The sequence below is a fragment of the Mucilaginibacter psychrotolerans genome, from assembly GCF_004519315.1.
Classification (GTDB): Bacteria; Bacteroidota; Bacteroidia; order Sphingobacteriales; family Sphingobacteriaceae; genus Mucilaginibacter; species Mucilaginibacter psychrotolerans.
The window spans coordinates 173,015-230,685 of sequence record NZ_SOZE01000006.1 but is presented as its reverse complement, the minus strand read 5'-3'; the positions used below and the strand labels follow the sequence as shown (position 1 = coordinate 230,685).

Annotated in this window: 39 protein-coding genes, 1 tRNA gene and 1 riboswitch (2 of these 41 running past the window's edge); of the genes, 17 read left to right on the top strand and 23 right to left on the bottom strand. The window is 46.4% G+C overall.

Annotated features, from left to right (window positions below; translation table 11 throughout):
- On the top strand, positions 1 to 589 hold the 3' portion of the coding sequence (locus E2R66_RS08865) for a right-handed parallel beta-helix repeat-containing protein (protein WP_133228868.1). It extends 674 nt beyond the left edge of the window; only the last 589 of its 1,263 coding nucleotides appear in the window; its start codon lies beyond the left edge, outside the window; its stop codon occupies positions 587 to 589.
- Positions 590 to 660: 71 nt separating this feature from the next.
- Positions 661 to 1,680 carry a phytase gene (locus E2R66_RS08860; protein ID WP_240049269.1) on the top strand — a complete coding sequence of 340 codons (1,020 nt, stop codon included), beginning with the start codon at positions 661 to 663 and terminating at the stop codon, positions 1,678 to 1,680.
- Positions 1,681 to 1,747: 67 nt separating this feature from the next.
- Here E2R66_RS08860 and rpiA read toward each other — a convergent pair whose 3' ends face one another.
- A complete protein-coding gene (gene rpiA / locus E2R66_RS08855) occupies positions 1,748 to 2,443 on the bottom strand; it encodes a ribose 5-phosphate isomerase A (RefSeq protein WP_158288364.1) in 696 nt (231 codons plus the stop codon).
- 212 nt (positions 2,444 to 2,655) lie between these two features.
- Between rpiA and E2R66_RS08850 the strand changes: the two genes are divergently transcribed.
- Positions 2,656 to 5,121, top strand: coding sequence for a glutaminase family protein (locus E2R66_RS08850; RefSeq protein ID WP_133228862.1), 2,466 nt, complete (start codon positions 2,656 to 2,658; stop codon positions 5,119 to 5,121).
- 276 nt (positions 5,122 to 5,397) lie between these two features.
- Here the strand turns inward: E2R66_RS08850 and map are convergent, their stop codons facing one another.
- Both map and E2R66_RS08840 read right to left on the bottom strand, forming a co-directional pair.
- A complete protein-coding gene (gene map / locus E2R66_RS08845) occupies positions 5,398 to 6,162 on the bottom strand; it encodes a type I methionyl aminopeptidase (protein ID WP_133228860.1) in 765 nt (254 codons plus the stop codon).
- 112 nt (positions 6,163 to 6,274) lie between these two features.
- Positions 6,275 to 6,649 (bottom strand): hypothetical protein, encoded by a 375-nt coding sequence (locus E2R66_RS08840; protein WP_133228858.1) that lies wholly within the window; start codon positions 6,647 to 6,649, stop codon positions 6,275 to 6,277.
- A gap of 314 nt (positions 6,650 to 6,963) precedes the next feature.
- On the opposite strand from E2R66_RS08840, the gene E2R66_RS08835 reads away from it, so the two are divergent.
- Positions 6,964 to 7,866, top strand: a complete 903-nt coding sequence (locus tag E2R66_RS08835) for a metallophosphoesterase family protein (protein ID WP_133228856.1) — start codon at positions 6,964 to 6,966, stop codon at positions 7,864 to 7,866.
- Between the two features lie 82 nt (positions 7,867 to 7,948).
- On the opposite strand, the gene E2R66_RS08830 is transcribed toward E2R66_RS08835, so the two are convergent.
- From E2R66_RS08830 to E2R66_RS08800, 7 genes are all read right to left on the bottom strand, one after another.
- The gene (locus E2R66_RS08830; RefSeq protein ID WP_133228854.1) at positions 7,949 to 8,236 is read right to left on the bottom strand and encodes a hypothetical protein; all 288 of its coding nucleotides are present in this window, start codon (positions 8,234 to 8,236) and stop codon (positions 7,949 to 7,951) included.
- Positions 8,237 to 8,355: 119 nt separating this feature from the next.
- Entirely contained in the window at positions 8,356 to 9,240 is an 885-nt protein-coding gene (locus tag E2R66_RS08825; protein WP_133228852.1) for a glycoside hydrolase family 16 protein, read from the bottom strand.
- A gap of 56 nt (positions 9,241 to 9,296) precedes the next feature.
- Positions 9,297 to 10,319 (bottom strand): family 16 glycosylhydrolase, encoded by a 1,023-nt coding sequence (locus E2R66_RS08820; protein ID WP_133228850.1) that lies wholly within the window; start codon positions 10,317 to 10,319, stop codon positions 9,297 to 9,299.
- A 7-nt stretch (positions 10,320 to 10,326) separates the two neighbouring features.
- On the bottom strand, positions 10,327 to 11,220 hold the full coding sequence (locus tag E2R66_RS08815; RefSeq protein ID WP_133228848.1) for a PKD domain-containing protein: 894 nt from the start codon (positions 11,218 to 11,220) through the stop codon (positions 10,327 to 10,329).
- Between the two features lie 10 nt (positions 11,221 to 11,230).
- Positions 11,231 to 13,315: a hypothetical protein gene (locus E2R66_RS08810; protein WP_133228846.1), complete on the bottom strand. Its 2,085-nt coding sequence runs from the start codon at positions 13,313 to 13,315 to the stop codon at positions 11,231 to 11,233.
- A gap of 19 nt (positions 13,316 to 13,334) precedes the next feature.
- Positions 13,335 to 14,843: a RagB/SusD family nutrient uptake outer membrane protein gene (locus E2R66_RS08805; RefSeq protein ID WP_133228844.1), complete on the bottom strand. Its 1,509-nt coding sequence runs from the start codon at positions 14,841 to 14,843 to the stop codon at positions 13,335 to 13,337.
- A gap of 20 nt (positions 14,844 to 14,863) precedes the next feature.
- On the bottom strand, positions 14,864 to 17,983 hold the full coding sequence (locus E2R66_RS08800; RefSeq protein WP_133228842.1) for a SusC/RagA family TonB-linked outer membrane protein: 3,120 nt from the start codon (positions 17,981 to 17,983) through the stop codon (positions 14,864 to 14,866).
- 283 nt (positions 17,984 to 18,266) lie between these two features.
- Between E2R66_RS08800 and E2R66_RS08795 the strand changes: the two genes are divergently transcribed.
- Complete coding sequence (locus E2R66_RS08795; protein ID WP_133228840.1) at positions 18,267 to 21,209, top strand: ligand-binding sensor domain-containing protein; 2,943 nt, start codon at positions 18,267 to 18,269, stop codon at positions 21,207 to 21,209.
- Positions 21,210 to 21,435: 226 nt separating this feature from the next.
- Here E2R66_RS08795 and E2R66_RS08790 read toward each other — a convergent pair whose 3' ends face one another.
- The 3 genes from E2R66_RS08790 to E2R66_RS08780 form a co-directional block, all read right to left on the bottom strand.
- The gene (locus tag E2R66_RS08790; protein WP_133228838.1) at positions 21,436 to 22,353 is read right to left on the bottom strand and encodes a PIG-L family deacetylase; all 918 of its coding nucleotides are present in this window, start codon (positions 22,351 to 22,353) and stop codon (positions 21,436 to 21,438) included.
- Positions 22,354 to 22,365: 12 nt separating this feature from the next.
- Positions 22,366 to 22,437: transfer RNA gene (locus E2R66_RS08785), tRNA-Cys, on the bottom strand.
- Between the two features lie 98 nt (positions 22,438 to 22,535).
- Positions 22,536 to 23,666, bottom strand: coding sequence for a cysteine desulfurase family protein (locus E2R66_RS08780; RefSeq protein ID WP_133228836.1), 1,131 nt, complete (start codon positions 23,664 to 23,666; stop codon positions 22,536 to 22,538).
- 78 nt (positions 23,667 to 23,744) lie between these two features.
- Positions 23,745 to 23,846: riboswitch (SAM riboswitch) on the bottom strand.
- Between the two features lie 794 nt (positions 23,847 to 24,640).
- Between E2R66_RS08780 and E2R66_RS08775 the strand changes: the two genes are divergently transcribed.
- The 5 genes from E2R66_RS08775 to E2R66_RS08755 all read left to right on the top strand — a co-directional run bounded on the left by E2R66_RS08775 (position 24,641) and on the right by E2R66_RS08755 (position 33,680).
- Entirely contained in the window at positions 24,641 to 27,841 is a 3,201-nt protein-coding gene (locus tag E2R66_RS08775) for a SusC/RagA family TonB-linked outer membrane protein (RefSeq protein WP_133228834.1), read from the top strand.
- A 19-nt stretch (positions 27,842 to 27,860) separates the two neighbouring features.
- Positions 27,861 to 29,834, top strand: a complete 1,974-nt coding sequence (locus E2R66_RS08770; protein WP_133228832.1) for a RagB/SusD family nutrient uptake outer membrane protein — start codon at positions 27,861 to 27,863, stop codon at positions 29,832 to 29,834.
- Positions 29,835 to 29,881: 47 nt separating this feature from the next.
- Positions 29,882 to 31,078 carry a DUF5000 domain-containing lipoprotein gene (locus tag E2R66_RS08765; RefSeq protein WP_240049268.1) on the top strand — a complete coding sequence of 399 codons (1,197 nt, stop codon included), beginning with the start codon at positions 29,882 to 29,884 and terminating at the stop codon, positions 31,076 to 31,078.
- Positions 31,079 to 31,112: 34 nt separating this feature from the next.
- Positions 31,113 to 32,360 (top strand): DUF4998 domain-containing protein, encoded by a 1,248-nt coding sequence (locus E2R66_RS08760; RefSeq protein ID WP_133228828.1) that lies wholly within the window; start codon positions 31,113 to 31,115, stop codon positions 32,358 to 32,360.
- 105 nt (positions 32,361 to 32,465) lie between these two features.
- Positions 32,466 to 33,680 (top strand): hypothetical protein, encoded by a 1,215-nt coding sequence (locus E2R66_RS08755; RefSeq protein ID WP_133228826.1) that lies wholly within the window; start codon positions 32,466 to 32,468, stop codon positions 33,678 to 33,680.
- Positions 33,681 to 33,834: 154 nt separating this feature from the next.
- On the opposite strand, the gene E2R66_RS08750 is transcribed toward E2R66_RS08755, so the two are convergent.
- Positions 33,835 to 34,683: an AraC family transcriptional regulator gene (locus tag E2R66_RS08750; protein ID WP_133228824.1), complete on the bottom strand. Its 849-nt coding sequence runs from the start codon at positions 34,681 to 34,683 to the stop codon at positions 33,835 to 33,837.
- 793 nt (positions 34,684 to 35,476) lie between these two features.
- On the opposite strand from E2R66_RS08750, the gene E2R66_RS08745 reads away from it, so the two are divergent.
- From E2R66_RS08745 to E2R66_RS08725, 5 genes are all read left to right on the top strand, one after another.
- Positions 35,477 to 39,601: a hybrid sensor histidine kinase/response regulator transcription factor gene (locus E2R66_RS08745; protein WP_133228822.1), complete on the top strand. Its 4,125-nt coding sequence runs from the start codon at positions 35,477 to 35,479 to the stop codon at positions 39,599 to 39,601.
- A 123-nt stretch (positions 39,602 to 39,724) separates the two neighbouring features.
- The gene (locus tag E2R66_RS08740) at positions 39,725 to 40,861 is read left to right on the top strand and encodes a glycoside hydrolase family 43 protein (protein WP_133228820.1); all 1,137 of its coding nucleotides are present in this window, start codon (positions 39,725 to 39,727) and stop codon (positions 40,859 to 40,861) included.
- Positions 40,862 to 41,112: 251 nt separating this feature from the next.
- Positions 41,113 to 43,092, top strand: coding sequence for an alpha-L-arabinofuranosidase C-terminal domain-containing protein (locus tag E2R66_RS08735; protein ID WP_394347174.1), 1,980 nt, complete (start codon positions 41,113 to 41,115; stop codon positions 43,090 to 43,092).
- Between the two features lie 4 nt (positions 43,093 to 43,096).
- Entirely contained in the window at positions 43,097 to 44,077 is a 981-nt protein-coding gene (locus E2R66_RS08730) for a family 43 glycosylhydrolase (RefSeq protein ID WP_133228818.1), read from the top strand.
- Positions 44,078 to 44,081: 4 nt separating this feature from the next.
- On the top strand, positions 44,082 to 45,779 hold the full coding sequence (locus E2R66_RS08725) for a GH39 family glycosyl hydrolase (RefSeq protein ID WP_240049266.1): 1,698 nt from the start codon (positions 44,082 to 44,084) through the stop codon (positions 45,777 to 45,779).
- Positions 45,780 to 46,091: 312 nt separating this feature from the next.
- Here E2R66_RS08725 and E2R66_RS08720 read toward each other — a convergent pair whose 3' ends face one another.
- Together E2R66_RS08720 and E2R66_RS08715 are read right to left on the bottom strand one after the other, a co-directional pair.
- Entirely contained in the window at positions 46,092 to 46,481 is a 390-nt protein-coding gene (locus E2R66_RS08720; RefSeq protein ID WP_133228816.1) for a response regulator, read from the bottom strand.
- A gap of 38 nt (positions 46,482 to 46,519) precedes the next feature.
- A complete protein-coding gene (locus tag E2R66_RS08715; RefSeq protein WP_133228814.1) occupies positions 46,520 to 47,038 on the bottom strand; it encodes a cupin domain-containing protein in 519 nt (172 codons plus the stop codon).
- 171 nt (positions 47,039 to 47,209) lie between these two features.
- On the opposite strand from E2R66_RS08715, the gene E2R66_RS08710 reads away from it, so the two are divergent.
- Positions 47,210 to 49,150, top strand: a complete 1,941-nt coding sequence (locus E2R66_RS08710) for a sensor histidine kinase (RefSeq protein WP_133228812.1) — start codon at positions 47,210 to 47,212, stop codon at positions 49,148 to 49,150.
- Between the two features lie 82 nt (positions 49,151 to 49,232).
- Here the strand turns inward: E2R66_RS08710 and E2R66_RS08705 are convergent, their stop codons facing one another.
- A complete protein-coding gene (locus E2R66_RS08705) occupies positions 49,233 to 50,726 on the bottom strand; it encodes a hypothetical protein (protein WP_133228810.1) in 1,494 nt (497 codons plus the stop codon).
- Between the two features lie 131 nt (positions 50,727 to 50,857).
- Between E2R66_RS08705 and yiaA the strand changes: the two genes are divergently transcribed.
- Positions 50,858 to 51,325, top strand: a complete 468-nt coding sequence (gene yiaA, locus E2R66_RS08700) for an inner membrane protein YiaA (protein WP_133228808.1) — start codon at positions 50,858 to 50,860, stop codon at positions 51,323 to 51,325.
- Positions 51,326 to 51,421: 96 nt separating this feature from the next.
- Here the strand turns inward: yiaA and E2R66_RS08695 are convergent, their stop codons facing one another.
- The 6 genes in view from E2R66_RS08695 to E2R66_RS08670 are tightly spaced (at most 48 nt apart) and all read right to left on the bottom strand, a layout consistent with a single transcriptional unit that may run on beyond the window.
- Positions 51,422 to 51,880, bottom strand: a complete 459-nt coding sequence (locus tag E2R66_RS08695) for a universal stress protein (protein ID WP_133228806.1) — start codon at positions 51,878 to 51,880, stop codon at positions 51,422 to 51,424.
- A complete protein-coding gene (locus tag E2R66_RS08690) occupies positions 51,880 to 52,626 on the bottom strand; it encodes a succinate dehydrogenase/fumarate reductase iron-sulfur subunit (RefSeq protein ID WP_133228804.1) in 747 nt (248 codons plus the stop codon). Before E2R66_RS08690 ends, E2R66_RS08695 begins: the two co-directional genes overlap by 1 nt.
- Before the next feature lie 9 nt (positions 52,627 to 52,635).
- Positions 52,636 to 54,546 (bottom strand): fumarate reductase/succinate dehydrogenase flavoprotein subunit, encoded by a 1,911-nt coding sequence (locus E2R66_RS08685; protein WP_133228802.1) that lies wholly within the window; start codon positions 54,544 to 54,546, stop codon positions 52,636 to 52,638.
- 6 nt (positions 54,547 to 54,552) lie between these two features.
- Positions 54,553 to 55,212 carry a succinate dehydrogenase cytochrome b subunit gene (locus tag E2R66_RS08680; RefSeq protein ID WP_133228800.1) on the bottom strand — a complete coding sequence of 220 codons (660 nt, stop codon included), beginning with the start codon at positions 55,210 to 55,212 and terminating at the stop codon, positions 54,553 to 54,555.
- A 48-nt stretch (positions 55,213 to 55,260) separates the two neighbouring features.
- Positions 55,261 to 56,691, bottom strand: a complete 1,431-nt coding sequence (locus E2R66_RS08675; RefSeq protein WP_133228798.1) for an anion permease — start codon at positions 56,689 to 56,691, stop codon at positions 55,261 to 55,263.
- Between the two features lie 9 nt (positions 56,692 to 56,700).
- Positions 56,701 to 57,671, bottom strand: the 3' portion of a protein-coding gene (locus tag E2R66_RS08670; protein WP_133228796.1) for a porin. It continues 175 nt past the right edge of the window; only the last 971 of its 1,146 coding nucleotides appear in the window; its start codon lies off the right edge, out of view — the gene reads right to left on this strand; it ends in the stop codon at positions 56,701 to 56,703.

The window sequence follows — 57,671 nt, the reverse complement described above, 5'->3', positions numbered from 1 at the left end:
TGCCTATAACCTGGTTTACAGTACCAACACCAACGCGCTCAAATTATCTAACGCAGGCGACCATACCCCGCAGGCTTATATCATTGCCTACAATAATACCATGGTTAACACAGGCTGGAGAAGGCCTACTGCAAAAGGCGGTTCAATCTGGTTGGAATCTACCGTGCGTGCCGATCTGTATAATAACCTGTTTGCCAATACCCGTTTCGGCGTAAAACGCGACCCTAAGAAACCTGAGGATGCGCGTTCTAAATACAGCAATAACTGGTACTACGGTTTCGACCAAACTACTGTTAACCAGTTCCAGCCTGGGAAGAACGATGTGATAGCCGGAACCAACGATGTAAAAGGCACAGTAGCCGGTGAGAACGACCCTAAGTTTGTGAACTTCCCGCTGGATAACCCGGTGACCAGTCCGGATTTTAACACTGCCTGGGATTTTCATTTGCAGGGTGTTTCGCCTGCGCTCACCAAAGGTACTACCGCTTTCACCCGCCACCACAAGGCCGGCATCACCATGGCTAACGGTATTACTTACGTATCGCCACAGCCTGCAGTATTCGTAGGCGCATACGGCACAAAATTGTAAGCATGACTGTTAAGTTTTTAAATAGGGTCCTGCCGCTCCTGCTGGTTTGCAGCGGAGCGTGTGGGCAACCCATGAAACCGAAAGCAGGCACGCAAAATGGCGATGCTGCAATAGTAAAACCTCTTTTTGTAACTGAGCCCGTAAAATATGATACCGACGACCCTGCTATTTGGGTAAACCCCGCCGACCCGGCCAAAAGCCTGGTGATTGGTACCGATAAAAACGAAGACGGCGCACTATACGTGTTCGATTTGCATGGCAAAATAGCGCAGAGCAAAGTGGTAAGGGGTTTGAAACGCCCAAACAATGTTGACCTTGCCTACGGCCTGATGCTGAACGGCAAAGCAACCGACATTGTAATAGCCAGCGAACGCATGACGCATAAGTTGCGCATATTTTCGCTGCCCGATATGCAGCCCGTAGATAACGGCGGCATAGAGATATTCGAAGGCGAAACAGGCTTCGAATTCCGCGATTTGATGGGGATATCCATTTACACTGCCAAAGATGGCCGCATGTATGCCATAGCTGGCCGCAAAAACGGGCCAACCACAGGCGGTTACCTTTGGCAATACTTGCTCGGCGACGACGGCAGCGGGCATGTAAAAGCCACGCTGGTGCGCAAGTTCGGTATCTATAGCGGCAAAAAAGAGATAGAATCCATAGCAGTTGATAACGAGCTGGGCTATATTTATTATTCCGACGAGCAAACAGGCGTAAGGCAATACTACGCCGACCCGGAGAAGGGTGATGCCCAACTGGCCATATTTGGTACCAGCGGTTTCGCTGCCGACCATGAGGGGATATCGATTTATAAACTCACAGATTCAACGGGCTATATCCAGGTATCAGACCAGGGTGCTAACCGTTTCCAGGTGTTTAGTCGCGAAGGTACGACGCAAAACCCCTTTGAGCATAAGTTGCTTAAAGTGGTGAATGTAGCCGCGAGCCAAAGTGATGGTTCTGATGTGGTGAACGTGCCGTTGGACGAGAACTTTAAACACGGGCTATTCGTGGTGATGAGCGACGATAAAACTTTCCACTACTATCGCTGGGAAGATATAGCAGGCAAGGACCTGAAAGTAAAGTAAACAACCTAAACCATAATGCGCGTTGTCGGTCCCTTAAGGGATCGCAACGCGCATTATGGTTTACAAATTATTCCGCATGTCGGGGTATGATGACGGATATACCATCCGGCCCGGCAATAAGCGCTTTGGAGGCCATACGGTAAAACAGCGAATGCTCAACTATCCCAGGTATCATCTTAACCCTCGTGTTCAGTTCGCTCAGGGGCGGTAATTCATTAAAATAAATATCAACCAGCAAATTGCCGTTATCAGAAATAAGCGCGCCGTCTTTCTGGCTACTCATGCGCAGGTTTAAAGATGTAGGCGAAAACTCATCCTTAAGGGTTTTCAACACGATTTGAAGTGCCGCTGGCAGCACTTCTATCACCAACGGATATTTGGTGGTCAGCTTGTCGCTGAATTTTGAGGTGTCGCCCAATAAGATGAACTCGTCGGCCATAGAGGCCAGTATCTTTTCTGTTGCGTGGATACCGCCGCCACTTTTCAGCGCGTTAAGCTGTGCATCAAACTGGTCGCAGCCATCGAAATAAACTTCAAGGTGATTAAGGTACGCAGGTGATTTAAAGTTGAGGCCACGCCCGGCCAGCAAACCAGCAGTCTTGAAGGAAGAGGATGCAAAGGTTAGCGAACCCGCAAGCGCGCTGTCGGCTGCCAGCATATCAACCAGATACGCAATGGTTGCCCCTGCGCCCAGGCCAACGGTTTGGCCGGGTTTTATGTTTCCTACCGCTGCTTTTGCAGCTTCCAGTTTATAATCAGTCATGCATGCAATATAGGGAGGAGGAGCCGGATAATGAAATAGTGAAGGCAAAACTGCCCATGATTTATGCCATCCCTTAAATGGTAAGTTTTGCATAGTTTACATGGCGTTCAGGATGCAATTGATACGAATAGTCGAAAACTTGATACGAAAATGCGGCGCGGTGCAAGTCCTGTGAGTTATTTTTACCCTTTCAATTATAAACGCTTTTTACTATGCATCTATCCAATAAATTAAAATGCCTCGGTTTGTTGGCGTTTTCCTTAGCTATCGGCCAAACGCAGGCGCAGGACAGGAGAGCTCCTTCATACCCGCTCATTACGCATAACCCCAATTTCAGCATCTGGAGCAATACCGACCAGCTAAATGCATCTACCACCACGCACTGGACAGGGTCGGATCATTCTTTATTGGGGATGATTAACGTAGATGGCAACATTTACCGTTTTTTGGGTAAGGAGGAAGTAAAGTACCAACCGGTGCTCGGTACTTCAGACGAAACGCCCTATACCGTTAAATATACTGAAACGGCCCCGCAAGGTGATTGGACCTCGGCAGCTTATGCGGCCGGCGATTGGAAAGCCGCTCCTATGCCGCTTGGCGATAACCCGAGCACGGTAAAAACGCTTTGGAAAACGGATAATATTTGGGTGAGGCGCGCTTTTGCGGTTGCCGATGTAGCCAGTATAAACGAGCTGTTTTTGAAGATAGACCACGATGACAACATAGAACTATACCTTAACGGGAAGAAAATTTATACCAAAACAGGTTGGACAAGCACCCTGCAATATTACGCCATCAGCAAGGATGACCTGAAGGCTGGTGACAATATCATCGCGATCCATTTGGCCAATACTGCGGGGGGGCGTTTCCTTGATTTTGGGTTGGCGGATAAGCTTAAGGAAAAAGGCAATAAAGTACAGATAGCCGACCAAAAGAATGTGGACGTTACGGCCACCCAAACCATTTGTAATTTTACCTGTGGCCAAGTTGATTTGAAGCTCACGTTTACCTCGCCATTGCTGATCAGAGACTTAAACCTGTCATCGCGCCCGGTATCTTACATCACCTACAGCGTAGCCGCAAACGATGGCAAAACCCACCAGGTGAAAGTGTTCCTGGGTGCATCGTCGGATATTGCGGTGTTCCGTCCCTCGCAGCAGGTATCGGCTAAAAAATATGCTACGGCAGCTTTGTCGGTACTTAAAGTGGGTACGGTAGAGCAAGCCATACTGGGGAAAGGTGCAGACGATATGCGAATAGATTGGGGCTACTTTTACGTTGCGGCACCTAAAGCTGGAGGCGCGGTACAATTTATTACCCCTGGCAGCAACGCTGTAGATGCTTTCAGGAACGGCGTTGTAGCATCGACCGCATCCACTGGTAGATCATTATCCTTGAATACAGTTATCCCATTCGGCGCGGTTGGTAAAACGGCGGTGGAGCGTTTTGTGGAGCTGGGTTACGATGAGATATATTCGATACAGTACTTTAAAAACAACCTGCGCCCCTGGTGGAATTCATCTGGTAAGGCCACCATGGATGGCCAGCTAACCAGCGCGTACAACGAATACAAAAAAGTAATGCTGCAATGCGCGGCGTTCAATAAGGAAGTGTATACAGCGGCACTAAAGTCGGGCGGCAAGGAATATGCCCACCTGTGCGTATTGGCTTATCGCCAGAGCATAGCGGCGCATACATTGGTAAAAAGCCCCAAGGGCGAAATACTGTGGCTATCTAAAGAGAACAACAGCGGTGGCTTTATCAATACAGTGGATGTTACCTACCCATCGGCCCCGCTATACCTCCTATACAACCCCAAACTGCTGCAAGGCATGCTGAATGGTATCTTCTATTTTAGCGAGAGCGGCAAATACCCGCACCCTTGGGCCGCGCATGATCTGGGAACTTACCCGCTGGCCAACGGCCAAACCTACGGCGAGCCTATGCCGGTAGAAGAATCGGGCAATATGATTATCCTGACAGCGGCTATAGCCAAAGCCCAAGGCAATGCCCAATTTGCAAAGCTGCACTGGAAAACCCTGAGCACCTGGGTGGATTATTTAGTGAGGGAAGGCCTGGACCCTAAAACACAATTATGTACCGATGACTTTGCCGGCCACCTGGCCCGTAACGCCAATCTTTCGGTGAAAGCGATAGTAGGTATTGCCTGCTATGCTCAAATGGCGCAAACTTTGGGTTATGTTGATACTGCAAAAAAATACCGGGCAATTGCCGAAAGTATGGTGCCCAAATGGATAAAGATGGCAGATGCCGGCGACCACTATGCGCTCACCTTCGATAACAAAGACACCTGGAGCCAGAAGTATAACCTGGTTTGGGATAAGGTTTTGAACCTGAAGCTTTTCCCGCAGCGGGTGTACGATACCGAAACAAAGTACTATTTAACCAAACAAAACAAATTCGGCATACCGCTGGATAGCCGCAAAGCCTACACCAAAAACGATTGGATATTGTGGACGGCCACGTTCGCCCCAACCCGCGCGGCGTTTGAGGCCCTGGTAAAACCAGTGTACAGGCACGCCATAGAAACCGAATCGCGCGTTCCGCTGAACGATTTTTACGACTCCAACACCGGCATCCGCGATAACTTCAAAGCCCGCAGTGTTGTTGGTGGTTTTTATATGAAGCTTTTATTAGATCAATTGAACGGGAAGTAATCAGGGAAAGCATTTTAAACAATACCCGGACAAAGGGCTTGTGCGATTCCCCTCTTGAGAGGGGGGAGGGGTGTGTTGGCGTCTATCACATGGTGGCGAACACACCCCTGCCACCACACAAGTCAGCCCGCCCCCTCTCGAGAGGGGAACGCAAAACCTAAAACGATTTCCTTCGTTAAGTAACCCATTACTGAAACCCAATCCAAAAAACGTCAACAAAGTAAAAGCCGCCCTGATATTCAAGGCGGCTTTTACTTTGCGCGGATTATTTTAAAATCAATCCCAAATTCCGTTCTGCGCGGTAAATATTACAGGCTGGCCACCGGTTACCAAAATGGTATGCTCGTGCTGGGCTACAAAGCCCCCTTTGTTGCCGCATAGGGTCCAGCCATCAGCCTGTTTTTCGGCAATGGTTGATTTGGTGGAGATGAATGTCTCTATCGCCACTACCGAATTCTTGCGAAAACGGGTAGTGTTGTACTTATCGCAATAGTTGGCAATTTCGTGTGGTTCTTCGTGCAGGCTGCGGCCAACGCCGTGGCCGGTCAGGTTTTTGATAACGGTATAGCCGGCTTTTTTGGCTTCAGTTTCAATCAAACGGCCAATCTCTGAAATCCTTACGCCGCCTTTAATATTGTCGATAGCTTTTTTTAAGATGTCTTTAGAGGCCTGTACCAATTTGCCATGGCCATGGATATCTTCGCCCAGTACGAACGAGCCGCCATTATCGGCCCAGTAGCCGTTCAGCTCTGCCGATACGTCGATATTGACCAGGTCGCCTTCCTGCAGTATTTTATCTACCGAAGGCATACCGTGCGCGGCTTCCTCGTTAACGCAGATGCAGGTATAGCCGGGGAAACCATAAGTTAACTTAGGGGCCGAATTTGCACCCATCTGCGCCAGCAATTCGCCGCCGTAATCGTCAAGTTCTTTGGTGGATATACCCGGTTTGGCGTATTCGCGCATCTTGCGTAGCGTAATGGCTACGGCATCGCTGGCTTGCTGCATGCCAACTTTTTCGTCTTCGGTAGTTATCGACATTGTTTAATAATTTACGGCTGCAAAAATAACGATTTATAGGTTGGGCATGGTTTGCGGAACGTCAGTTTATCAGGTTAGCGTATTAAGTAATACAGGCAATTGTACAGGCAGTTTAGTGGGCGCCGTTGCCGAGTGTTTTTTGTGTATAGAAATTATCTATAGTGTTTCGGCATAAATATAGATACCAAAAAACGGAAACGAATGCCAAAATATTAAGGATAAACGTTGCTGTTTTTAAGCTCTCTGCAAACGGTAAAACCTGTGCGCATAGCTCCAATAACAAGGGACTAAAATGCAGCAAATCCATCCGCCGGAATTGGTAGCCCGGCCGGATAGTCGTCAATACATAAAAATAGAGAAGTGGCCCAAGCGCCAGCGAAAATTGTAGGGGTAGGCGGCTCCAAACAGGAGAGTGGCTGGCCAGCCCGATGTCTGTTCCCAATAGCCTTGTTAACCACAATGCAGAGACAACGAGTGCGGCAGCCAAAAAACGGTTTGCGGCGCGGTTGGCTTTACTGGCAAGCCATAACAGAAACGCAAGCGTACAGCCGATGGATAGCAACCCAAAGAAGGCGGTATCGTAAAGGGTTATATGTAGAGTATAGGGCTGCAAGTGAAGGGATTGGTGAGCTTAAACGTATTGAATGGTTAAGTTATAAAGATTAACGGAGATTGGAAGGACATAATCCAGCACCCTGGATTACGCTACCCTGATTTTTAAAAAGAACTTGCCCGTCCCATCAATTCCTTAACCCCTTCTTAAAGCTCAGTATAAATCAGGGCTGCAAATTTGCAGCCTGTATGCAAAGAAGATCGGCACTCAAAAATTTAGGCGGCTTGCTATTGGTGCCGTCTCTATCGCAATTCGGAATCGCTAAGCAAGATAAGCCTGTTCTACGTATTGCGCATTTAACCGATGTGCACCTGAAAGGCGAGTTTGATGCGCCCGAGAGGTTTGCCCGTTGCCTTCATCACGTGCAGCAACAATCTCCCGGGGTAGATTTGATATTGAACGGTGGCGATATCGTGTTCGATATGAATAAAGAAAACCTTGCAACCATTAGCAAGCAATGGCAGCTTTGGCATGATGTACTCAAAGCCGAATGCAGCATGCCTATGCATTACTGCCTGGGCAACCATGATATCTGGTGGAGCGAGGATAATAAAGGCCAGGCAATTTACGGCAAGGCGTACGCCTTGGATAAAATAGGCTTGCACAAGCCTTATTATAGCTTCGTTAAAAACGGCTGGAAGTTCATTATCATGGATAGCGTGCATTTGGACGTGGATAACACCTGGTATATAGGCAAACTGGGCGATGAACAGTTCGCCTGGCTCGAGAATGAGCTTAATGCCACCAGCGCGGATATGCCCGTATTGGTAATGTCGCATATCCCCGTCCTTACGGCAACTAACCTTATCGACGAAACTATCGTTAATAAATGGGTAATGCTGGGGGGCGACATGCATACCGATGCAGCAAAAATCATCAGCCTGTTCTACAAACATCCCAACGTTAAATTATGCCTCAGCGGGCACATCCACTTGCGCGAGAAACTTGTTTACGATAATATCACCTTCATTTGCAATGGCGCTGTAAGCGGAGCCTGGTGGGAAGGCAACCGCCGCGAAACCGCGCCCGGTTATGGCCTGATCGAACTGTTTGCCGACGGGCGTTTTTCGGAGCAGTATATCAATTATTAGGTTTTTCAGAAAAGTATGGGTGCGCTGCGGAACCTGTGGGGTTTTTGCATTGGCTCGCCCAGGCAGCGTGGCTGCTCTTCAATTAAAGGAAATGCACCACCAAAGCTTCCCACTCTTCTGCTAAAGAAACGTTCGGCCGTACCTTGCCTGCTTTGCTGTACCAGTAATCGGCATTCCAAATGTCGCCTTCTTTACGGTGCAGGTAGGCATGTACCCATGCTGATGCCTTATCGTTCAGATGGTCTACCTGGGCATGGGCCTGGTGCCAATCGCCTTTACCATCATACCATAGGCTTTTTAATAGCACAGATAGGCCGTCGGCTGGGCGGTCTGAATTCAACGATGTTTTAAATTCGGCTAATGTTTTCATTGGGGTTGTTAAGGTTGCACTAAGGCTAAAGTACAAACAATATTATGTTCGCATCAAACAAAAAACCTCCGGCAATGCCGAAGGTCTTGGTAGTAATATGGTTTGTAAATGATCAGTCTTTACCTTTTGGTAACCCTCACCCAGTCTACCAGCATTTTTGCTTTGTTGGTTTTAATGAGGCCGAGCGCTTTTTCCGACAAGCCGTAGTATGGTTTTTTAAGGCCGTTAATTTTGTAAGGATAAATACCGCCTACCGCAAAGTTCAGCAGCAGGTATTGTTTATCGGTAAACACCCACTTGCCGTAATGCTCGGCCATAGTTTTAGTAACGCGGAACATGGTAACACCATCGTATTTAAACACCAGGCTTTCGGGTGTCCAATCAACGGCGTAGGTATGCCATTGCGTGGCATCGTTGTTTTTATGGAGGTACATGCGGTTTACAAAAGGCGTTTCGCCGCTGTAGCCGGGGCCATGTACGGCAGCGCTCACCCAGTCGGCTTCGCCTATAAATTCCATGATGTCGGTTTCGCCGCCTGTGGGCCAGTTAGGATAACCCAGCATCCACCATGCAGGCCAAAGGCCATCGGCTGCTACTAATTTAATGCGTGCCTCGGCAGTACCATAGGTAAAATCGAACTTATCGATGGTGGTTATTCTGCCCGAAATAAAATCGAAGGTTTGCCCGTCGAACGTTTTAAAGCCCGCCGAGTACTTTGGACTTAGCACCAGCGCGCCGTTGTGGGCACCCTCTGCCGCTGCGCCTCTCGCAAAAGAAATTACGTTGGTAGAGTCTACATAGGCCTGCAATTCACCATTGGTATGGAAGCCGGTAACTATTGGTGTCCACTTGCTGCGGTCGAGCTTATTACCCGAAAAGTCATCGAAAAAGATGACCTGGCCGGTACCTTTAGCGGTCGGCGCTGCCTTTTTGGTTTGAGAGAACGCAGGAAGGGCTAGTATCGCTGCCGTTGCAGCAGCAAGTAAGTTTTTCTTAAAAAGCATAAATCAATAGGGGATTTGTAAAGAGGCACCCGGCCCGGGTGCCTCTTTTGATTCTATTATCTGTAAACGCGCACGTATTCAACCTCCATGGTAGCGCTGGTAATGCTTGGGTCTACGGCACCGCCGAAGTTGCCGCCCATTGCCACGTTCATGATGAGGAAGAAATTGGCATTAAATGGCGTGCTTGCTGTATTGGCAAAGGTGTGGAACACCACGCCATCAACTGCAAACTTCATTTCAGTAGGGCTCCAGTCTAAGCTATACACATGGAACTCTGTAGATGCGGTTGGTATCATGGTGGTATTTCCAACGCCATTGCCGCCGGAGTGGCCGGTGTAATGCAGCGTAGCGAATATTTTGTTCTGCTGGTTACCTACGTGTTCCATAATATCTATTTCACCGCAGCCCGGCCATGGTGTAGTGTCGATATTGCTGCCGAGTGCCCAAAGTGCAGGCCAGGTACCGGCACCTGAAGGCAGTTTTGCTTTAAATTCTACTCGACCATATTTAAAGTTGAATTTTCCCTTAGAAAGTAAACGGGCAGAGGTATAATTAAAACCGCTGAAAGCTTCTTTCTTCAGGGTGATTTTCAATTTGCCATCGGCCACTACTGCGTTATCGGCACGGTTGGTATAATACTCCAACTCGTTATTGCCCCAGCCGCTGTTGTTGCCTAAATCGTAACCCCACTTGCCGGGATCCGGTGCGCCGGCTTTATCAAACTCATCTGAAAAAACCAGCGCCTGGCTTGCTGCTACAGTTACCTGTGCGCTTTGTGTGGTAACGGAGCCCGAAGCGCTTTTTACGGTAACTTTTACGGTGTAGGTGCCGGCAACCGGATACTTATAGGTAACGGTGCCGGTGGTTGATGTTTGATAAACACCGTTACCAAAATCAAACTCATACGATGCGGCGTTGGTAGCCGTAACTGTAAAGGCTACGTTGCCGCTGTTATCGGTACTCGGCACGGTTGCGATCTGGATATCGGCCGGCTTGGTTGGGTCGGTTTTGGTTTCTTTGCTGCAGCTTGCGGCTATGGCCACAAGTGCAATCATCATATATATGCGTAAATGTTTCATATGTAGGTTATTTAACTTTAAATTTCTGATACCATGCCAACCCGTCGATACCGATGTTACGTAAGGTAATAGTTGTTGGGGTGATGGCCAGTATCTCGTAAGTATTGCCGCCTGTTCCAAAATTGATCAACCCGTTACCCGGAACTACGAATTGTATGCGGGTAGAGTTTGCGGTGGTAGAACCAGAAGTTGCATTCATGAAGGTAAGCTTACGTGGCGCCGTCAAATCGATGTTATAGCAGCCGTCGCCGCCTGCTGCACCATAGAATGCTGTAGCCGCTGCAATAGAGAACGACTGGCCTTTGTTGTTAACGGTTAGCGTTATGGTGCTACCGTTTTTGGTAAAGGTCATCTCATCGTCGTACAAACAAGGGTCGCGCTGGTTGGGGTCTGCACTGTAATAGTCAGATGAATAGGTATTGTTTGGCCCCACACCCACATGGCCCGGAGTTTCTTTAGCGGTAACCCATGTTTGCGAGCTGCCGTTTGTAAGATCCTGCATTATTTCAGAAGGTATCTCGAAGGCCACAAAAACGGTTATCTTTTTAGAAAGGGTAGAAGTTACGCCACCTGTACCAATTGCGCTTACGATAACGGTATAATCGGCTGTGCCGGGATTAGCATACTTATGCGTTACCTTGCCGGTAGGCACAACTTCAATATTTCCGTCGCCGTAATCTATTTTATAAGATACCGCGCTGGTTGCAGTGGTCGTTATATCTACATTGCCGCTGCCGCCACCGTTAGGATTAGCCGCGTCCGCGCCTTGTATCTGGGTAGTGAGGGTAACATCGGTAGGGGTAATGATTTTGCCGAAGGTGTATTCATCCTTTTTGCAACTCACCACCGCAAGTACAGCCAGCAGAAAAGTGGCTGCCATTACTTTTATATTAATCTTCATGGGTGTTAAATTAATTAAGTGTTATATCATCAAAATAGAATGTGTAGTTGGCAGAGCCATCGCCCGATGTACCATTATCGAATATCAGCACCACTTTTTGATACGAGTTGGCCGTATTGATTGCACTGTAATCAAACGTAAGCAGTTCCCATTCGTTGGCTTTGGTAGTAGTTACCTCTTTTTCGAAGCCGATACCACCATTGGTTAAGTTCTCTACCTTCAAGAGTACTTTAGCCCCCACTCTTGGCGACCACACCTTCATAGTAAAGGTTTTCTTGGTCGAGAAATCGATAGGGCTGGGCAATGCGATATAGCTGCCGCCATAAGTGGCACCCGGATTTTTGACCATTTTAGCTACTTTGGTACTGGTATTGATACCCCCGGAAGCCGGGTTGTTTACCACGGTAACGGTACCGCCTTCAAAATCAGTAAAGGTATAATTAAGGGTTGCTGATTGAAAATCGAGCGGGATACCTAATACTGCCACCGGAGCAGATAGTACTTTCAGGTCGTCCCAATAAAACACCTTACCTGAACCGCCCACGCCAAAGTCGAAGAATACAGAGGCTTTGTCGTAATTGGTTGTTGCATTAAAGGCCGATGTACCTGCCGAATTGTTGAAGAAGTTAAAGGTCAGCGTTTCCCATGCGTTAGCTACGGTAGTTACTGCGTCAGTTTCAACAGATTTTCCGCCGTTGGTATGGTCTTCCACTTTTAACTTGATAGTTAAGCCCGCCGCCGGCGAATAAACGCGTAAGGTCATCTGGGCAAAATCGGCAGTGAGCGGGATTTTGGTTGCAAAACCAGAGGGAGAACCTACGGTAGTACCGGCCCAAACTTCTGCACCGCCTGGTTTGGTGGTCTTTTTAACTTTATTAGATGCGTTCAACGGGTCAACTGCATCTACCGTGCTATTGTTGCCAAAATCGGTAACGGTATAATCTGTATTTGGCACATCAAACGTTACCGGTAAACTAATTTGCTGCACAGGGATGCTCATTTGCAAATCATCCATATAGAACACTTTGCCGCTACCGCCGGTACCAAAATCAAAGAACGTAGAAGCTTTATCGAAGTAATAGCTTGCGTTTAAACCAGCTGTACCAGGCGATGGATTATTAAAATCGAATGCGAGGGTTTCCCATTGGTTTGCCTTGGTAGTTTTAACGTCAGTTTCAACAGAGTGAGTTGGGTCGTTATGGTCTTCTATCTTCAATTTGATAGTTAAGCCAGCAGCAGGCGAGTAAACCCTGGCTGTCATTCTGGAGTTAGACGGTGTAATGTTCATCCTGCTGGCAAAACCTGCGTCGGTACTTAAAGTAGTTCCTGCCCAAACTTCGGCACCGCCGGGTTTGGTAACTTTCATCACTTTGTTTGTGGCATCTGCCGGGTCGGTGGCCATCGTACTTTGGTTACCGCCAAAATCGCTTGTGGTGTAGTCATAATTGGGGTCGTCGAAGCCAAGAGGCAGGTCTATTTGCTTGCCTACCTTTACAGCTTTTGTAACCGTTGTAGTTGCCTTACCACCGCTTAAAGCTACTATGCGTACATTAAAGATACCGCCGGTTTTATAAGTGTGCGTAGCTGGCTGGCCTTCCACAAAAGTGTCGAAAGGCTCTGGATTGGTAGCGGTTTCGTCGCCATAGTACACATGGAACATAGTTTCGTAATCGGCCTTTGCATCAACCGTGATCGCAAGGTTATTGGTAGTTACCGTGGGTTCAAGATTCTCGGGAGCACGGAAAGAAACCGTGAGTGCCTGTGTAAACTCAACGGTTTGGCCGCCAATGTTGTGGCCAACCAATTTTACCTGGTAAAGGCCTTCGGCGTATTTGTGGTCCACGGTTTTACCCGGGGCAACCTTAACAAAAGTGTCGCCGCCATCGCCAAAGTACACGTCGTAACTGGTAACACCCTCGCCGCTTGGTATAATGGTAACCATACCGGTGTTATCTTGCGTAATGCTGTATAGCGCACCCAATTTTGCCGGCGCTGCTGCCTGCGTAACAAATGAGGTATCCAGATAATCCTTTTTACAGCCAGCTGTAGTGGCTAGTACCAGGCTTAATCCTAAATAATATTTTATTGCCTTCATAATCTGTAATAATTAAGGTTTAATAGCCTGGGTTTTGTGTGATGCCTGTGATGGTTATCTCCGTTTGCGGGATGGGGAACACCTCGTGCTTGCCGGCAACGAATCCCGGAAGCTTAGTTGCTGCCTGGCCTGTTCTCACCAGATCGAAGAAACGGTCGCCATCCATGGCCAGTTCCAGCCTGCGCTCGTCCCATATAGCCAGTTTCAAGGCATCGCCAGTGGCGTTAATATCGTGTGCAGTGTCTTTAAATGCACGGCGACGCACCTGGTTAAGGTAACTCAGCGCTTTGGCGTTATCGCCGCCACTGCGGATGATAGCCTCTGCTGCCATCAGCAGTACTTCGGGATAACGCATTATGCGGAAGTTGTTGAGGTAGTTGAGCTCTATCTGGCCCGAGGTTTCGCCTTTGCGCGGCAGATACTTGCCGTTGTAAAGGCCGGTGTTCCGGTAAGGGGCAACCGTATAAACGATATTGAACTCGGGGTGTGCGGCTTTATAAGCCTCGATGTTGAATGCGGTGATATCTTTGCGCTGATCGCCTGCTGCATAGGCGTTGGCCAGGTTCTGGGTAGGCAGGTTAGTGCTCCAGCCTGCTGCGTACGGCATGGCACCGCTACCGCTAAGGCCCCTAATACCGTTTTGCTGTACTGCGTAATTGCCCTGGCCGCGGGTTGCGCCGCCCCAGTTGTAATATGGCGAGCCATTGGTGTACTGCACTTCGAAAAGCGATTCGCTGCCGTTTTCGCCCGATGCCAGGTAGATCGATGGGAAATCGGCCACCAAAGTAAACGCGTTCGATGCGATAATGGGTTCTAAAACCGCGTCTGCTTGTGCAAATTTATTCTCGTACAAGTAAACCTTGCCCAATAGGCCTTGTGCGGCATATTTGGTAATGCGGCCCGCCTGTGATTGCGTTGTTGGTAACACGGCAATCGCTGCAAGCAAGTCCTTCTCTATTTGGGCATAAACATCGGCCTTAGGCGACCGCGCAAGGCCCCTTGCGTCGGTAAGCGAGATGCGCTTATCCAGGAACAGCGGCACATCGCCCCACATTTTTACCAGTGTAAAGTAGTAGTATGCACGCAGAAAATATACTTCGCCATATAAGGCATCCTTGCCGGTAAAGCTCACTGTTTGGCCAGCCGGGTTTTTATCCTTGTACTGTACAATGTAGTTGGTGCGGTTAACGCCTTCGTAAGCAACTTTGTACAAATCTTCCAACGCAGAGTTTACCGGGGTGAGGGTAAAATCATCTATCTGCTGCAGGGCCAGTACGTCTGATGCGCTTTCGCCGCCGGCTACAGAGTTATCAGAAGCAACATCGCCAATAACGGTTGCCTGGTTAAGCCATTGCACAGGGGTATAGGCGCTTACCACCATACTGCGGTAATCGCTTTCCGATTTAAAGTAATCCAGGTCGGTAGTTACGAAATCCTCATGCGGATTGTAATCGATAAATTTTTTACATGAGCCCATCAGCGTTGCAACAACAGCCAGGCCCACCATCTTTATATATATCTTTTTCATTGTTTTCCTGTTTAAAGCCATTACAAATTAATATCAAGCCCTACTGCATAAATACGTGCCTGTGGGTATGCACCTCTATCGATACCGTTCTCCAGCAAGTTGCCGCCGCCTGAGATCTCAGGGTCGAAACCACTGTATTTGGTGATGGTGAATGCATTTTTTACCTGGGCGTATATCCTTACAGATTTGAATACATTTTTCAGCATCGCTTTGGAGAAGGTGTAACCCAACTGAATGTTCTTCACCTTTACGAACGAGCCATCTTCTACGTACCTGTCTGATACTCGGATGTTGCTGTTAGGGTCGGTGAAAGAGTAGCGTGGGTAGCGGGCATCGTTGGTTGTGCCTTCGCCTGTCCACCTGGCCAATACCGCGCGGTATTTGTTGCTGAAGTTGGCGTTACGCTCATAAGCGCGATAGATATCGTTGCCTATAGATGCGTAAGTCAGTACGCTCATATCAAAGCCTTTGTAAGCCATATTCAGGTTCCAGCCTAAAGTAAAGTTAGGGAAAGGGTCGCCTATTTTGGTTTGATCGGATGCGTTAATTACGCCATCGCCGTTAGTATCCACAAAGCGGATATCGCCAGGCTGGGCGCCTGATTGGGTAGGGGCTGAAGCAATTTCTGCCGCGTTCTGGAACAAGCCCATGGTTTTATAGCCGTAGAAATAAGCTGGGGTTTGGCCTTTCTCAAATACGGTAACCGTTTGCGACTGCCCGTTAAAGAAACCGCCGCCCAGGATACGGGCTGTACCATCGGAGTTGGTAGCAGTTACCATGTTTTTGATGGTGGTAACGTTGAACGTGTTGCTCAGCTTAAAGCCACCTATGTTCTCATTATAAGCAATGCTGATATCTAAACCGCTGCTTTTTGTAGAGCCAATATTATAGGGCGGCACGGGTAAAGTACCATAAATGCCTGGCGCAGTTGGGGTGAACAACAAACCGCTTACCCTTTTTTGGTAATAATCGGCAGAGATAGAAATTTTGTTGTGGAACATGGTCATATCGAAGCCGATGTTGCCTTGTTTTTGTTTTTCCCATGCCAGATCATCGTTGCGTGATGAGGCAAGGGTTGAACCGGTGTAGAACACATTGCCATAGTTGTAGCCATTGCTGTTGGCAGTTGAGCCATAGTCTGGGCCGCCGGTGGCAATTTTGTTATACTGTGGCGATACGTTTTCGTTACCTGTAACACCGTAGCTGCCGCGGATCTTCAAATAATCGATGAACGATGGTTTGAAGAATTCTTCGTTAGTAACTACCCAGCCTAAGGAGCCCGCGTAGAAATCGGCAAACTTATTGTTTACGCCAAATGCGTACGAACCATCGCGGCGTGCGGAGAACGATGCCAGATAACGGTTTTTGTAATCATAGTTAACACGGCCAAAGTAAGAAAGGTTCCTGCGGAAATACTGGTAGTATCCGCCGGTTTGCGCATTTGGGTTATCGGCACTGTTGGTACCTGTAGCAGCAGAGTAATCGGCAAATTCCCATGAATTGAAAGGAACATCCTGCCTACCCACATTCATGCTGTTACCGGTAACCTTCGCCATAGAAAAACCTAATACAGTTTCAAAATGGTGGTCTGTTGCCACATTGAAATTATAGTTGGCAAAATTTTCCCATGTATAGTTAAAGTTACTGTATTTGCTTTGGTTTACGCTGTTGTGCCTGCCCGTAATGGGGTTGCCGGCTGCATCTAAACCGTTCTCAACATTTTGCGGGCCGTAGAAAATAAGCGGCGTAAAGCTTTTAGATTTATCGTCGTATTTGGTGTAGCCAAATCGGCTGTTTACTTTAAGGCCCTTGATGATATCGTACTGTAACTCGAACTTACCGTAAATCTTACTACCGGTGTTGGTGTTATACGTATTATCCAGTTGCGTAAGTGGGTTGGCAATTTCAGACAATAGCAAATTGCTATACCCATATTTGCTGTTTACGCTAGCATCTGTATTATAAACAGATACTGTTGGGTCGAAGTTGAGGGCATTGCCGATAACGCTGTTAAAGGAGTTCTCGCCCACGCCTTTGTTGTTTAACAAGACACCTGTTGTGTTTACGATGAACTTCAACTTTGATGTAAAATCGAAAGTAAGGTTAGCCGTAAAGGTACCGCGGTTGAAGTGCGATTTATCATAGCCGCCTACTATACCGCCCTGGCTAAGGTACCCTCCCGAAAGGAAATAAGTCATTTTATCGCTGCCGCCGCGCGCCGAGATATTGTGCGATTGCATAGGTGCGGTTTTGAAAATCTCCTTTTGCCAATTGGTACCTGTGCCTAATACAGACAGGTCCGGGAAGATAATGTTGCCGCCCGATGCTACGCTGCCTTCATTTACAATGGCACCGTATTCAGCGGCGTTCAACACGCCAATACGACGGGAAACATCCTGTACGCCGTAATTGCTGTTGATAGAGAATTCGGTCTTCTGGTTTTTGCGGCCGCCTTTGGTAGTAACCACAATAACGCCGTTGCCGCCCTTAAGACCATAAATAGCTGTGGTTGCAGCATCTTTCAGCACGTTGATGGATTCGATATCCGAAGGGTTGATGGAGTTCAGATCATCAAGCGACTGGATGGAACCATCTACCACTACGGTTGGGTCGTTACCCGAGAAAGAGGGGATACCCCTCACCAATACCGCCGGCTTGGCGCCTGGTGAGCCGGACTGTATCACCGTAACACCCGAAACCTGCCCTTGCAGTACTTCTTCGGTACGCACCGCGTTAAGCTTTTTGATATCCGAGGCTTTTACTACGGATATCGCACCCGAAATATTGGTTACTTTTTGTGTGCCGTAGCCTACTACCACTACTTCGTTCAATGCCTGGGTGTTATCATCCAAAACAAAGTTTTCTACGCCAGCAGTGTTTACAGGGCGTTCAACAGATACCATGCCGATGAACGATACCACGATAACGCCGCCGTTTTGCGGCACGGTTAGCGTATAATTACCGTTTATATCTGTTACAGTGCCGATAGTTGTGCCTTTAATGGCAACAGATGCGCCGGGCACGCCTTGCCCGTCGGATTTTTGGGTTACTTTACCGGTTAAGCGGAGGGATTGTGCATAAGCCTCGCTAACAAAAAATAGCAAAGCTATAACCACAAGAAACTTGAGTTTAAATTGCATAAGGTTAAATGTTAGTTATAATTAATTGGTTTGGGGCTGAGCCCGTTGTTGGTTGTAAAAGTTTTCTCATAAAAGGTTTTTAGGTGCATAAAAATGCACGCGGTTAATAGGTCATAGATAAAGTATGTGTTTATAATTGGTTTACAAAAAGCGCCGGATGCGCTGGTTCACGGGTTCAAATGTAGGCTATGCGTTAGCGCATGAAAGAATAATGCACTACATCACTACTACAACAAAGCAAAAAAAGCCGATATTCGTTCAACCATCAAACCAATAATAATAGATGTTTCGTGACCGGTATAAAGTGCTGTTTTTAAAATACTTAACCGTAATTTTATTTGTTGCGTGGGCAAACTTTGCGCTGTCGCAGGCCTACATAGCGCAACGCAAAACCATTAATTATGAAAAACGGCAGTACAATGGCGGTACGCAGAACTGGAAAATACGCCAGGATGCACAAGGACGCATGTATTTTGCCAATAACGAGGGCGTGCTGGTTTATGATGGCTCCAACTGGCAACTTTTCCCTTTGCCAAACCGCACTATCGTTCGCTCGCTGGAGTTTGGAGCCGATAAAAAATTATACGTAGGCGGGCAGGACGAGATAGGTTATTTTTCGCCGGGTAGAAATGGCTCGCTGGTATTTACATCGCTTAAAGCACTTATCCCCAAAGCGGATCAGGTTTTTTCTGACCTGTGGGATATCGTCAGTATTAAGGATGATGTTTTTTTCCGATCTAACGATAAGATATTCAAATACAGCAAAGGCAAAATAACGGTTTATCATGCCCGGTCGTGGTTATTTATGGGCTACCACCTGGATAAGTTGCTGGCGCACGACGAGCAAAAAGGTCTCTTACAATATGTCGACGGCAATTGGCAGCCCTTCATTGCCAAAAAGGATTTGCCCAATGAATTTTACATTACTTCTATATCCAAATACAGCACCTCGTTTAGCCTCGTAACCACAGCCAAGAATGGCGTTTTTGTTTTGAGCGATAGTACGTTACGAAGCTTCACACTAAGCGGTGATGGAATAGATAATCATCAGCACTTTTCGGCAGCATTAGCCTTAGATGATGGTACTTATCTTATTAGCACTTATTTAAATGGTGTTTACCAGATTGACCGCCTGGGGCAGGTGATAGAGAATATAGCCAAGAAAGAAGGGCTGCAGAATATGTTCGTGCGCTGTATGTTTGCAGATGCCAACCACAATGTTTGGCTGGGTCTGGATAACGGCATCGATTTTATAGCCTACAACAACGCGGTAAAGCATATTAGCCCCGCCATATTTAAAGATGGCGGCGGTTATGCCACGGCATTTTACCATAACCGCCTCTACTTTGCCTTATCTAACGGTATTTACCAGGTGCCGGTAACAGATATGGGCGACCTGAGCTACGTGAAAAACAACTTCAAGATAGCCGCCGAAGGGCAAACCTGGAATATTATGGCGGCTGGTGGACACCTGCTTGCAGGCAAGGATGATGGTTTGTTTGAAGTGGAAGACGGCAAAATCGTACCCATCTATAATGCCACCGGGTTTTGGATATTCCAGCCATACCTAAACAGTCTTAAGCAGCCGCTGATAGCGGCGGGTAATTATTATGGCGTGCGATTGTTTGATGATAGTGGCGCAAAGCTTACCGACAAGGGGACGCTGGGTACCTATTTCGAGTCTGCAAGGTTTTTGGAGGTAGATGAAGATAATATGATCTGGACATCGCACCCATACCGCGGTGTTTATTGCCTTAACCCCGAAACAAAAAAAGTTAAGAACTACGGTAAAGAGCAGGGGCTGCCATCGGCACTTAATAACTTTGTGTTTAAGGTAAAAGGCCGTGTTGTGGTGGCCACAGAAAAAGGTATTTATGCGTATGACGCACGGGCCGACAAATTTGCGCCTTCGCAACAGTTTAAAGCGATTTTTGGTACGCGGGGTATAAGATATTTAAAAGAAGATAACCTGGGTAATATTTGGTTTGTAGAAGGGAAAAGCCTGGGTGTGGTAGATTACTCGGCAGCGCCAACCATTATCAACTTCCCCGAGCTGAACAACCGCATTCTAAGCGGCTTTGAGAATGTTTACCCTATCAACGCCGAAAATATATTCGTTGGCAGTGAGAACGGGTTTTACCATATTAACTATGCCAGGTATAAACAGAATATCCGCCCGCTAAAGGTTTACATCCGCAGCGTGCGGTCGGGTTCGGGTACCGATAGCTTGCTTTTTGGGGGGTATGGTAGCAACACCGGCGGAGATGATAAGCCATCTGCAAGCGATGCGCTGGATTTGGGCTATGCATTCAACTCACTGCATTTCGAGTATTCGTCACCGGTATTTGAGGAGCAATCTAATGTGGAGTACAGCTATTTGCTGGAGGGTTTTGATAAGCAATGGTCAGATTGGTCCAAACGGGCGGAAAAGGATTATACCAACCTGCCTGCAGGCAGGTATTTCTTCAAAGTAAAAGCCCGTAACCATCATAATAACGAATCGGCTGTTACGGTGTACACTTTCACCATCCACCCACCATGGTACCAAACTATTTTGGCTTACGGCTTATATATTATTGCCATTGCGGGCGGGCTGTATCTCATTTACCAAAAACAGGAGAAGCGCCATATTATAAAACAACAAAAGGAATTGCTTTTGCAGCAGCAAAAGAACCAGGAAGAGCAGCAGCAGTTAGCCTACCAGCACCAACTTGAACTTGAACGGTCGGAGAAAGAATTTGCCAACCTGAAGAACGAGAAACTGCAGGCCGAGGTAGAGTTCAAAACTTCCGAACTGGCTTCCTCCGCCTTGAACCTGGTGCAGCAAAAGGAGTTTTTGACCAAAGTGCGAGAAGAGTTGCTACGTCTGCAAAAACAGGGTAAAGACACCGTGGAGGTGGCCGAGATCAAAAAGATACAGCGTATGCTTACCGAAGAAGATAAGCTGAACGAGCAATGGGAGCAATTCTCTATCCATTTCGATAGGGTGCATGCGGGCTTTTTATCGTTGCTTAAGGATCGCTACACCACCATCAACCAGCAGGAACTGAAGCTTTGCGCCTATCTCATCATGAATTTATCGAGCAAGGAGATAGCCCAGCTGATGGCCATATCTGTACGTGGGGTGGAGGTAAGCCGCTACCGTTTGCGCAAAAAATTGCAGATACCTACCGAGATGAACCTGTTTGAATTTTTGTTCAACATCCAGCGGGAGTTGATGAAATAACGGGTGCTGCTCTTTTAATTCAGCCAGAATTACCAGCTAAAATTTGCGTGTTTTTTCATTAATGGCGCAAAAAAAGGTACAAATTTACCTCACCAGGCCGATTTTATCCCGAGACGCCAAAGAGATGTCGTGTTCGCAATATTCCGGCACTTTTATTTTTTAAAAACGGGTTGGTTATGGAAAAACCAATTCGCGCTGCATCAAAAAACGGTACTTGCCGATAAGCTCAATAAACAGTTTTAGCCATTGCCGGTGGCGGGCTTTTTAAAACCTCGAACAAGCCCCTGCACCAATCAAGCCTGGTTGGCGAATTCAGGCTAAAACTCCAAAACGCTTCCAGGTCGCCAACGTTCATCGTCATTTGGGTGTACCCCTGCGATTTATGTTCGGCAATTTCCCAGTTCGCAATAACCTTATAGTTCACCCGGTTCATGTAGCTGAAGCATTGCGTGCGGTCGGTAAAAAAACTGGCCGTATCGGCAATAGTGTGGCAAAGGGGATACTTGTCATTGTTGCGGTAATCCGGCACTGCATTGCCTTTATCGCGGGTAGCTACTGCCAATACAACCGGCCTCTTGTTTGCGGGGAGGCTATTAACAACTTCCAAGGCCAGCAGGGTAGCGGCTTTATGCGCGCCGTGTGTTTGGGCCAGGGGTAAAAGGGTAAGCACAATATCGTACTGGTTTTTGCTGAGCGCAGTAAGCAAGGCTTTTTTCACGAAGGGCACATTCCAACTGGTATCAATCGGTTCCCGTTCGTTCAGGGTAAAATGTGCATCGGGCTGATTCATGAAATAGTAACGGTGGACGCCAAGGATACGCCCTGCGTTTTTGAGTTCCTGTTTTCGGATGGCGGGCAGCTTTCGGCGGCCTACCTGTTCGTTGGTGAGGCTGATGTTATAATATGCCTCGGCAAGGGTTGAATATTTATAACCTGCCTCGCCATTGGTAATCACTGCAATATCTACCTTGCCGTGATGTTCTTTGGCTATTTTGTATAGGGTAACGGCCATTTCACTTTCATCATCGGGGTGTGCAATTACCACCAGTACCCGTGCAGGCGTATCGGGCACGCAACCATAGGTATTCGCCGTAGTGCAAATAGTTAATGCTGTCAGCAGGGTATATAAATAATTCAGTTTCATTTTTAATTTTCGAGGTGTGAGGATGGGTTCGAACCATCGTAAGGAGTTTTGCAGACTCCCGCCTAACCACTCGGCCACTCCACCATGTTTGCTGCGTAATAAGAAGAGCCTGTAAATACTGTGGCTGTTCTCTCTTGTTCAGGAATAAATTGCCACTAACTGAGTTTATTTGCTTTGCGCCGTTATGCTGCAATCAACTGATAAATGGCTGCGAGTTTAGCGGCAGCATAATTTATCTCTTCCGGGGTGTTGAATTTGCTAAAGGAGAACCGGATGGTATCTCTACCTGCTTCAACGCCAAGCGCACTAAGTACGTGCGACGATGAGCCACTGCTACAGGCACTCCCGCCCGATACAGATATGCCATACTCGTCCAAACATCGCAGCAGGTTGGGGTTTAACGAGGGCATATTGATGCTGAGCACGGTATATAAGCTTTTATCCGCAAGGGCCGAATTGCCGTTGAAATTTACGCCCGGCAGCGTTTGGGTAAGCCCGGCAATGAGCAGGTCTTTCAATTGCTGTATATATTGCCGGTGCCCATCTATATCGGCATAAGCCAGTTGCAATGCTTTGGTGAGGCCAATGATACCAGGGATGTTTTCTGTACCTGCACGCAACGATCTTTCCTGCCCGCCGCCATGTAGTAATTTGGCAGGCCTTAGGCCCTGCCGGCAATATAAAAATCCTATACCTTTTGGCCCATGAAATTTGTGGGCAGATGCAGCCAGGAAATGAACCTTAAGCTTGCTTACATCGTGCCGGTAATGGCCCATGGTTTGCACTGTATCGGTATGGAAAAGCGCATCGTACTTTTCGCAGATATCGCCTATCTGTTCTATATCGTTAAGATTGCCAATTTCGTTGTTGGCGTGCATTACCGACACCAGGCTTAGCGGGTTGGTAACGAGCAAGTACTCCAGATGGTTAAGATCCAGATTACCTTTCTCGTCATGAGCGATGAAGCTTAGGGCTATTTCGCCGGTTTTTTCGAGGTGCTCCAACAAGCTCAATACGGCATGATGTTCGAACCGTGTGGTGATGACGTGCTTTATGCCAGCACTGCGCACTGCTGTTAATATGGCCGTGTTATCGGCTTCGGTACCGCCGGAGGTAAAGATGATTTCGTTGGGCGAAGCATTGAGCAAACCGGCAATGATTTTGCGGCAGCTTTCAATGGCTTGTTTTACTTCGCGACCATGCTGGTGCTGCGATGATGGGTTGCCGAAATGATTGAGCAGGTATGGCGTCATGGCTTCGAACACTTCTTTATCAAGTGGGGTGGTTGCGGCGTTATCGAGGTAAACTTTCATGGTAATTTAATTAAATTTTGATTTAAACAGGCCAGAAAGCGAGGTGAGATTTACCGCTTAACAAGTTGAAAACTTGCACTCTTATCTTTCTCCTGTTTTGGCAGGAGTTGGAATTAGCACCTTAAATAATAGGTTGCCAAGACGTCATAGGGCCATTCCCTCGGTCTTTCTGGATAAGTTTAAAAGAACGTTTCGATGCAAATGTAAATAAATTCTATAAATTCTATGGAATTTATAGAATTTATTTTAAAAAAAATTTGTTGTATTTAAAGCATACGCAAATAGCGGTAATGTGTTTTGGGCACGGCCCGCCAGCGCTCTGGATGTCCCTGATACCTCAGCGTCTTAAATGCGCCTGCTACGGAGGCTGCACTTCAACCTTATTTAGTAACCCTTTAAAAACTTCATTCTATTGTATATTAATTGTTTTTTATACAATAATAACCGCTTGTTGTTGTATCCACAGGTTTGCGCTAAGCCTCAATCAGAAAATTCACGACCCGCTACGCGCTTTAGTATTTGATTGTTGAAAGTCATAAAAGCGGCCAGTTAAGTGCCTAAACCTGCCTAGTCGCATTTTTCAAAAAAATCGTATTACAATCCAATAGAATAGTAGTGATTTTACCCGTGGCAGTTGATTAAAATTGTTCAATTATAAATCGAGCGTTGCCCGCGGATATGTTTTGGGCAGCCATATTAACAAAATACTTTTTAGATCAAACGCCTTTTGGGTGTCGGAAGATATCCTGGGCCTGCAGTCTCAACCATTTAGATTTTTGCTATTTGGTTTGGTGCCTTCGCATGTTTAAAAACCATGCTGAAGCTTTTTGACGGCTAAAAATTTTTAAGTGTTAAATGTACAATAATAAAAAACTCTAAAAAAATCAATTATGGGATAGGAAAAGGAAAAGTAAAATCAAAATGGCCAGTAAAAAGAATGCGCGGCACCGCAGAACAAAACCTAAAATTATTATATGGAAAAACTATACAAACAATTGCTTTATACTTTTAAACTACTGCCAATAATGGCACTAACGATGTTAAGTTCGGCCGCAATAGCGCAGAATGTACACGTTGAGGGAGTAATAAAAGACAAGGTAGGCCCCCTACCTGGCGCAACCGTAAAAGTAGATGGGACTACTAACGGTAAAACAACCGATGTTAACGGCCGGTATAAATTAGATGTACCCCGCAACAGTAAATTAACCATTACATCTGTTGGGTATCAAACCCAGAGTGTAAGTCTTAAAGATTATACTGCTTTAAGCAACGGTACCTACATTGTTGATATTGTTTTGGCAGAGAGCGAAAATAACTTGAACGAGGTAGCAATTGTTGCTTACGGTACCCAGAAAAAGGCAAGCCTGGTGAGTTCAATCACCAGCGTGAGCACCAAACAGCTCAAAGGTTCTACCAGTAACTTAACAACCATGCTTGCCGGTGTTGTGCCGGGCATGATATCTTATCAGCGAAGCGGCGAGCCGGGTGCAGATAATGCCCAGTTCTTTATTCGTGGGGTGGGCACTTTTGGTGCAGGTAAGGTAGATCCCCTGATACTGATAGATGGTATCGAATCGTCTACTACCGACCTTGCCCGCTTGCAGCCAGATGATATTGCCGGTTTTTCGGTATTGAAAGATGCTACTGCATCATCATTGTACGGTGCACGCGGTGCAAACGGCGTTATACTGGTAACTACAAAACGAGGCGAAGCAGGTACCGTTAAATTTAACGTGCGTGCAGAAAACTCCACATCATCTAATATCAAGAACATTCAGCTGGCAGACAACATTACTTACATGACGCTGGCCAACGAAGCAGTATTAACCCGTAACCCGCTGGGCGTTTTACCTTATTCGCAAAATAAGATAGACCATACCGCTGCGGGCGATGATCCTTTGCTGTACCCAAACAACAATTGGATAAAGCAATTGATAAAAACCAAAACCAATAACCAACGGTACAACATGAACGCCAGCGGTGGTGGCGAAAAAGCCAAGTACTACCTGGCCATGACCTATAATATAGATAATGGTAACCTTGCCGAAAATAGCCTCAACAATTTCAGCAACAATATTAAGCTGCAATCGTACTCCATACTATCAAATACAACTTTAAACCTAACCAAAAGCACCGAAGCGGTGGTAAGCTTAAAGGGTCAGTTTGATAGCTATCAAGGGCCAATAGGTGGCGGTAGCTATACTTTTTTAAATGCTTTGTGGAGCAACCCGGTGGCTTTCCCGGCAATTTATCCAAGTAGTTTATTACCTTACGTGGAGCACCCGCTTTTTGGTAATGCCATCATCCCGGGCGGCGCACTTTACATGAACCCCTACGCGCAATCGCTATCTGGTTTTCAAAGTTCAAACACCAGTACGCTAACGGCACAATTAAACTTAAGCCAAAAACTCGATTTTATAACCGAGGGTTTATCTGCAAGGGCAATGGGTTACACCACCCGTTATTCGTACTTCACCGTATCGCGCCAGTATAGCCCATACTACTACCAATCAAACGTAACAAACGGAGCGTTTAGTGGTTTAAGTTTGCTCAACAACGGGCAGACAGGAAGCATTGGTGCTACACCAACCGAGTATCTAACCTATAATCAAAACCCGCAGGCAAATGTGGCTAACTCTATTACCTATATAGAAACGGCTATTAACTATAACCGCACGTTTGCCAAAAAACACGCTGTGAGCGGCTTGCTTATTGGTACCATGCGTAACTATCTTACCGGCAACGCGCAAACGCTGCAATTGTCGTTACCATCGCGTAACCAAGGCTTATCGGGTAGGTTAACTTACGGCTACGATAACCGCTATCTGTTTGAATTTAACTTTGGTTATAACGGCTCCGAGCGTTTTGCGGCCAACCACCGTTTTGGTTTCTTCCCATCGGTAGGTGCGGGCTGGGTGGTTTCCAACGAGAAATTTTTTGAACCGCTGCTGTCTACAATAGATAACCTGAAATTCCGGTTTACCTATGGGTTGGTGGGTAACGACCAGATAGGCTCGGCCAATGACCGTTTCTTTTACCTCTCTGATGTGAACCTTAACAATGGCAGCATCGGCCAGTTCGGTACCAATTATACTTATAGCAGGCCAGGAGTAGTAACCTACCGTTACGAAAACCAGAACATCACCTGGGAGCAATCGCGCCAGCTGAATATTGGTATGGATTTAACGGTAGCCAAAAACTTTAACCTTACGTTAGATGCTTATCAGCAAAACCGCGATAATATTTTATTGGTGCGTACTACCATACCTACATCAATGGGTTTACAAGCCAATATATCATCAAATGCTGGTAAATCATCAAGTAAGGGTGTAGATGTTGCTATGGATTACAAGATGAACGTTAGCTCTTCATTCTGGGTGCAATCGCGCGGTACGCTTACTTATGCAAAAAGCAAGCTGCTTAAAAACGAAGAGCCGGTTTATCCTGATAACCTGCAATACCTTACGCGCGTAGGCAACTCTTTAAGCCAGCTATACGGCCTTGTTGCCGAGCGTTTGTTTATCGACGATATGGATGTGGCCAACTCGCCGGTACAAGGCTTTGGAGATTACAAAGCGGGTGATATTAAATACCGCGACATGAACGGCGATGGTAAAATATCCAGCTCTGATGTGGTGCCTATTGGTTACCCACAGGTACCTGAGATCATTTATGGCTTTGGTTTTTCTGTAGGCTATAAAAACTTCGATATCAGCGCCTTCTTTCAGGGTTCTGCACGTTCGTCCTTCTTAATCAACTCGGCAGATATTTCTCCTTTTTACCTGGTTAATGGCTTACAGTCAAACGGCTTAAACAGCGGTAACCAAAGCGGGTTGCTCAGCGCTATAGCAAACGACCATTGGTCTGAAGATAACCGTAACCCTTATGCATTTTATCCCCGCTTAAGCACCCAGATACAGGGCAATAACACGCAGGCATCAACCTGGTGGTTGCGTAACGGTTCGTTCGTGCGCCTTAAATCGGCAGAGATTGGTTACAACTTCAGCAAAAACGCCCTTAAAAACATTCATTTAAGCAGCGCACGTATTTATGTAAACGGGCTAAACCTGGTAACGCTTAGCAGCTTTAAGCTTTGGGATCCGGAGATGGGTGCATCAGGTTTAGGGTACCCTATTCAACGTGTGTTTAACTTAGGCTTAAGGGTAGAATTTTAAAAGCTTTCAAATTAATTATATGAAAACTAATTATATACAAAAAATTAAGCTCGCCATATCAGGCAGCGCACCAAAGGGGGCAACCGCCTTGTTAATGGGCGCTTTTATATTGGTGCTGCCAGTTTCATCGTGCAAGAAACCCTTTCTGGATGTTGTGCCGGATAACGTTTCTACAATAGCCAACGCCTTTGTGTCTAAAGCCGAGGCTGAGAAATACCTGTTTACCTGTTACTCGTACTTGCCAACCGGGGCCGATCCAACTTACAATGTGGGCCTCACGGCGGGTGATGAAGTTTGGGTAGAAGACCCTGCCAACCACATACGGTCTACCAACGTACTACAGTTGCCAAGGGGGTTCCAAAACTCATCAGATCCTATTGCCAATTTTATGAACGGTACTAGGGATGCAGCCGGAAACTACCGCGCCATACGCGATTGTAACGTTTTCCTGGAAAACGTAAGCGACCTTACCAAGGTGCGCGATCTGGATATAGATACCCGCGAGCGCTGGATAGCCGAGGCGCAATTTTTAAAGGCCTTTTATCATTTCCAGTTATTCCGCGCCTATGGGCCTATCCCCATCATTGATAAAAACCAGGCTATAGATGCATCTATAGAAGACGTAAGGGTAAAACGCCGCCCGGTTGATGAGGTTGTGGCTTATATAGCAGGCTTATATGATCTGGCAGCTTCCAAACTGCCGCTGACTATCCAAAACGAGGGCAGCGACCTGGGCCGCTTAACCAAGCCAATTGCTTTAAGTATGAAAGCAAGGTTATTGGTAACTGCCGCAAGTCCGCTTTTTAACGGTAACCCCGATTATAATTCATTCAAGAATAAAGACGGAGAACTATTATTCAACTCCACTTACAGTGCCGAGAAATGGCAGGTTGCTGCTGATGCTTGCAAAGCAGCGATTGATGCGTGTGAATCGCAAAACATCCATTTGTACAAGTTCCCGGCGCAAACAGTTAAACTAAGCGATAGCACCATGACGCAGATGAGCATCAGGAACGCTATGAGCGAAAAATGGAACGACGAGTTGATTTGGGGGCTAACGGTAAATAACATTGGGTTTAGCTCGTTCTTCCAGTCGATGTGTGCCGGCCAGTACGATTTTAACAATGCTGATGCCGCAAAATCGGCAAACCGCCCGCTGCTTGGCCCTACCATAAAAATGGCCAAAATGTTCTACACCAAAAATGGCGTGCCTATTAACGAAGATAAAACACTTGATTTTAGCAATATAGCTAAACTGCGTGTGGGTAACCACGATGAGCGTTTTTATATAAAGGAAGGTGAGACAACCGCCAGGCTTAATTTCGACAGGGAGCCACGCTACTACGCCGATCTTGGTTTTGACCGTGGTGTTTGGTACATGGCCAACAGCCCAACAAAAACCGATGTTGACACCTGGTGGTTAAAATCGCGCGGTGCCGAAATTGGCCAGTCGTCGCCAATACCTATTGCCGGTTTCTACATGAAAAAGGCACTTAACTGGCACTATGAATGGGCAACCGTTACTTATTTAAATTATCCATGGCCGGAGATGCGTTTAGGCGACCTGTATCTGCTTTACGCAGAAGCGTTGAACGAAGCACAAGGCCCCGGCGCAGCTGCTTACGAATATTTAAACCGTGTGAGAGAAAGAGCCGGCTTGCCTACCGTGCAGGATTCATGGACAAACTTTAGCATCAACCCAACAAAGTACACCACTAAAGATGGTTTGCGTGCTATAATACAGCGCGAGCGTGCCGTTGAGCTTTGTTTTGAAGGGCAGCGTTATTGGGATCTTTTGCGTTGGAAAACAGCCGGTGTTGAACTCAATAACAACGTAACAGGTTGGTCAATTAGCGAAAATTCGCCGGAGTTGTATTACCGGGAGCGGTCTATCTACTCCAGGCGCTTTGTTATACCGCGCGATTACTTGTGGCCAATTCAAGAGAGTGATTTACTTGTGAACCAGAACCTGGTGCAAAACCCTAACTGGTAAAAGTATTTAATTAAATGTTTAACAATAAAAACATTAGCATGAAATCAATGAAATTACAAATTGCTTTTTGCATGTGGCTGTTAGCCGTAATAGCATCTGGCTGCAAGCAGGAAACGCTTAATAAGCCGCTTACGAACAATACCAACGCCCCCGGCGTGGTTAGCAATGTGCAGGTAGAGAATAAAAGCGGCCTGGCGGTTTTAACCTATGCCCTGCCAACCGATGGCGACCTGTTTTATGTAAGGGCGGTTTATGAAACCTCGCCGGGTAAATCGCGCGAGGTAATCGCATCCCGCTATTCCAATACCTTAACGGTAGATGGCTTTGGTGATACAGAAGAGCATGTGGTGAAACTATATGCGGTAAACTCCAGTGAAAAAGCTTCTGCACCGGTTAGCGTTACTGTAAAACCTTTAACGCCACCATATGAGCTGGCATTTAATTCACTTAAAGTAACAGCCACTTTTGGCGGGTTCAACATCACTGCCGATAACCCAACTAAAGATAATTTGGCTATAGTGCCTTTGGTTGATACGGCCAAAAATGGCCAGTTTGTACAACCTAAGGGGATGGATAATGTTTACAGCAACAGCGCAGCTATAACAGCAACGGTAAGAGGGCAGCCTCCTGTTGACAGGAAATATGCTTTTTTTGTGCGCGATAGGTTCCTGAACAGGTCTGATACATTATTTCTAAACCTTACTCCGTTTTTTGAGGAGCAGTTCTCCAAACTCGATTGGTCGGCTTATACGTTGCCGCAGGATGCCACACCCCTGTATTCTTCTAACACTGTTGCCAGAATGATTGATGGTGACGCCAACCCATACTGGCCAAATTGTCTCTTCACCGTAGAAAGCGCAGGCAGCCCGCAAATGGTAACGTTAGATTTAGGCAAGCAACGTGTATTCAGCCGCTTTATACTTTACCCATACCAGGAACTTGGTACTGTGTTTTATGTAAGGGGTAACCCGCGCGATTTTGAAATATGGGGCTCTAATTCGCCAAACCCTAACGGTAATTTAGATGCATCGTGGACAAAGTTGATTACTTGCAACGTAGTGAAACCATCGGGATCTGCTTCGGGCACCGAAACCGCTGCTGATTACAATTATGGGCATAATGGATGGGGCTTCGATTTCCCGGCAGGGCTTCCGGCGTATCGATACATCAGGATCAGAAATTTACGTAACTGGACGGGGTCGTACTTTATGAGTATAGCCGAGTTTACGTTATTTGGTAAGTAACAGTGTAGCGGCATTTTTAAATTTAATTTCAATTATGAAACAATATAAAAACATACCATACTTCCTTTTAGTGCTCATAATCTCGGCGCTGGGCGCCTGCACTAAAATGGATGATTACAAAAAGAAGTACGAGCCAAACGGAGCAATCTCGTACCCTGGCAAGCTCGATTCGGTAAAGATATTCTCTGGTAAGAACAGGGTGCTCTTAACAGGCCTTTTTACATCCGACCCTAAAATCGTGAAATACAAGGTGTACTGGAACAGTAAGCTGGATTCGATAGAAACCGCAGTAACCCGTACAAATGGCGTAGATACCGCTAAGTTGCTTGTACCAAACCTGCCCGAAGGCGTGATGACTTTTGAGATACGCACTTATGATAACGAAGGGCATATTTCTATCCCGGTAACGTTGGCCGGCACCGTGTACGGCGATCAGTATCAGGCTTCATTATCTAACAGGGGTATAGCCAAAGCCGAACTACAGGCAGATGGCTCTGCACTGATCAACTGGGCAGATGTAAACGCCGATGATGGTTTGCTTTCTATGCAAATTAGGTACACCGATGTTAACAATAAACTGCACGATACCTTAATTACATCGCAGGTTACTGGCCAAAGCACATCGCTGCCAAAATATAAAGCAGGTGCATCTATTAGCTACCGTAGTGCTTTTAAGCCAAATAAAACCGCTATAGATATTTTTTATACTGATTTTCAGGATCATAGCGTAAAAGCCGAAGTAACCAGCATTTACCTGTCAAACACCGGGCCTTTTACAAGGGCAACATCTGGTGGTCGATGGGGTGTACTTGCTGCGCCATGGATAACTAACGCCGCGGCAAAAAATAAAGACGGCGGTACCAACGGCGGCTTCTCTGCCGACGAAGGCGGCATTATCAACTGGGAAACATGGGGTAATACACCAGTAGTGAACGGTATAGTTTACCAGCCAACATCGGCGGCTTTACCTGCCGGTACCTACCAGGTTTCGTTTACCTATTATTCTGAGATACAGGCAAATTCAACGGTATATTGTATCGCAGCAGCGGGCGGCACCGGCATCCCGGTATTGGCTAATCTTACTTCATCATTAGGGTATGCCAGTTTGTTTAACGGCGCAGCAATAGGCAAAACGTCTCCAAGTGTTAAAGAAACAAAAACCTTTGAATTTGTATTGACCTCGCCGCAGGTGGTATCAATTGGATTTTTGGGGAACGTTGTTGGTAGCGGTGATCCGGGAAGTTACTTTCAGGTGCTTAAGCTCAAACTGTTCAGAAACTAATAATTGGGTATTATCTAAAGCGGCCCGGAGGCATTTTTGTTGCTATAACAAAAATGCCTCTGTCGCTATAGGGCCATTGTGCCGCAATATTTTAACAAAACAATAGTGAAAAAGATTGCCGAATTCCTGTGCTTGTGGTCGATTTTTGCTTTAGCAGGTTGCACCAAAAAGGAGAGTCCTGCGCAGCCTGTTACGCCGATAGTTGTTAGCCCTGTAGCCAAGGATAGTTTAACAGTGGTTGTAGATTCAATATCCAAAATTACGATAGTCAATGCGGTGGTATATGCCAGGGTAACCGGTAAGGCCGGCAGCGCTGTTACCGATAGGGGCGTATGTTGGGGTATTACAGCAAACCCCCAAATTACCGATAGCGTGGCAAAGGCATCTACCGTAAATGGTAACGGTACTTTCCAGGCCAGCATTAATAAATTAATTCATAATACCACCTACCATGTGCGCAGCTTTATATCCGGCGGCGGCAAAGTGGTTTACAGTAACGATATTACCTTTAAAACCATTACAGAACCGGCGCCGGTTGTAACTACAGATACCGCATCTCTTGCAGGTGCCACCATCGCTTTTGTAAAAGGTAGTATTAATTCGGCTACAACCATCAAAGAATCGGGTGTGTTAATAAGCGAGAACCCAATACCCTCCGCAGGTGATAGAAAGGTTTTGAACGTAAAAGATGAACGTGCGTTTTTAATGAGGATAAACGATCTTAAACCTTCCACAATTTATTACTACAGGGCTTTTGCCACCACAGCAATGGGCATTACTGGTTATGGTGCAGTTGTAAAATTCACCACGGTACAAATGGGTAATTTAACATACAGTTTTTACGAAGACCCATCTGCTGCTGATGATGTGAAAGCGGCTAATAAAAGGATAAAGGCATCTTTAGACCAGGCAGTTTATCTGTATAATAATTTTACGCCCATAGTTAAGCACCTTAATGTAAGTTACAGCCCGGGCACGCCAACTGCCGATGCCAGTTTTGATGGTTCTATTCGGGTGGGAGCCAATGCCAGTTATCAGCGTACGGGTACCATATTACATGAAATTGCGCATACTTTAGGTGTGGGGCAGCATTGGATGTGGGGTGTGCTTATCCAGAATGGCGTTTACCAGGGTAAAAATGCATTGTTTGCGCTACGCTTTCTCACATGCGATGCTAACGCCGGTATGTATGGCGATGGCCTGCATTTTTGGCCCTTTGGTATAAACGGTGCGTTTGAAGACAGCGGAGATGAGATGCTTTACATTACCAACGTAATGGTGGTTAGCGCAATGCGCCTGGATGGATTGCCAAGCAATTAAGAGATTGAAGTAAATATTGGGTTAAGTTAAATTGGTTAGCTCCGGCGGTGAAAACTGCCGGAGTTTTTTTAATGCCACCGTAGGGAAAATGAAAAAAGGGCGATCTGGTAATCCAAATCGCCCTTTATGCCTGTTTGGTGCCTGATATTGGCTGCTAGTTGATGTAGAATTTTTTGCGGAAGCTTGATGGCGATAAACCTTTGTACTTTAAAAACTGCCTGTTGAAGTTGGCCGGGGTGTTATAGCCGCTCTGGAAAAATATCTCCGAGATAGTCATGTCGCTTTCTATGAGGAGTTTGCATGCAAAACTCAGCCTCACCTCGTTCAGGAACTCGATATAGGTTTTTTTAACGGTTTTCCGGAAGTATTCGCAGAAAGCGGGGATGCTCATGCCTGCTATGTCCGAAACTTCTTTTAAGGTGATTACCCGCGCAAACTCGCTATTGGTAAATTTAAATACTTTTTCCAGCCGGTCGGTTTTTTGGCAGGGAAGGGTGTTAATATTGGCCGTTGAAAGGAGCTGGCAGTCATTATCCTCAGCAATGATATTAAGGCACGAGCACAGGGTTATAATGCGTTCGAATCCACGTTGAAATTCAAGTTCTTTAATTTTTGCTGATAGTGCAGGTTTGCAGCAATCGCTTACTTTTATGCCGCTTTTAGCCTGTTCAAACAAATTCCGGATGTTAGATGTTTCTGGCAGCGAAATAAAGTCGCGCCCCCAAAAGTCTGCTTTAAATTGCACCAGCACGGCACAAGTTGGGGTTGCTGGATTGGTGCAGGTAAACGTGTGCGGCACATTAGCCCCAATCAGGAAAACATCTCCTGCGGCAAAATTGCCCGCGTAGTTCCCAACAAAACAGTTTCCACAGCCTTCCAATATCAATATGATTTCCAATTCGGTATGATGATGCCAGGGGATATCGAATTGCGCCGATTTAAAAGTTTTAGCAAAAAAAGTCGAGTCGTGCGTAACCGGTAGTTTTTGTAAAGTTGAAGTCATAACATATCGTTTAAAATAGGTTGTACTGTGCTACCTTCAATAATGGCTTTTAACCCCCATGCCCTGCATTTTGAAGAGTAGATTTATTATTGGTTTATAAAAAACGCCATTAGCTGCATTGGTGAACAACTAGTGGCTGCTTTATAGGCTTTTACGTATTTCGAATATAAGATAAATTTATTAATTGTATAATAAACACTTAAAAAAAAGTGTCAAAAAAATTTATCTTTTATTCGTTGTGCACCATTATGCGCTTAGCGGTAAATGGTCGGCTGCTTTTCATTTTTAATGCTTCCTTTTTCATTAGGATAGGTTTATATTTCGCTACTTGGTTAAAATAAAGCCAAAATGAAGATAATATCGTATGTATTTAATATCTTCATAAGCACTAATAAGCCTTTTACCAATTATATAAGAACTATAGCAATACATGGCCAGCCTTTAACTGAATTTAAAAACTGCGGTTTAGTAAAGCCTGATTCTATATCTTTGACGAAAGAGACCTGTGGTTTATAATAAGTGTTTTTTTTACACTAAACAATTGGTTTTGATGAAACAAATGTAAATTAGGGCGGTGTTTGGGTAGGGGGGTAATTATCTCTAATATGGGGGACAAATAATAAATCGGCAACTTTTTTAATTTTGGGGCCCGCTAATAACTCCGGGCGAGGGGTGCAGATGAGGTGAAGGATTAAAAATGATACAGGGGATAGAAAGGGGTATATTTAACAGTGCCTCATCAATCAATGTATTTGTTGCTGTAAAGACCAGGCTCTGATTAAAAGCGTTTAATATGTATCTAAAGCATCGCGCCGTCGTTATTTTGCTGCTTACCATTTGCATCCAATCGGGGCTTATGGCGCAACAGCAAATGAGCAAGCTTTCCATTACAGACGGCCTGTCGAACAATTCCGTGCGCTGCATTTTTCAGGATAAGAAAGGCTTTATGTGGTTTGGCACTTTCGACGGGCTTAACCGTTACGATGGGTACCAGGTAAAGGTTTACCGGAACAAGTTTAGGGACACCGCTTCGTTGCAGCACAATTACATTTACGCCATAAGTGAGGATAATAAACAGCAAATTTGGGTAGGGACCGGCCAGGGCCTGATGGCACTAGACCCCGTTACCGATGATTTTCATTGGGCATATTACCGGGATTATCATTCCGGAAAGCTGTATAAGCTAACATTTAATATAGATGTAATTAAGGCAGATAGCGAGGGAAACCTTTTCATCGGTACTAACAGCGCGGGGGTATTCTTAAAACCGCACGATAGCGATATTTGCATCCAACTGCCGGTAAAGTATGGCATGAATACCCTGATGTATGTGGATTGCCCTACCATAGATATTGATAAGCACAATAAGGTCTGGCTCTTTTTAACCGAAATTGGCTTATGTTATTATGATAGTAGTGCTAAACAAATTGTATTGGCAAGCAACAATGTAAAGGTGGCTGGCCGTATAAAAACAGATAATGAAGGCACCGTTTGGATAGGTAGTAACAGTGGGCTGTTTAAATATGCTGTGCAGCAAAAGAAAATCGTTGGCGTCTATCGGGCGGGCCAGGGTCAATTATCCGGCAATAATATCAGCTGTTTGTTACCCTCGCGTAATCATAACCTTTACATCGGTATCGAAGGCGGCGGGGTTAGCATACTCAACCGGGCTTCGGGTAAATTTAGTTACATCAAGCAGGGACAAAAAACAGGGCTGCTGCAGAGCAACGCCGTAATGGATGTTTACCAGGATAAAGAATCGCGGATATGGATTGCGACCGTGCGCGCTGGGGTGTATATTGTAGATCAGCAAAAGAATTACTTTCAAACCTACCGGCATGAAACCGGAAACGACCGTAGCCTGGTTAATGATTACGTATCGTCTTTTTGCGAGTACGATAAGCAACGGCTTTGGGTAGGCTCAGAAGATGGCGGCGTTTCTGTGATGGACCGGGCAACGGGAAAGTTCCAAAACTTCGTCCATTCAAATCATTCCCCCGCTTCGCTTAGCAGCAATATGGTTACCTATATCGTAAAAGACTATCTTAATAAAATGTGGGTGGCCACTTTTGCAGGGGGGGTGAATCGTTTTAATGCGCAAAGCGGTGGTTTCGAGCATTTTGAATGCGAAAACCCGGAAACCGGTGAACTGAGTAAGAATGTTTGGCTTTTACATGAAGACAGCCGCAAAAATCTTTGGGCCGGTACATTCTCCAACGGTAAGCTGTACAGGTTTAACAGAAAAGTGAATAAGTTCATCGTTTTTGATCAACAGGTGAATGATCCCTATTCGTTTATGGAGGACCGCGCCGGCCAACTGTGGTGCGGCAATGCGGAGTATCTTATTAAGCTCGATACTGTAACACACCACCATGTTTTTTATAGGATAGATAAGCCTGTACGCGCAATTTATGAAGATAAAAGCGGCAATTTTTGGTTAGGTACCGAAGGCGGCGGCTTGTGCTTATTTAACAGGGCAACCGGTAAAATCGTAAGCCGGTACACCGATAGCGAGGGTCTATCGGGCAATTCGGTTTTGAATATACTGGAAGATAACTCCGGCAAGCTGTGGTTGAGTACTTTTACAGGGATAACTAGCTTTGGCTATCAAGATTTTAAAACCAGTAGTTATTTCGAAAGCGATGGCCTGCAAAGCAATCAGTTCTCAGCTAATGCAGCCTTGAAGTTAAAATCGGGAGAGCTTGCATTCGGCGGTATAAATGGTTTTAACTTATTTCATCCAGATAGTATTACCACCCGCAATTATATGCCCCCCGTGGTGTTTACCAACATAAGCGTAAATAATAAAAACATAACCAACATAAATACAATTACCAGCAGCAACGGTACGCGAGAGGTGCAAGGTTTAAAAGTACCGTATGATGAAGCAATACTTTCCTTCGCATTTGCCGGGCTGGAGTATTCTTCTCCCGAGCATATTAAGTATGCTTATTACCTGGAGGGGCTGGATAAAGACTGGATACAGGCAGGCAATCAAAGGGTAATTACCTACAACAACATCCGTGAGGGTAACTACACCTTGCACATACGATCTACCAATGCTTTAGGAAAATGGAACGCACAGCAAACCACGCTGAAACTGATCATTACACCACCCTGGTTCCGTACATGGTGGGCCTGGTTGTTCTATACGGGGGTGCTGGTATCGTTAATACTGGCTTTCATCAGGTATCGAACCAGCAAGGCCAGGCTGCAATACCAAATAAAGCTGGAGCGTATGAACAGTGAGAAAGAAGCCGAGCTAAGTTTGCGGAAAACATCCTTCTTTACGCAGGTATCGCACGAGTTCCGTACCCCGCTTATGCTCATCATTAACCCCTTGCAGGAGATACTTGCCAGGCCCGCTCAGCAAAAAGACGTAGAGCTGGGTATTATTTATCGCAATGCGCGCCGACTGGTGAGCCTGATAGATCAGCTGCTGCTCTTTAACAAAACAGAACACGACGGTGCTGACCTGCAATTAAGCCTGATTGACTTTTCTGCGCTTTGCAGGCTCACTTACGAAAGTTTTGCCTACCAGGCCCGCAGTAAGGGGATAACCTACCAAATACTGATGGGTGACGAACCTATCAGCCTATATGGCGATAAGGCCAAAATTGAAGTTATCCTTTATAATTTGCTGTCAAATGCGCTTCGCTACACCGATAACGGGGGGCATATCGTTTTCAAGGTGTCCGAATCTGACGGGTTTATAATTGTTGCGATAAGCGATACAGGTTATGGTATTTCTCCTGAAACAGGCGAGCATCTTTTCGATAAGTTTTACAGGTCGGGCAATCCACGGTCGAGTCAGAAAGCCGGATTCGGGATTGGTCTTTACCTGGTACATCAGTTTGTTAAGCTGCATAAAGCCGATATTAGTTACGAGAGCGAATTGGGGCAGGGCAGCACCTTTTTCATTAATTTCAAAAAGGGGAAAGCGCATTTCCCGGGCCTTCAAATAAATGAGGACATCGACTGTGGGAACGTTTTTTTGGACGAACTTTCGGGCGAGCAGGAACTCACCAACCATGCGCTTCGGGCCGATCCAATTACAGATACTGAGAGTGCATCTGGGTTGGACCAAAACACCGCACCGTCAGTTTTTTCTAGCCGCACCATGCTCGTGATAGATGACCATCCTGATATGCGGATCTATCTTAAACAAATATTTAAAGGCCAATTCTCTATGCTGGAAGCCGCAGATGGTTTCGAGGGGATTTTGATGGCCAGGGAACACGTGCCCGATATTATTATCAGTGATATTACCATGGAGGGCAAAAGCGGCCTTGAGCTTTGCGAAGAGATAAAGGCCAATCCCTCGCTCGCCCATATCCCTTTAATTTTAATTACGGCCAATTCATCCCAGGAAATAAAGCTAAAAGGCATTAAACATGGGGCCGACGATTACTTTTCTAAGCCGCTGGATAAAGAATTGCTTACCGCCAGGATAGATGCCCTGCTGGATAGCCGCAACAGCCTCCAGAATTACTTTTACCGTAAGGTTACCCTTAAGGAGCAAAGCGTGAAGATATCCGAAGAGGAAAAGCTATTTATCGACCGCTGCATCCTCGTTATCGAGAACCGGTTGGATGATGATGATTTTGGCGTTGATGAACTGGCCGCCGAAATTAACATGAGCCGCTCCAGTCTGTTTAAGAAGATAAAGCTGGTGTCAAATCAAACGCCTAACAGCTTTATCAGGTTCGTGCGTTTAAGGCGTGCCGCCGAGTTGTTCATCAACACATCGTTGAACGTGAACGAAGCTTCGGTAATTGTGGGCTTTAAAGATATAAAGTATTTCAGGGAGCAGTTTGCGCAGCTTTTTGGCTTAAATCCGTCAGAATACATCAAAAAATACAGGGACCCTTTTTCGAAGAAATTCTCGCTTAACCCGGCTATCAAAAAAAATAACTAAACCCCGGCGCACCTTAAGATAGTTTCAGGTTTAGATAGGAAAATTGTAGTAATCTGCCGCTGAATCCCGTAAACTTGATGTTTTTGTTTCCACTTTGTTTAATGTTTTAAGTTTCAATCTTTCATGAATAGTTACAGGTTCTTCATTTTGTCGCGGTTGTTTTTTGCCTGCTTTGGTTTCATTGGGATGCAGCAGCTACATGCACAAACTACAGCACATGCGGGTGCAGGTAAATTTACACCCATTGCGCAATGGTACGATGATAAGGGCGTGGCCATTAACGCCCACGGCGGGGGTATTTTGTTTAAGGATAACGTTTATTACTGGTTTGGCGAGCACAAGGTGGCAGGTAGCGCCGGCAATACATCTCTGGTTGGTGTGCATTGCTATTCATCAACCAATTTGTACAACTGGAAAGATGAGGGTATTGCCCTGCCTATGTCAGATGATGAGCAGAGCGACATTGTAAAGGGTTGTGTTTTAGAACGGCCCAAGGTTATTTACAACGCAAAAACTAAGAAATATGTGATGTGGTTCCACCTGGAGTTAAAGGGCAAAGGTTACAGTGCAGCGCGCACAGGCCTGGCAGTTAGCGATAAGCCAACCGGCCCTTACCAATATATCCGTAGTTATAGGCCCAACGCCGGCAAAATGCCGTTTTACCCAAAGGGCACGCCGGATAGCGACAGGGTGAACACTACAATTGTAAAAGAGCAGGATAAGTTTTTTATGCGCGATTTTGCCGGTGGACAAATGGCCCGCGATATGACTTTATTTGTTGATGATGATGGTAAAGCCTATCACATTTTCTCGTCGGAAGAAAATTACACCTTGCACGTAGCCGAGTTAAACGCCGATTACACCGCACATACGGGTAAGTTCTCCAGAGTTTATATTGGCCAGCAGACGGAGGCCCCGGCGGTTTTTAAACGTAACGGCTTTTATTATATGATAGGGTCGGGCTGTACCGGTTGGGCACCCAATGCGGCGCGCTTGTTTAGGGCAAAATCAATATTCGGGCCATGGGAGTACCTGGGTAATCCATGCATCGGCCCCAATAGCGACCTTACCTACGGTGGCCAAAGCACCCATATCTTAAATGTTAACGGCAAAAAAGATGCGCTGATATTTATGGCCGATAAATGGGAGCCAAAGAATGCTATAGATGGCAGGTACATTTGGCTGCCCATAACAATTACCGGCGATATTGTAAATGTGGTTTGGAAAGATAGTTGGGATTTGGGCGATTTAAGCAAATAGTTAAAAGGCTGCTCATATTTATTGCGTTGCCTGCTCAAATTAAAACAGTTGAGAAGAAGTGTAAATAATATTTTAAGTGTTGATTATACAATTAATAAATTTATGTTATCTTCGGGAATCGATAAACACAATAGGAAGCCATGCAGTATTTGTTGTATTGCTAAAACTTGTGTGAATTGATCTAATACAACCTTTTATAAACAAAATCCTCGGGTCCTCCCGGTTTTCGAGGTCTATTTTTTTTAAGTATTATGCTTGTGAAAAAAACACTGCTAACGCTGTGCGCTGCAGCAACTATGTTGGTTGCCAATGCGCAAACACAGCCAAAAGTTTATACCATTGCCAGCGGCCAGGTAAAGGCACATATTGAGCCTACGATGTACGGTATCTTTTTTGAGGATATTAACCTCGCAGCAGACGGCGGTGTTTACGCCGAATTGGTGAAGAACCGATCTTTCGAATTCGATTCGCATTTGGCGGGTTGGCAACAGCAACAAAAGGCCGGTGGCAAAGGAGGTATAGAAGTGGTTGACCGCACCAACGAACGCCCCGAAAATGCGCATACGATTAAAATAGACGTAAGCGATAACGCAGGCTACTTTGGTTTATCAAACGAAGGTTTCCGCGGTATGGGTATCAAGAAAGGCGAAACCTACAGTTTTTCGGTAACGGCTCGTAAGCCGGTCGCAAATGCAGTGTCGTTATTGGTGGAGCTACATAGCGCAAAAGGCCTTGTTATCGGCACTGCCATCATAACGCCAACATCAACCGATTGGAAAAAATATAATGTAAAGTTTGTGGCAACCGCTACCGAAGACAAAGCATCCCTATATGTTTGGCTGAAGGGTAAAGGCGCGGTTGAACTGGATATGATATCGCTGTTTCCACAGCACACCTGGAAAAACCGCCCTGCCGGCCTGCGTGCCGATCTGGTGCAGAAACTGGCCGATATGAAACCCGGTTTCCTGCGTTTCCCGGGCGGGTGTATTGTAGAGGGGCGCGATTTGGCTAACCGTTATCAATGGAAAAAAAGTATTGGCGATATTGATAAGCGCGAGAACCTGATAAACCGCTGGAACATGGAGTTTAAGCATCGCCCCGCGCCCGATTATTACCAAACCTTTGGCCTCGGCTTTATGGAGTATTTTATGACCGCCGAGGATATTGGCGCAACGCCCTTGCCAATTTTAAATTGCGGTATGGCTTGCCAGTATAACACAGGGCAGTTAGTACCCCTGGATCAGCTGGACCCTTACGTTCAGGATGCTTTGGACCTTATTGAATTTGCTAACGGCGGGCCCGATACCAAATGGGGTAAGCTGCGTGCCGATCTTGGTCACCCCAAGCCTTTTAACCTAAAAGTATTGGGTGTAGGTAACGAACAATGGGGCGAGCAATACATAGCCCGTTGGAAGATTTTTACCAAAGCCATAAAAGACAAGTATCCATATGTAAAGATTGTATCCAGCGTTGGCCCCAGCCCCAATGGCGAAGAATTTACCCGCCTGGATAAATTTTTCAGGGCCGAGCATGCCGATATTTTAGATGAGCATTATTACCAGGCACCTAAATGGTTTTTAGATAATGCCACCCGTTACGATAATTACGACCGTAAAGGGCCAAAAATATTTGCGGGAGAATATGCAGCACAAAGCGTAGCTATCGCTAGTCCCGATAATAAGAATAATTGGGATTGTGCTTTAGCGGAGGCCGCTTTCATGACCGGCCTGGAGCGTAATGCCGATGTAGTGAGTATGGCATCGTACGCACCGCTCTTTGCGCATGTGGATGGCTGGCAATGGACACCGGATTTGATCTGGTTTGATAACCTGCGCTCATACGGCACGCCAAACTATTATGTGCAGCAACTCTTTTCGCTAAACAAAGGCACCGATGTAGTACCCTTGTTAAAGGATGGTGAAATGGTAACCGGCCAGGATGGCTGCTACGCTACAGCGAGTATTGATAAAAGCACCAAAGAGTTAATAATCAAATTCGTAAACAGCGGGGCAACGGCACAACCAGTAGTATTTAAAATCGATGGTGTATCGGCCGGTAAGAAAACGGCGGTTGTAACTACCTTACGCAGTGCCGATAAAGCTGCGGTAAACTCCTTTAAGGCGCCAAAACTGGTTAGCCCGGTTGCAAGCACCTTGCTGGTAAACGGTAAAACGGTTAAGGTTACCGTAGAGCCCTATACTTTTAAAGTGATCAGGCTGAAATTGAATTAAGCAGATGCTTTTGAAAAATAGCATCATCATTATTGTTTTCTTTATCCTGGGCCAAACGCTGAAGGCTCAGGATTTGAAAACCGATATATCGGTACATGATCCTGTTATCATAAAACAGGATAGCTTGTACTATATCTTCTGCACCGGCAATGGCATAAGCAATTGGTCGTCGGTAGATAGAATCCATTGGAAGCGCGAGAAACCGGTGTTTGCTACTGCGCCTACCTGGGTTAAAGATTTTTTGCCCGATTTTAAAAACTACATCTGGGCACCGGATATATCGTATTACAAAGGGTTGTATTACCTGTTTTATAGCGTTTCGGCCTTTGGTAAAAACACGTCGGCCATTGGGTTGGCAACTAATACTACTCTACATCCAGGCAATGCTGACTATAAATGGGTAGATCGCGGGCAAATCATCCGGTCGGTACCCGGCCAAACCAATTGGAACGCCATCGATCCAAACGTGGTGACTGATGACAAAGGCAACCCGTATCTGGTATTCGGGTCGTTTTGGGATGGTATAAAACTGGTAAAGCTGCAAAAGGACAGGTTAGGCCTTGCCGAAAATGTTGCCACCATACCAACCATTGCCAGCCGAAAGCGCAGTGGGAATGCTATAGAGGCACCATTTATATCTAGGCACGATAAATACTACTACCTTTTTGCATCGATAGATTATTGCTGCCAGGGGTCTAAGAGTACCTACAAAATGATTGTGGGCCGTGCCGAAAATATAAAGGGCCCTTACCTTGATAAGGATGGTGTGGCGATGAGCAGTGGCGGCGGCAGCATTTTGCTGGAGGGCGATAAGGACTGGTACGGCGTAGGACATAACGGCGTAGCCACGTTCGATGGTGACGATTACGTTATTTTTCACGGGTACGATGCTGCCGACAGGGCCATACCCAAGTTACGGCTGGCCAGGTTAAGCTGGGTAGGCAACTGGCCCGAAATAAACAAGAACGATCTGACTAAACAATAGGAATATGATGGCACGAACTTATTATAAGCTAAAAACGATATGGTTGATGCTGATGCTTGCAGTGGGACCGACTATCGCGCTCGCCCAGCACACTGCGGAAATAACCGTTAACCTGGCTAAGGAGAAAGCACCAATGACACCCGTTTGGGCATGGTTTGGATACGATGAGCCAAACTACACCTATATGAAGGATGGCAAAAAGCTATTGACCGAACTAGCCGCGCTAAGCCCAACACCAGTTTATGTGCGTACACACAGCCTGTTGGTTACCGGTGATGGTATAGCGGCTTTAAAATGGGGATCTACCAACGCCTATACCGAAGATGCTAAGGGCAACCCGGTTTACGACTGGCACCTGATAGATAGCATTTTTGACACCTACGTTAACCGCGGTATAAAGCCCCTTGCGCAAATCGGGTTTATGCCGCAGGCTTTATCAACCCACCCCGATCCGTACCGCCACCACTGGAAGCCGGGCGATCCCTACGATGATATCATGACCGGATGGGCATATCCGCCAAAAGACTATAATAAATGGCGCGAACTGATTTATCAATGGGTAAAACATAGCGTTGCACGTTACGGGCAAAAAGAAGTAGAAAGCTGGTACTGGGAGGTTTGGAACGAACCCAATTATTATTGGAAAGGCACCCAAAAAGAATTTTTTAAGTTATATGATTACGCTGCCGACGGGCTGAAAAAGGCCCTCCCCACCGCTAAAATAGGCGGGCTGGATATTGCGGGTACATCGGGCAAGGGTGCCCAACAATTCCTTAACGCGTTTATAAAACATTGCATTGCCGATACCAACTACGCCACCGGCCAGATAGGCTCGCCGCTGGAGTTGATTACTTTTCATGCCAAGGGGCAGCCAAGGCTGATTAAAGGAATGGTACAAATGAATGCGGCACCGCAGTTGACTGATATTGCAACAGGGTTCCGTATTGTGGCTTCGTACCCCGAGACCAGGAACCTGCCAGTGATTATAGGCGAATCGGACCCGGAAGGATGCGCCGCCTGCGGGATGGCTACCAACCCCTCCAATGCTTACCGTAACGGCACCATGTATTCCAGCTATACGGCTGCAACCTTTGCGCGCAAGTATGAACTTGGAGATCAGTACGGAACCAATTTTGCCGGGGCGGTGTCCTGGTCGTTTGAGTTTGAAAACCAGCCCTGGTTTTACGGCTTTCGCGATCTGGCTACAAACGGGGTAGATAAGCCGGTACTCAACGTATTTCGCATGTTTGGCAAAATGAGGGGGAGCAGGGTAGAAGCAACCAGCAACCGCATGTATTCTTTAAAGGCGGTGATGGATTCCAGCGTGAGTGGGGAGCTGACTGATATTGGCGTACTGGCATCAAAAGACAAAAAATCGGCGGCGGTGATGGTGTGGAACTATCATGACGACGACAAGGCCGGCCCAGCCGAACCGGTAGCACTAAGCATTAATGGCATACCATCGGCAACGGTTGTGCTGACGCATTATCGCATTGATAATGAGCATAGCAATTCCTATGAGGTGTGGAAAAAAATGGGCTCGCCACAAAACCCAACCAGCGCCCAAATTGCCGAATTGGAAAAAGCCGGCGGGCTGCAAACATTGGGTAAACCACAAAAACGGAAGACGCAGAAAAATACTTTGCTCGTCAACTTTAGCCTGCCGAGGCAGGGTGTTTCGCTGATACAGATAAGCTGGTAATGGGTGTTAAAATTCCAGGTTTTAAAATGTTTTAGCTTCGGATTTTCAGAAAATTCCGGCCTGGCTGAGCGCCTATATTGGTGCCATTATGGCTAGATATGTTTAGCAACGGCAATGTGGTCAAAAATGGTTGGTAATAAGTTCAGATAAAATTACTATAGTTTTTTCATTCGAGAAATAAAATCTGCTTATAGCATTCCATGCGACATATTTGTTGTTGGCTGTGCTCTCTTATGGCTAAGAAAACTCGCCTTTAAAAAATCAATTGGAACCAACTTCAATTAGGAAAATACATTTAATTGATAATCAATATTATACGAGGGTTTTACCAACCATTTTTGACCAGTATGTCTTAGCAACCATGTTGAGGAGTTCGGACATATCAAAGGGTTTGCAAATAAAGCCGTTGGCACCACAGCGTGCTGCGGTAGCTTCCAGGTTACGGGTGCCCGAGATCAGGATTACCGGGATACCTGCCGTGGCGGGGTTTTGTTTCAGTTGATAGCAGATGTCGTGCCCGGTTTTATCGCCACTCAGCCAGTTATCCACCAGCAGCAGGCCGGGCGGTTGTTTTTCAATACCGTATAGCATGGTGATATCTTTGCCTGCGCTCACCTCATAACCAGCTTCCGTTAAAGCCGCGGCTATGATTTCCAGCGTATCCGCATCATCTTCTATCACCAAAATCGTAGACTTCTGCATAACTCAATTAAACGCACAAATTATAAATTGCGGGTATATCAGCAAAGCTCATATTGGAGAATAGCCGTTACCTGCGGCGTAAGCAGGCGCACATCGTGTGGCACATGCAAAGGAATGGGCAGGTAATCGCCTGCGGCTATTTCAAATACCTGTCCGTCTATTGTACAGGCGCAACGGCCCTCCAATATAAAAAAACTTTCGGCGTATGATTCATGCACCTCTTCGGGGACGTTAACTTTAGTAACTACCAGTGATTGCACATAGCGTTCGTCACGGCGGATCTCCTTTAAAAACATGGATTCTACCGGTTCGTTCGGTAATAGGGGCTCCATGGCTTTCAGCCAGCTTAAGTAGTTAGAATGCCGGGATGTTGGCGGCAAATTGTCTAATTGCAATTCTTCGCCGGCAAACCCAATTCGGGCAAGTACTTTTTCTTTGAGATTTAGGGGTGCTTCAACCGCACGCAGATGAAGTAATTTTTCCAGTACGAATTCGGCATCCACCTGCTCAGCAGGCAAATCATCTTCAAATAAACCAAATATCCTGGCGCCGTCCATGGGTGTAAAGGTAACAATTAAACCGTTTACTTGTGTTAAGCCGGGCGCAATGGAGCACACAGCTTTTATAAATAATATGCCGGGAGAGTGGGTGGTTTTTACTTATAATTAAAAGTTCTTATACCCCATTGGTTTTAATCCTTATATTTAACCGTTTTTTCCGCTGGCAATATGATGAACAATTTCGACCGTAACCTGCGCCTGGGGTATGGTTTTTCTTTATTTATTCTCCTGGTGGTTGGCTTGGTATCCTGGCTCGCACTAAGCGGTTTGCTTAGAAGCAACCGTGCCGTAGCGCACAGTGGCGAGGTGATGCAAAAACTGGAACAGTTGCTATCTACCATGAAGGATGCGGAAACGGGCCAGCGTGGATTTCTGCTAACCGGGCACGCTAAATTCCTGGAACCTTATAACGGTGCTTATAAACAAGCCGGGGATCTTGGCGGGCAATTACAGGCACTTACAGCAGATAATCAGGTGCAGCAAGCCAATTTGGTTGCCATCCGGGGTATTTTACAGCAACGGCTGGACATACTGCAACTACTCATTGAAAAAAAGCAACAGGGTCACATTATCGCGCCAGCAGACCTTGATGCCGGTAAGGCTGCTATGGATAGTTTTCGTGCAGCTATTGCAAAGGCCGAGCAAGCCGAGCGTGTAGTGCTCAAAGAAAGATCCTCTAGTTTAGAGCGTTACAGCAGTTTGGCACCGGCTTTTATCGTATTTGCGCTGCTGGTAGCCCTGTGCATTGCCATTTACTCTTACCGCAGCTTAATCCGCGATTATCACGACAAAGAAAAACTGCGCCACGATCTTGTACAAAGCGAAGAGGAAACCCTGGCCCTGAACGAGGAGATTATGGCTGCCAACGAGGAGGTTATGGCCACCAATGAAGAACTGGCTGATATCAACGAAACGCTGGAACTGCGCGTGGCCGAACGCACCAGGGCTTTGCAGGCGAGTGAGCAGGAAGCCCAGGCCCTGAACGAAGAATTGACGGCTATTAATGAAGAAATGGTAGCAACCAACGAGGAACTGCATGCGGCCAATGATGAACTGCGGCGGGCCGAGGAGCATAGCGCCAAGCTGGCGGCAATAGTAGAGTCATCCGACGATGCCATTATCGGTAAAGACCTCGACGGCCTGGTAACAGCATGGAACCGGGGAGCCGAAGCAATTTTTGGGTATAAAGAAGCAGACATGGTGGGCTATTCCATCTTAAAATTAATACCACAGCAACTGCACCATGAGGAGCCGGGGATATTGAGCAGGTTGCGCAACGGCGAAAAAATAGATCATTACGAAACCGTGCGCCAAACCGCAGATGGCCGTCAGATCAACGTATCGCTTACCATTTCGCCCATTCGCGATAAGGCAGGCCAGGTTATCGGTGTTTCTAAAATAGCCCGCGATATAACGGAGCAAAAACGCGACGAACAACGCAAAAACGATTTTATAGGGATGGCCAGCCATGAACTTAAAACCCCGCTGACTTCTCTAACCGCGCTGATACAAGTGATGCAGCTGAAATATAAAGGCCATAGCGATCCCTTCTTGCTACAGGCCTTGGGTAAAGCCAATCAGCAAGCCCGAAAGATGAGCAGCCTGATCAATGGTTTCCTGAACGTATCGCGCCTGGAATCGGGCAAACTGGAAATCAGCAAAACCGGATTCGAACTGGCTGCCCTCATTGAAGAGCAACTAGAGGAGATGAGGTTGACGGTAAGTTCTCATCAGTTTCACTTTGAAATAAATTCGGGGTTAACAGTGTCGGCAGATCGCGATAAAATAGGGTCGGTTATTTCTAACCTGTTATCCAATGCGGTGAAGTATTCGCCTAAGGGTAAAAATGTTATCATCCGGGCAGAAAAGCAGGAGGATATGATACAAGTGAGCGTGCAGGACGAGGGCATGGGTGTCCACAAGCAAGATCTGCCGCGTATTTTTGACCGCTACTACCGCGCCGGTACTGAGCATACTAAGCATATCTCCGGTTTTGGGGTTGGTTTGTATATTTGCGCGGAGATTATTGAGCGCCACGATGGCCGTATATGGGCCGACAGCGAAAAAGGCGTTGGCTCTACCTTTCACTTTAGCTTACCTGTTTCATAAAAAGGGTGCCTCGCGGGGTGTGCCGCTGCCATCGGTTGAAGAAATTAAGCACATCATTTCCAGTTATTGCGTGTTGTTGTGATTAGGTTTCCTCTTGTATAAGCTCAAGCACTACTTGATAGGCCGTTTTTTTCTCCCAGCGCGCCATCAACCAGGCAATAAAACTCAAGGTGAAAATGTCATCATTTTCAGCCGTGCCCGCCAGGTTAAAAACCGTTTTTCTATAAACCGGGTCAAAAGCTACATCGGGTTTTAGCAGGTATTTTTCAACCAGCTTTAGAAACAACAGCACCCGTTCTTCCGAAGTTTTAAGCAGGTACTTCCTATATCGCCGCCTAAAACTGGTTATCCGCGACATAGCCAGCTCGACATTAGAGAACTGTGCATGCACCAAAATTTCCATCAGGTTTTTTCTAATGGTCCATAACATGCCCATTTTTTTCTCGTACCAGGCGTCGGTGCGTGTAAGTAAAGTCAATTGTTTCAAGCTCCTGCTGTCATTACCTAAGGCTAAAAACATGGCCAGGCATATCCGTATATCCTCAATATCTTCGGGTTTATGCTTTTGTTTTGTATTGGAGAGCGCTTGCTGCAATCGCGCGATGGCATCATCGGCAAAGCCCGTATAGAACAGGTTGAGCGCAGAAAGTAATTGATGGCGTAAATAAAACAGCGTATAATAACGGCTATCCGTCTCCGTTAAATCCATCATTTTCTTAAGATAAGCTGTACTCTCCGCAAAATGCCTTCGCCTGAGATGAAAGTTTGCCAAAAAATATAAGATGGATATATGGTGAAAAAGATAGGATTGGGTTTGATGCGCCCGGCCTTGCATAAATTTATCCGTGCGCTGTACATAGCGTTCTATCAGTGCATAATTCTGCTGTATGGCCGCGTATTCATTGGCGATGAAAAGGATCTGGTAAATGGATTTGTAGGTCATCAAATCCTGTGCGGAGATCTTATACTTCCGTATGGTGGTTATCATCAACGCGGTTAAATTAACCACCTTCCCTTGCAGGTGTATTTCCTGTAGTTCCCTCCTCAAAAAAGCATAGGCCATATTTAGCCTCGCCTCCCGCTGCATATCCGCATTGTTGCGAATAAAACGCTCGGACAAAACGTCGAGGTCTTCTGCTCCAGGGAGATGGGCATACTGTAGCTTCAATTGCAAGAGCTCATTCAATAGGTTGAACTGCTCTAAATGTTCGGCTATCCGTTCGGCTTTATCCAAACATTTGAACGCTATCTTCACCACATCGTTCTCTAATAAAAAACGCCCCACCACAACCAACCGCAACGCATCATAAGTGTCGGAATGATTGCTCTCAAATGTTTTCTGCGATAAGAATAGCAGTAAATTATCCTGTAACCTTTTGCGGAGCGCATGATATGCGTCATTATTTTTTTCTGGTGGGTAGAGTTTACTTAAATTACCTATATCGTCAGTTTCTATCAAATTGAGCAAAGCCAGATTCTTTACATCCGCCCTTTTGTTTTTTCGCTGTAAAAACTGCCTGAATAGCTTTTTATCTGTGTTATTTAGCAGATTGGTTAACTCCTGGATGGCATCCATTTAGATATGATATGTAAATAAAGGTACGATAATTAAAAAATATATCATCAGTAATTGAGATAATCTGACTTTTCCAGGTCTGTTTTATAGCCCACATTTGCTTCCATATTAACAACTAAAACAAAACAAACATGGAACCGCTACAAAACAAAATAGAAGGAAATTCACTCGGTGCAAAATATGGCGAGAACATCAGAAACCCATTTAAACCCACGGCCGCATTTATAGGTGCATCGTGGTTGGCCTTGTTAACAGGCGTTGCCGGATATCTTATTGGCTTATGGAATGCAACGATGGATTTGAACGAAAAAGGCTATTATTTCACCATTTTATTATTCGGCATGTTCGCGGTAATTTCGGTGCAAAAAAGCGTAAGGGACAGGTCTGAAGGGCTTGCCGTTACCGACCTTTACTACGGCCTGAGCTGGTTTGCCACCATTGCGGCAATGGTACTATTAACCATTGGCTTGTGGAATGCCGATTTGGCAAGAAGTGAAAAAGGCTTTTACGCCATGGCATTCTGCCTGAGCATGTTTTCGGCCATTGCTGTACAAAAGAACACCCGCGACGCCAAGATGGTGGGTGATAAAGAGCTGTAACGTAGCGGTTGCCGCCCCGCAGCGCCTTGCCTGGCAAGCCTGCGGGGTTTTTTGTGTGATCAGCTTTTTATGGGCCGGGAATTTTCTTGGTAGTTATTAAGGCACCAACAGCAAAGGGCAACCACAGTTATTCATTACCGGCGGTATGTTGCCGTCAAAGTAAGTTATGGCTATCGCATTCTCCACATGGTTGCCCATTACTACCATCCAAATTTTGTTTTCGGCAACCAATTCTATTATGGTTTCTACAACCGGCCCCGTTCCGTTTTTGCAGGTAATTTGAATTGCGGATTGTTGGCTGGTGGTTAGTTTGGCTTTTAAATACGTGGTTAGCAGACTCAGTCTGCTGGTGCTCTTAGCTGTCATTTCTGTAATCTCGCTTTCTACGGACCACCGTTCGCCTGTTATCACAGACGCGCCGATAGATATAATAGAGTTATAGATCAATAAATTGGCGTGGTTGTTTTTTGCCAATTCGAGCGCAAAATCTGCCGCGTGTTCTGCACGTTTAGAAAAATCGGTAAGCAGCAGTATGGTTTTTTTAGGTGCCATCATTAGTGAGAAATGATTGATGCCCTGTTGTATTCATAGTTCATCCTGGCGATGTGCAATACCGATATCTCCTGCGGGCATTCTACCTCGCATGCCTCCGTGTTGGTGCAATGTCCAAAACCTTCGGCATCCATTTGGTCAACCATGGCAATTACCCTGTCGGCCCGTTCAACCTGGCCTTGCGGTAGTAATGCCAGTTGCGTAATTTTTGCCGAAGTAAACAACTCTGCACTGGAATTTTTGCAGGTAGCTACACATGCCCCGCAACCTATACAGGCGGCGGCATCAAAGGCTGCTTCGGCAATGGTGTGCGCTATCAGTATACCATTTGCTTCCGGCGCTTCGCCCGTTGAAGCAGAAGTAAAGCCGCTCGCCTGGATGATCTTATCAAAAGCCTTGCGGTCTACTTTCAAATCGCGCACTATAGGGAATGCTGCAGCACGAAAGGGTTCGATGTATATGGTATCGCCATCCTTAAAACTACGCATATGCAGCTGGCAGGTGGTGGTATGGGTAAGCGGGCCATGTGCCCTACCGTTGATCATCATGCCGCATTGCCCGCAAATGCCCTCGCGGCAATCATGGTCAAATTCTACCACGCGTTCGCTCTTTTGTATCAGCGATTCGTTCAGCAGGTCCATCATCTCCAGAAACGACATATCGGCAGATACATCATCCAGCTCATAGTTTTTCATTGCACCGGGCGTTGCAGGGCTATCCTGTCGCCATATCTTCAAGTATATTTTCATGATCGGAATTTATTTGTAGCTTCTTACAGTTAAGGATACGTTTTCAAAAATCAGCGGTTCTTTATGTAATTCGTGTTCGGCATGCGCGCCTTTCCATTCCCAGGCCGATACATAGCAAAAATCCTTATCGTTGCGCAACGCTTCGCCATCAGCGGTTTGATATTCTTCGCGGAAGTGAGCTCCGCATGATTCTTCACGACTTAAAGCATCTTCACACATCAGTATGCCGAGGTCGAGGTAGTCGGCTACGCGGCCTGCTTTTTCCAATTCGCTGTTAACGGTATGGTCGCCGGTAATTTTTAACTCGGTATAAAATTGTGCCCTTAACTGCCGGATGAGTACGATAGCCTTTTCTAAACTGGCCTTTGTTCGCGAAAGACCGCAGCCATCATAAAGCAGTTTACCCAGGGTTTTATGAAAGTGATCGGCAGAAAGATGTCCGTTGATATTCAGGAATTGTTGTAGCTGTTCCTTAACAGCATGTTCTGCTTCAGCAAAAGCCACGTGATCTGTGGTTATCTTTTCGGCTTTTAACTCGCCGGCCAAATAATTGGGGATGCTGTAGGGGGCAATAAAGTACCCATCTACCGATGCCTGTAACAAAGAGTTTGCACCAAGGCGGTTAGCGCCATGGTCGGCAAAGTTTGCTTCGCCTAAAGCAAACAGACCCGGGATGGTAGTCATCAGTTCATAATCTACCCAAAGTCCGCCCATGGTAAAGTGTGCCGCAGGCGATATCAGCATAGGCGTTTCATAGGCGTTTACGGCGTTTATCTTATCGTACATTTTAAACAGGTTGCTGTACTTCTCCTTTATCTTTTCTTTACCTTGTTCTTTGATAGCTTTAGAGAAATCTAAAAACACAGCATTCTTCATTACGCCAACCCCGCAGCCCGCGTCAACGCGTTCTTTGGCTGCGCGGGATGAGATATCGCGCGGTGCTAAATTGCCGAAAGTGGGGTAGCGTCGTTCCAAATAATAGTCTCTTTCTTCTTCTGGGATATCGTTTGGCTTGCGGTCGTCGTGTGCTTTTTTGGGTACCCAGATACGTCCATCGTTACGGAGAGACTCCGACATCAAAGTGAGTTTCGATTGATGCTCGCCCGACTGGGGCAAACAAGTTGGGTGAAACTGTATCCAGCTTACGCCCGACATATACGCCCCCTTTTTATGCGCCCGCCAAATAGCCGAGCTATTGCAGCCCATGGCCAGTGTAGATAGGTAATAAACTTTGCCGTACCCGCCGCTGGCCAGCACCACAGCGTTGGCCGCGTGGCGTTCTATTTCGCCGGTTACCAAATCGCGGGTGATGATGCCTTTTGCCTTGCCGTCTACCACCACCAGGTCAAGCATTTCGTGCCGGGTGTAGGTTTTTACTTTGTTGGCCCCAACCTGCCGCATGAGCGCCTGATAGGCACCTAATAATAATTGCTGCCCGGTTTGCCCGCGTGCGTAAAATGTGCGCGATACCTGCACCCCGCCAAACGAGCGGTTGTTTAAATAACCACCGTATTCGCGCGCAAAGGGCACGCCTTGTGCCACTGCCTGGTCTATCAGGTTGGCAGAGCATTCTGCCAGGCGATAAACATTGGCTTCGCGGGACCGAAAGTCGCCTCCTTTAATCGTATCAGAAAACATGCGGAACACGCTGTCGCCATCATTTTTGTAATTCTTTGCTGCATTTACGCCGCCTTGTGCAGCGACGCTATGCGCGCGGCGTGGAGAATCCTGGAAACAGAATGATTTAACATTGTAACCCAATTCGCCCAGTGATGCCGCACATGATGCGCCTGCCAGGCCGGTGCCTACCACAATAACATCCAGCTTTTTGCGGTTGGCGGGGTTCACCAGTTTTACGTGTTCTTTATAATTATCCCATTTATCGGCAAGGGTGCCTTCGGGTATCTTCGAATCTAACATGACGGATCAGTTATTAAGGTAAACAACAATGGGAATCAGCATAAAGCCACCGGTGATAAAAGCAGTGTACAGCCAGCCTGTGTAACGCACCAGTTTTACATATTTGGGATGGTATAGGCCAAGCGTGCGTGCTGCGCTAAAAAAGCCGTGCAGCAGGTGAAAGCCTAAAGCGATAAAGGATAGCTCATAAATTGCTATATACCACCATTGGTGAAAGGTTAGCACCACTACGCTATACATGTCTTTATAACCCTGTTTATCTAAACCCATGGTGGTAAAGTCAGATACATACCAAAAATCTTTCAGGTGAATAACTAAAAAGATGAGGATTACCGTACCCAGCAGGCCCATGTTGCGGCTGTTCCAGGGGCTAACATTGGCGCGCTTATCATAAACGTATTTGGCCCCGTTGGCCTTTTTTGTTTTACCGGCGAGTATTAGCGCGTAAACCGCATGGGCAATAATAGCGATAAACAGTACCCAGGATATAATCTTGATAAGCATATTGCCCGCCAGCAAATGCGAGTACCAGTTAAATTGTTCCTGGGCCTCGGCAGCCGGTAACAGCAATTGCAGGTTGCCCAGCAAATGTATCACCAAAAAAAAGCAGAGGAACAGCCCCGTACCCGCCATAACGAGTTTGTATTGAATGGTTGTTTGTTTCATAGGTTAATTTGTATCGGCAATTAATAATTTATAAAAGGGTAGTACCGGCTACCATAAGCCGATAACTTTCCACCAAACCCCACCTACCAGGAACCAAACCAGCAGGAACATTACGCTCATAAAAAAGCCTTGTTTCCACCAGTCTTTCATATCCACATAGGTACTACCGAAGAATATGGGTGCCGGCCCGTGGCCGTAGTGGGTTAAAGAGCCCATCAGGGTGGGGCAGGCACCTAAAAAGATAGCCAGCATAACCGGGGGCACGCCTACCGCTATACCCACCGCCAGGAAAACGGAATACATAGCCGCAACCTGCGCGGTTGCACTGGCGAACATATAGTGACAATAAGAATAAACGAGGATAATTAACGGAAAGGCCAGCTGCCAGCTGAATTGCTTCATGCTGCCGCCTACCAAATGGCCAAACCAGCCTATAAGCCCTAAGGAGTTGAGGTAGGAACCCATCATGACCAGTGCGGAGAACCACACGATAGTATCCCAGGCACCTTTTTCAGATTTTACATCTTCCCAGGTTAATACGCCGCAAAGCAGCAATATGCAAAGGCCGATGAGTGCGCCAGTAGTGGCATCGATAGAGATCAGGTTGCCGAAGATCCACAACACCAGCAGAATGATGAACGTAGCCACCATCAGCCATTCCTTTAAGGATATTTTGCCCATTTCTTTCAGCTTTTCGGCAGCCAAAGAAGGCGCTTCGGGGGTTTGCTTCAGTTCGGGCGGGTAAAACTTATAAAGGAATAAGGGCACCAATATAAAACAAACCAGGCCGGGTATGGCCGCTGCCATGGCCCAGCTTCCCCAGGTAATGTTAACGCCCAAGTCGTGCGCAAACTTCTGCGCCATGGGGTTACTGGCCGTAGCCGTAAGGAACATTACCGACGTGATCATATTGGCATTATAGCTGCTCAACGTAAGGAACGCGCCTATTTTTCGGTGTGTTTCGGGTTTCTCCGGTTCGCTGCCCATGTTGACGGCGATGGATTTCATGATGGGGAATATTACTCCGCCTGCGCGTGCTGTATTACTCGGTATCGCGGGGGCCAGTATCAGGTCGGCAGTATTTAAACCATAGGCCAAACCCAAGGTGCTTTTGCCAAATAATTTGATGAAGTTATAAGCCAGCCGGTTACCCAGGCCTGTTTTAATAAAGCCACGCGCTATAAAAAACGCCAGCCCGATTAACCAGATGGTTGAGTTGCCAAAACCACTCAGCGCATTCTTTATAGCATCTATAGGTTTGCCCGGTGCCAATACCTGTGTTGTAGCGCAAAGGGTAATGCCCAGCATAGCCATGGTGCCCATGGGGGCCGCTTTTAATATAATGCCCACAATGGTTGCCACAAAAATGGCCAGCAAATGCCATGCGTTAGGTTTAACACCCTCCGGTATAGGCAGGAACCAGATTACGAGGCCAACCACCAGGGTGATGGCCAACGATTTTAAATTGATTTCTTTCATGATTATTAATTAAAAGCGTACCTGTAATTGGAGATAAGCCAGATTGTGGTTATAAGCAGTAGTGAGGGGTATGTTTTTTTGATAGAGGTCGATAGAAACGCCAAGCTGGAGGGCGGCATAAAAATCATCGGCAAATATGAGCGAGGCATTGGGGATAATGGTTTGCCTTGCGTTATGAGCCAGCTTGTAGCTCTCGTTGAAATATTCGTAGCGAGACGAGAACTCAATGGCCCTAACCCGGCGCATATTGGCATTGTAACGTACGATGGGAAATATGTAAAAGCCCTGCATCCGCACATCCTTCAAGTTTGGCTTTACGGTTAGGGTGTTGTACAAGGCAAAGTTTGTACCTGTTTTATATTCTCCGCCTAAGCTTACTTCCCATTTATCGTTAAGCGATAAGCCGCCTTTTACATCAATACCCAGGGCATTGCCTTTACCGGCACCTAAACTACCCTGCCCCGCATTGATACCCAGGGTTAAACCCTTAACAAGGTCGGCTTCTAATCGGCCATAAAGGTTTTTGGTATTGTCGTTATCGTTGGCCTGGTTGCGGTTGTTGCCATTGTAGGCACCCGCGTAGTAGCGCAGGTGGCCAACTTTATCAACGTTGCCAAAAACGGCTACACCTGTTTGAAAGCTTTGCCAGCCGCTTGCGCCAAAGGCATAATATTGGTTAGAGTAATCAAGCGTGCGGATGATATCGTTTGGCACTACATCCTCTATACCAAAAAACGGCCTGAACTGGCCCGCCTGTACATTAAAATGACTGCTTAGCGTGTATTTCACATAGGCATTTTCTAGTACTTTGTTGGATGGATCGCTGCTGAATTCTGCGAAATTCATGAGCAGGTTGGCCGAGAAGTGGTCGTTAACGGTGCCTTTAACTACAAAGCGCACGCGTTTCAGCATAAAGGTGTTGGTGATTTTGCCGGTAGTTGCTGCCGGGTCGAAGTTCTTGCCGTTTACATCTACATTTT

Bases quoted from the DNA above. Each gene is read 5' to 3' on its own strand.
- E2R66_RS08730 (WP_133228818.1), top strand. From the start codon at position 43,097: ATGCTTTTGAAAAATAGCATCATCATTATTGTTTTCTTTATCCTGGGC.
- E2R66_RS08800 (WP_133228842.1), bottom strand. From the start codon at position 17,983: ATGCAATTTAAACTCAAGTTTCTTGTGGTTATAGCTTTGCTATTTTTT.
- E2R66_RS08740 (WP_133228820.1), top strand. From the start codon at position 39,725: ATGAATAGTTACAGGTTCTTCATTTTGTCGCGGTTGTTTTTTGCCTGC.
- E2R66_RS08815 (WP_133228848.1), bottom strand. From the start codon at position 11,220: ATGAAGATTAATATAAAAGTAATGGCAGCCACTTTTCTGCTGGCTGTA.
- E2R66_RS08760 (WP_133228828.1), top strand. From the start codon at position 31,113: ATGAAACAATATAAAAACATACCATACTTCCTTTTAGTGCTCATAATC.
- E2R66_RS08675 (WP_133228798.1), bottom strand. From the start codon at position 56,691: ATGAAAGAAATCAATTTAAAATCGTTGGCCATCACCCTGGTGGTTGGC.
- E2R66_RS08695 (WP_133228806.1), bottom strand. From the start codon at position 51,880: ATGATGGCACCTAAAAAAACCATACTGCTGCTTACCGATTTTTCTAAA.
- E2R66_RS08720 (WP_133228816.1), bottom strand. From the start codon at position 46,481: ATGCAGAAGTCTACGATTTTGGTGATAGAAGATGATGCGGATACGCTG.
- E2R66_RS08745 (WP_133228822.1), top strand. From the start codon at position 35,477: ATGTATCTAAAGCATCGCGCCGTCGTTATTTTGCTGCTTACCATTTGC.
- E2R66_RS08680 (WP_133228800.1), bottom strand. From the start codon at position 55,212: ATGAAACAAACAACCATTCAATACAAACTCGTTATGGCGGGTACGGGG.
- E2R66_RS08795 (WP_133228840.1), top strand. From the start codon at position 18,267: ATGTTTCGTGACCGGTATAAAGTGCTGTTTTTAAAATACTTAACCGTA.
- E2R66_RS08770 (WP_133228832.1), top strand. From the start codon at position 27,861: ATGAAAACTAATTATATACAAAAAATTAAGCTCGCCATATCAGGCAGC.
- E2R66_RS08820 (WP_133228850.1), bottom strand. From the start codon at position 10,319: ATGAAACATTTACGCATATATATGATGATTGCACTTGTGGCCATAGCC.
- E2R66_RS08735 (WP_394347174.1), top strand. From the start codon at position 41,113: ATGCTTGTGAAAAAAACACTGCTAACGCTGTGCGCTGCAGCAACTATG.
- yiaA (WP_133228808.1), top strand. From the start codon at position 50,858: ATGGAACCGCTACAAAACAAAATAGAAGGAAATTCACTCGGTGCAAAA.
- E2R66_RS08710 (WP_133228812.1), top strand. From the start codon at position 47,210: ATGATGAACAATTTCGACCGTAACCTGCGCCTGGGGTATGGTTTTTCT.
- E2R66_RS08715 (WP_133228814.1), bottom strand. From the start codon at position 47,038: ATGGACGGCGCCAGGATATTTGGTTTATTTGAAGATGATTTGCCTGCT.
- E2R66_RS08860 (WP_240049269.1), top strand. From the start codon at position 661: ATGAAACCGAAAGCAGGCACGCAAAATGGCGATGCTGCAATAGTAAAA.
- E2R66_RS08790 (WP_133228838.1), bottom strand. From the start codon at position 22,353: ATGAAACTGAATTATTTATATACCCTGCTGACAGCATTAACTATTTGC.
- E2R66_RS08780 (WP_133228836.1), bottom strand. From the start codon at position 23,666: ATGAAAGTTTACCTCGATAACGCCGCAACCACCCCACTTGATAAAGAA.
- E2R66_RS08835 (WP_133228856.1), top strand. From the start codon at position 6,964: ATGCAAAGAAGATCGGCACTCAAAAATTTAGGCGGCTTGCTATTGGTG.
- E2R66_RS08705 (WP_133228810.1), bottom strand. From the start codon at position 50,726: ATGGATGCCATCCAGGAGTTAACCAATCTGCTAAATAACACAGATAAA.
- E2R66_RS08825 (WP_133228852.1), bottom strand. From the start codon at position 9,240: ATGCTTTTTAAGAAAAACTTACTTGCTGCTGCAACGGCAGCGATACTA.
- E2R66_RS08830 (WP_133228854.1), bottom strand. From the start codon at position 8,236: ATGAAAACATTAGCCGAATTTAAAACATCGTTGAATTCAGACCGCCCA.
- E2R66_RS08685 (WP_133228802.1), bottom strand. From the start codon at position 54,546: ATGTTAGATTCGAAGATACCCGAAGGCACCCTTGCCGATAAATGGGAT.
- rpiA (WP_158288364.1), bottom strand. From the start codon at position 2,443: ATGACTGATTATAAACTGGAAGCTGCAAAAGCAGCGGTAGGAAACATA.
- map (WP_133228860.1), bottom strand. From the start codon at position 6,162: ATGTCGATAACTACCGAAGACGAAAAAGTTGGCATGCAGCAAGCCAGC.
- E2R66_RS08725 (WP_240049266.1), top strand. From the start codon at position 44,082: ATGATGGCACGAACTTATTATAAGCTAAAAACGATATGGTTGATGCTG.
- E2R66_RS08750 (WP_133228824.1), bottom strand. From the start codon at position 34,683: ATGACTTCAACTTTACAAAAACTACCGGTTACGCACGACTCGACTTTT.
- E2R66_RS08810 (WP_133228846.1), bottom strand. From the start codon at position 13,315: ATGAAGGCAATAAAATATTATTTAGGATTAAGCCTGGTACTAGCCACT.
- E2R66_RS08690 (WP_133228804.1), bottom strand. From the start codon at position 52,626: ATGAAAATATACTTGAAGATATGGCGACAGGATAGCCCTGCAACGCCC.
- E2R66_RS08850 (WP_133228862.1), top strand. From the start codon at position 2,656: ATGCATCTATCCAATAAATTAAAATGCCTCGGTTTGTTGGCGTTTTCC.
- E2R66_RS08765 (WP_240049268.1), top strand. From the start codon at position 29,882: ATGAAATTACAAATTGCTTTTTGCATGTGGCTGTTAGCCGTAATAGCA.
- E2R66_RS08805 (WP_133228844.1), bottom strand. From the start codon at position 14,843: ATGAAAAAGATATATATAAAGATGGTGGGCCTGGCTGTTGTTGCAACG.
- E2R66_RS08775 (WP_133228834.1), top strand. From the start codon at position 24,641: ATGGAAAAACTATACAAACAATTGCTTTATACTTTTAAACTACTGCCA.